Consider the following 55,482-nt stretch of genomic DNA (forward strand, 5'->3'; position numbering starts at 1 on the left):
GCCGTCATCGCGCCACGCGTAGAAATAGCCCCGAACCGTTGAAACCGGCGGGAAGTCGTTGGGCAACATACGCCATTGGCATCCGGTCGTTGCAATGTAGAGGAGTGCGTCGACCACGTCGCGCAAACATGTCGTACGGGGCCGACCAGTTGTCTTCGGCGGCGACATCGAAGGCGCTATCAACGCCCATTCCGCATCCTTCATATCGCTTGCGTATTTATCGCCTTTTCGATCATGTTGACGGCGGGTGAGTTCAGTCCAAGCCATTGTGATCTCCATTCAGCTTCACAACCGAACAGAATCACAAACCACTGAACTCACTCAAATAGTTTTAAATCGGGCTCTTAGGCTTCAGTTGTGCGACACCTTTGGACATCGGCGCGATGGCTGGGTTCCCGTGGGAAGCAGCAAAAGCAGCGCTACGGCCCGCAGGGGCGCCCCACTATGCTGGATTGCAATGCATCGGCGATCGACCTGTTGCGCGGGTCGCCCGCGATCACAGTTGTCAGCGCCATGCGCTTGCTTGCGTACATCGCGCGGTCGGCGGCCTTTTCAATGTCCTGTATGGTATCCCCGTTATCGGGATAGCGGGCGATCCCCATGGCGGCCGATAGCTGCTGGACCCGTTCGCCCGGAAGTATGACGCTATGCTGTGCAAGCGTGGTGGCAATCGCCTCTCCGATATCGCGCAGAACATTTGTCGAATGAACATGCAGGGCCAGCAATGCAAATTCGTCGCCGCCGATGCGCGCCGCAACGTCGCGATCGCGCGAGTTTTCCTTGATGGCTCGCGCCAGCGTCTGGATCGCCTGATCGCCTGCCTCGTGCCCCAAGGCGTCATTGATGACCTTCAGGCCGTTCATGTCGATATAGAAAAGCGCAAAGACCTTTCGTTGGGCGATGGCGTCCTCCATCATCCGGTGCAGGCCGCGGGCATTCAAAAGGCCGGTCATCGGGTCCGTTTCGACCTGTGTCGCCAGCACCTGATTTTCCTGCTCTAACCGTATTTTTTGCAGGTGAAGCCGTTTCGCCCTTTGCAGATTGCTGCGGTGGGCCGTTGTCATATTTGCGAACCCCGTTTTGATCCGCAGCGTTTCCACCAGCTTTACCGCGATAAGATCATGGGATTGGAACGCGCCGCCCAGCCGCCAGCCGCAGGCCGTCAGTCCTTGGCCCGCTTCAGTCTGCATCGCAAACCTGATCTGCGCTGTACTGCCAAAGCATGCCGTCAACTTGTGCTTTTCAAGCGGGGCATTCAAAACCCAATCCAGAAACGTATCCCCGGCCTGTAGCGCAAACGAACTGCGCGCTAGATCGTTTCCCGCAACAACATGCAGGCCCCGGTTCAGCACGACGCATGGTTCAGAGCTGAAGGACAGCATCGTTTCGATCAGGCGACGTTCCATAAGTCAGTCTGCGAAAAATTCAGACCCGGACGTCGGGGCATTTTCGTCAATCTGCAGCGCGACGACCACATGGCAATGGCTATCGTGGCGCGCGATGGACTTGTCGATTGTGACGTGGGCATAGCCGTTGCGGTCAGCGACCACGCGGCCAAAGACATTGGTCGTCATCATGCAAAGCGATGGACGGCCCGTCACCTTGTCGCCAAAGGGACAGCGCCCGGCGCGCATGATGATTTGGGTGCTATCCGCAGACACGACTTCAAAGTTGCCCCCGATCCGCGTTTTGAGATCAAGCAAAACCTGCGCGAGTTGGTCAGGAGCGGCGCTGCTGGCGTCTGCGGGGTAAAGGCCAGAGATTTCTTTACCGATATGGCTGCCGACAGTACTGATGAAGCCTTCCGCATCTTGCAGCCCGATGATCGTTTCCAACAGCTCTGCCAGATCGCCGAGGACATTCGCAAAGAAATCCGGTTGGTTCAGTGATTGCGCTGATTGCGCTGTGGCTACATCGATCTTCTGTTCGAACATCTTGGCCATCCATATTTGCGTTGTGGCCTATCCTATGGCGGCAAACTTTAACGCCAGCTTAATTCCTGACCACAGATCAGGTTTGGCTGGGCAAATTGCAAAAGGCGCGCCATGGTGGCGTTATGCAATTTCCCGGCTTTATCCGTCCCGCCAGCTCTGGCGATATCCCCGCTATCGATGCGCTGCTCAAGGCGGCCTTTGGCGGCAGTGAGGAGGTCGCCATTGTCCACGCGCTGCGCCGTGACGGGGCTATTCGGGGCGAGCAGGTGATCCCGCTTGGGGATGAAATCATTGGCTATTATGCGCTATCTGCAATGAAGTCCCCGGCGGGCTGGCTTTGCCTTGCGCCTGTCGCAATTGCGCCCGGCTGGCAGGGCCGCGGGCATGGGCGGCGGCTGGTGTCGCAGCTTGCGGCATGGGCGGATCAGACGCAGACTGTGATCGCTGTGCTGGGCGCGCCTGCATTTTATGCCAAGGCGGGGTTCGTCGCCGCTGCGGCCGCTGCGCTGACATCGCCCTATCCAGTGGCGCAAACCTTGCTGGCCGGGGCAGGGGGTAAGGTCCCACAGCAAAAGCTGATCTATCCAGTAGCTTTCGGCAAAGGCCCGACTGCTCCGAAAAACGCGTCTGCCTAGCGAATGATCGGCTCTAACGGGTCGTAAAGCATCATACCTGCTTCGCCCCAAGCCGCTTGGATCAGCGCATCAGGCTTGACGTGCATATCTTGCGCCTGATCCTTTGTGACCCACCGGCGATGCGTGACGATCCCTTCAAGATCGGCCCAATCGGGGTCTAGGGTGCCCTGCGTGATGCTGGCATGAAAGTAGATGTCGATTTGGTGGAAATCACGCTCTACGTCGTGGAATTCGTTCACAAGGCATGGGGGGCCGACGCAAATCGTCAGGCCGGTTTCCTCGAACACTTCTCGGATCAGGTTATCGTGTAGGCTGGCGTGGGCCTCGACTCCGCCGCCGGGGGCGCACCACAGGTCGGTCCGCCCGGCATAGGCGTTGACCAGCAACAGGCGATCCTGATGCAGAATAACGGCGCGGACAGCGGTGCGGGGCGGGCGTGACATAGCGGCAACCTGACCTGCGGCGCAAGTTTGTGCAAGCGCTGGACTAGGACTTTGCCGCAGCGGTGCTATCTAGGGCGAATGAAATATATCACCTTGATGATGCTTGTGTTGTTGACGGCCTGCGCACGCGGCGGACCCGTCGTTGCACAATCGCGCGAATGCGTTGTGCTGCTGCACGGGCTTGCGCGCAGTGAAATCAGCCTGACCCCGATGCAGCTTTATCTGGAAGGGAAAGGCTATTTCGTCGTCAATCGCGGCTATCCATCGACCGAAGACCCCATTCAGAAGTTAGTCGCCGAGAACGTGGGGCAGGATATCGCTGCCTGCGGTGATCGGCGTGTGAATGTGGTCACGCATTCGATGGGCGGCATCTTGATCCGCGCCTATTTGGCCAATCACCACCCGGAAAACTGGGGCCGTGTCGTCATGCTGGCCCCCCCAAACGAGGGGTCCGATTTGGTCGACGTTTTTGGGACGTGGGAGCCGTTCAAATGGATTAATGGTCCGGCAGGGCTGCAGCTTGGTACCGATCCAGACAGCTTTCCGAATGAACTGCCGGGGGCAGAGGGATATGAGCTGGGCATTATCGCAGGATCGCGCAGTTTGAACCCTGTCTATTCGGCGGTGATTGACGGCGGTGATGACGGCAAGGTCAGCGTCGAAAGCACGCAGTTGGCAGGCATGCAGGACCACATCGTGCTGCCCGTGACGCATACCTTTATGATGAACAATCCGCTGGTCATGGCGCAGGTGCTAGCGTTCTTGCAAAGCGGCAGCTTTGATCGCGGGCTCAGCCTGACCGGGGTGATCTTTGGTGAGGAATAATATCAGGTTTTCGTTGAAAACCTGATGCCTCCGGCGGGAGTTTTTCCGGCAAGGTGAATGGGGGCGTGCGGGTCTGCACAAAAGGCCATGCGCGGGTGGCGCGGCCTTTTGCGGCGTTTTATATTCAGCCTTGCTTGGCTTCGAGGGCAGCAATGCGCGCGGACAGGGCCGCGTTTTCTTCGCGCGCTTTTTGCGCCATTGTGCGCACGGCGTCGAATTCTTCGCGGGTGACCAGATCGCGGTCAGCCAGCCAGCGGTCCATCATGGATTTCATGGCGTTGTTCGCCTCATCCTTTGCCCCTTGGGCGACGCCCATGGCGTTGGTCATCAGGCTGCTGAGGTCGTCGAAAATCTTGCCCTTGGGTTGCATCGGGTTTCTCCATCCGGTTGCGGGGCACAGCCCCGTTTCCCTTCCTATATGGTGTTGTGATGGCTGGGCTGCAAGCGGGCGGTTGACTTCGCCGATGCTGCACCACAGGAATAGCGCCATGTTGGCTGCCATTCCCTTTCCCGATATCTCGCCCGAGATTTTCTCGGTCACGCTATTTGGCGCGACCTTTGCGCTGCGCTGGTATGCGGTGTCCTATATCGTGGGGATCGCGATCGGGTACCGTATGATTGCCGGGGCCCTTAAACGGCCCGCGCTGTGGCGGGGCGAGCCGCCAATCGCGCCGGCGCGCCTAGAGGATTACCTGACTTATATCGTCATCGGTGTGATTGTGGGCGGACGGCTGGGCTACTGTCTGTTCTATCAGCCGGGATATTACTTGACGCATCCACTGGAAATTCCGGCGATCTGGACCGGCGGCATGTCGTTTCATGGCGGCTTTTTAGGGGTCGTTCTGGCGGTCATCGTCTTTGCCCGCCGTAACGGTGTGGCGCTTGGGTCGATGGCCGATGTGACGGCCTTGGCCGCGACGCCTGCCATTTTGTTGGTGCGGATTGCGAATTTTATCAACGACGAACTGTGGGGCCGGCCGACCGATCTGCCGTGGGGTGTCGTGTTTCCATCTGCGGCAGCGCAGGATTGCGCCGGTGTCGTCGGCCTATGTGCACGGCACCCAAGCCAGTTGTATGAATCCGCGCTTGAAGGTCTGGTGCTGGGCGCGCTGCTGCTTTTCCTCGTCTACCGGCGGGGCGCGTTGAAGTTCCCTTGGCTGACGACGGGCGTCTTTTGTGCGGGCTATGCGCTCGTGCGGTTCATGCTGGAATTTGTGCGCCAGCCGGATGCGCAGTTTCGCGGCACGGATAACCCGCTAGGCTGGGCGCTTGATTTCGGCGATTGGGGCCTGACGATGGGGCAATGCCTGTCGCTGCCCATGTTCCTATTTGGGGTCAGCCTGATCGTGCTGTCGCGCCGCCGGTGAGCCTTGCTGCGCAGCTACGCGCGCGGATAGCGCAAAGCGGGCCGATGACGCTCGCCGATTACATGGCCGCCTGCCTGCTGGACCCGGCGCATGGGTATTATGCGACCCGCGACCCTTTCGGCGCTGGGGGCGATTTCATCACCTCGCCCGAGATTAGTCAGATGTTTGGAGAAATGATTGGCCTGTGTCTGGCGCAGACCTGGCTGGATCAGGGATCGCCCGCCCCCTTTACGCTGGCAGAGGCGGGGCCGGGGCGCGGCACGCTGATGGCGGATATTCTGCGCGCCACGCGCGGTGTGCCGGGGTTCCTTGACGCGGCGCAGGTGCATTTGATCGAGGCTTCTGCAACCTTGCGTGCTGCGCAGGCAGAGCGCGTGCCGGGGGCGATCTGGCTGGATCACGTGGACCAACTGCCGCAGCAGCCGCTGCTGTTCGTCGCGAACGAGTTCTATGACGCGCTGCCGATCCGCCAGTTCCGCCGTGACGGGGCAGGGTGGCGCGAAGTCGTTGTCGGGCTGCAAGGTGATCAGCTGGCCTTTGGCGTGACTGACCCCGCGCCGTTGGCGGCGTTGGCGCACCGGATTGAGGATACCAAAGACGGTGATCTGGTCGAGGTTTGCCCCGCATTAGCACCTATCACCGCAGCCATCAGCGCGCTTATCGCCGCGCATGGCGGGGCGGCGCTGATGATCGACTATGGCGACTGGACGTCGCTTGGCGATACCTTTCAGGCGGTGCAGGCGCACCGCGTGACCGACCCGCTGGCGAACCCCGGACAGGCGGATCTGACGGCGCATGTCGATTTTGCCGCGCTGGCCGCCGCAGCTGCGCCAGCCAAGCATACCCGCCTGACGCCGCAGGGCGTGTTCCTGGAGCGCCTTGGGATTACGCAACGTGCGCAAGCGCTGGCGGCTGGGCTGTCCGGCCCGGCGCTGGACGCGCATGTCGCCGCACATCGCCGCTTGACCCACCCTGCCGATATGGGCGACCATTTTAAGGTGATCGGGATTTATCCCGATGGCGCTACCCCACCACCGGGACTGACCGCATGACACTGGATATCATTACTGCACCCTTGCTGGACCCTGTGCGCCACGGGTTCTTTACCCGCATTGGCGGGGCATCTTCGGGTGTATTCTCAGGCTTGAACTGCGGTTTTGGCAGTAGCGATCAGTCGGACATTGTTGCGATCAACCGGGGCCGCGTTGCGGACGCGATGGATGTTGCGCATGACGGGCTGGCGGGGGTGCATCAGGTGCATTCCGCCGATGTCGTCGCTGTAACCGCCGCGCCTGTGAATAAACCCAAGGCCGATGGTCTGGTCACGGCCACGCCGGGCGTTGCCCTGTCGGTGCTGACCGCCGATTGCCAGCCGATCCTGTTTGCCGACCCGGTGGCGGGTGTCATCGGGGCCTGCCACGCAGGCTGGCAAGGCGCGCTGGACGGCGTCATCGATGCGACCGTCAAGGCGATGGAAGCACTGGGCGCGCGCGCCGCTGATATTCGCGCGGTCATTGGACCCACGATCAGCCAGCGCGCCTATGAGGTCGGGCCAGAATTCCGCGACCGCTTTATGGCGCTGGACGCGAGCGCAGAGCGTTTCTTTGTCGCGGGGCAGGGGGATCGCCTGCATTTCGATCTGCCCGCTTACGGCCTTTACCGTTTGCGTGGTGCGGGCGTGGGGCAGGCCGAATGGACGCGGCACTGCACATATGCTGATCCTGCGCGATTCTTTTCCTATCGTCGCAGCGTGCATAGCAAAGATCCGGACTATGGCCGCCTGATCGCAGCAATTTCGCTGTAATCAGGCGCAAATGCGGCGGGCGGCGGCCCAGATCCCGCCTTGATCTGCGCAACAATGCGCGCCTTTATAAGGTGATTGGCGCTGCTACCGCGCGCAATCGTGTTAAAAGCTTGAGGTTTCCGCCTGCGCAACAATGCGGCCCTATTCGCCGGGATTAGCGCTGCATTTTTATTTGGAAACCGCGTGAATGGCCCAATTTGTGCCGCAGCCCGGGGTGACAGTGGTCCTATCAGCTGCAGGACCTGCAGCCACACAAACACTCAGAGGACCACCCCATGACAATGCAAAAGCGCTGGATGACCAACATGATTTCCGAGGCCGAGGCCTGCACCACCAAGATGCCTTGGGAGCGTGGATTGCGCCGCCAAGCAATGATCTCCCGGCGACTGGACACTGAAGAGCGCAAGGTCAAAGTGACCCTGCCGCCGATGCCCGCTGGCATCAGCCTGGCCAGCTAAAACCGACCCATTCCCCGGCCGCTGGGTTTTCCCTGCCTGCGGTCAGACGATCCCGCGCAGTTCACCCCTCTGGCTGCGCGGGTTTTTCATGTTTCCGGCAGCGCTGCGATCCGCCGCTGACCGATGTCATGATGTGATTGCTTCAAATTCGATTGTGATGGGCTTCACCTGCTGCCGTCGGTTGCTGGTCTGGCAGGATCGCAGGGTCGAGGGGCCGTTGATTCGGCCCAAAATAGGGCATGAATGGCCCAGATTGTGGCGTCACTGATCTGCGATCGTGGACAATCACACGTTTAATTAACTGATTAGTAGTTAATTAAGGGCGTTTGAGAAAACACTTTGACAGCCCCACCCCTTTTTTGACACAATTAGGACAACAGCAACGATCTCCTCAGATGTTGTCGGTGGGGCCGGCAGATGATGTGACAAACCGCAAGGTAGTGCACATGACTCTAAAGACTCCTACTGCCGCCGCAGGCCTCGCGGCGGATCGCTATACTAATCCGGTGTCCTCAGACCGGATCGCTAGTCCAGATGGGCAACCTAGACGCGTGATGCCTCTCATGCGTCGGTACGAGGTTGCCCACCTGACGACTTCCTTAGAAACCCATGAATTTCACCGCCTTGCGCCGGCTAGTCCCGTGTTCGAAGACTGCTTTGGCGCGCTTGGTCGCGGCGCAATCCTGCAAACTGATTCCGGACCGCGCGCAGTCGAGGATCTATGGCCCGGCGACCGCATCTTGACGGTCAGCCATGGCATGCAGACCTTGCAATGGCGCGGCCAGATGCAGATCGTGCCGCGTAGCACGCAAATGCGTCCTGAAATCGGCACCATGGTCCGCATCACGTCAGAGGCGATGGGCCTGTCCCGTCCAGCGCAGGATTTGGTGCTGGGGCCAACCGCCCGCATCGCCCACCGCGCCCCCGGCACCCAGCGTCTGACCGGGGACGAGGTTGCCTTCGTCCCCGCGCGTGACTTCGTTGATCATTGCAGCGTGATTGCGCTGCAACCAATCGCGCCGGTGCACGCCTATCAGCTGGGCTTTGCCGACCATGCCGCCGTCAGCGTCAATGGGATAGAGGTCGAAACCCTGCATCCTGGCCTGCCGCATCAGCTGAACCTGCGCGGCGAAACGGCGGCGACGCTGATGGCGCTGTTCCCGCATAAATCGACGCTGTCTGACTTTGGTCCATTGCTGCACCCTCGCATCGCCCTGCGCGATCTGGACCTGTTCAGCGCCGCTTGACGCAGATCAAGGCGGGCGGCGGGGCTGTGTCCCATAGTCATCGTGCAAGGCTGGGCCGTGCGGCCCCGCCTGCATGATGCATGGGAGCAGACAGATGATCACAATCAACACCGTCGCCACGCCCGGACAGTTGGAATGCCGCGTGTCCGGCCACCTGACGCAAGCAGATTACGAGGACACGCTGTCGCCTGCCCTAGAGCAGGCATTTTCGACGTCGGACACGCTGCGTGTGCTTGTCATCATCGACAATGATTTGAGCGGCATGGACGCCGGTGCCGTCTGGGAAGATACCAAGTTGGGGCTGGCGCATTGGCGCGGGTTTGACCGTTTGGCCGTTGTCACCGATCTGGGATTCGCCCGTGTTGGTGTGCGCGCTTTTGCGCCGCTGATGCCATGCCCCGTGCAGGTCTTTGCCCACGTCGATATCGATGCAGCGCGCCTGTGGTTGCGCGAATCCCTTGGCACGATCCACGCACAAGAGCTTGCCCCCGGCACGATGGAGCTATGCCTGCTGGGCGAGGTCGATGCAGACGCCTACACCCGCGCGAACGAGGCTTTGGCTGCCCATGTCACGCAGGGCGAAGAGTTGCGCCTCTTGCTGGACGTACGCGGGTTTGATGGCTGGCAGGGTCCAGCCGCAATGGCAGCGCATCTGCGCACGGTCATGGCCCACGCCGGGCAAGCCAAGCGTATCGCCATCGTCGGCGCGTCGCACTGGCAGCACGCGGCAGAGCTGATCGGCAAGCGCGTATTGGCGGCCAAGGTTAACTACTTTGACTCCGATAAATACGCCGAGGCCCGCGAATGGGTGCTGGGCACCAAGGCGGCTTAAGCGTCTTTCGCCAGCCGCGCTTCAAGCACCTCAAAGGGGACGCCGGGTTCATCCTTGGCGCCCCGGATGACCAAAGACGTCTTAACGCTGGCCACATTGGGCGCGCTGGTCAGCTCTTCTGTCAGGAACCTCTGGAAAGAACGCAGGTCAGGCGCGACGCATTTGAGGATGAAGTCCACCTCGCCGTTTAGCATGTGACACTCGCGCACCAGCGGCCAGCCTTTGCAGCGGCCTTCAAAGGCGCTCAGATCCGCCTCTGCCTGACTGACCAGCCCGACCATTGCGAAAACCTGCACTTCAAAGCCCAGCTCGCGCGGGTCGATGTCGGCGTGATAGCCGCGGATGTAACCTTGCTCTTCCAGCGTGCGAACGCGGCGCAGGCAGGGCGGGGCGCTGATGCCGACGCGCTTGGCCAATTCAACGTTGGTCATGCGTCCGTCGGCTTGCAGCTCGGCAAGAATCATACGATCAATCTCGTCGAGTTTGGCGCCTGGCATAATCTTCGGTCCTCTTGCGAATTTTGCAATTCATACGCGGTCGCTGCGGTGGGCGCAATAATATAACAAACCTGCGCAACAACTGACAACGCGCAGTGGGTTTTCACGGTGCCGCCGCGCGCCTATATCCACACCAAAGCCATCAGGAGGCATCCCATGACGGATCGCAACACACATACCAAGGTCTTGATCGTCGGCTCTGGCCCCGCCGGATATACCGCCGGCGTCTATGCCAGCCGCGCGATGCTGGAACCCATGCTGATCCAAGGGATCGAGCCGGGCGGCCAGCTGACCACCACAACCGAGGTCGAAAACTGGCCCGGCGATACCGAAGTGCAGGGTCCCGACCTGATGGCCCGGATGGAGGCACACGCCCGCGCCATGGGCACGAACATCGTGCATGACATCGTGACCTCGCTCGATCTGTCCAAGCGTCCTTTTACGGCGACCTGCGACAGCGGCGCGGTTGTCACGGCGGATGCGGTTATTCTGGCGACTGGCGCGCGCGCCAAATGGCTGGGCCTGCCGTCCGAGGAAAAGTTCAAGGGCTTTGGCGTCAGCGCCTGCGCCACCTGTGACGGCTTCTTTTATCGTGGTCAGGAAATCGTCGTCGTCGGCGGCGGCAACACCGCCGTCGAAGAGGCACTGTTTCTGACGAACTTCGCGTCCAAAGTCACGCTGGTCCACCGCCGCGATACGCTGCGCGCGGAAAAAATCTTGCAGGACCGCTTGCTCAAGAACCCCAAGATCGTCACGCTTTGGCACCATGCGGTCGAAGAAGTCGTCGGCACCACCAGTCCGCTGGGCGTCGAGGCCGTGCGCGTCAAACACGTCGAGACCGGAGAGATTACTGAAATTCCTGCAAAGGGTCTGTTCATCGCGATCGGCCATGCCCCGGCGTCGGAATTGGTGAAGGATCAGCTGGAAACGCACAACGGCGGCTACGTCAAGGTAGAGCCCGGCACGACCCGCACCGCAATTCCCGGCGTCTTTGCGGCCGGCGATTTGACCGATCATATCTACCGCCAGGCTGTCACCTCGGCCGGGATGGGCTGCATGGCCGCATTGGACGCAGAGCGATTCTTGGCGGAACACGGTGAAGCGGAACGCGAGGACGTGACGCTGCCCCTAGGCTACGGCGCGGAAGCACCCGCCGAATAACATCCGCAACTGGCCCCCGCCAAAGGGTGGTGGGCCAGCTTGACGCCGCGCCGCGCCGTTCTGCTATTGGCGCGTTTTTCGGAATAATGTTCCCGTAATCGGGGCATTATTGATCCATTGCGCCCCGAGTTATTTCGAATCTTCGTGCAGGTCTTGATACTGCCACGATTCCATGTTTCGGACGCTACTTAATTGAAACGACATTTTTACAGGTCTGCCCATGCCTCAGAATCTCTCGCCGATCCCCGAACTCTTTGTCTCTCCTGACAGTGCGCAAAAGCTGAAGCAAGAGGCAGGCGAGCTGATTAGTCACGACCTGACATCTCGTCAGATTTGCGACCTAGAGCTGCTGATGAACGGTGGTTTCTATCCGCTTAAGGGCTTCCTGCCCGAAGCCGATTACGATTCCGTCGTGTCCGACATGCGCCTTGCCGATGGCAAGCTGTGGCCTATGCCGATCAACTTGGATGTATCGCAAAAGTTCGCCGATACCATCGAGCTGGGCACCGATATTGCCCTGCGCGACCAAGAGGGCGTGATCCTTGCGACCATGACCGTCACCGACAAGTGGGTACCGAACAAGTCGCTGGAGGCCGAGAAGGTCTTTGGCGCTGATGATTCCGCGCACCCTGCTGTGAACTATCTGCACAACACCGCTGGCGCGGTCTATCTGGGCGGCCCGGTCACCGGGATCCAGCAGCCTGTGCACTATGACTTCCGGTCCAAGCGCGACACCCCGAACGAGCTGCGCGCCCTGTTCCGCAAGCTGGGCTGGCGCAAGGTCGTCGCTTTCCAGACTCGCAACCCGCTGCACCGCGCGCATCAGGAACTGACGTTCCGCGCCGCGAAAGAAGCGCAAGCTAACCTGCTGATCCACCCTGTCGTCGGCATGACCAAGCCGGGTGACGTGGACCACTTTACCCGCGTGCGCTGCTACGAGGCGGTCCTGGACCAGTACCCCCAGTCCACGACGACCATGTCGTTGCTGAACTTGGCCATGCGTATGGCTGGCCCACGCGAAGCTGTCTGGCACGGCCTGATCCGCGCCAACCACGGTTGCACCCACTTCATCGTTGGCCGTGACCACGCTGGCCCCGGCAAGAACTCTGCAGGTAAGGATTTCTACGGCCCCTACGATGCGCAGGAGCTGTTCAAAAAGCATGAGGAAGAGATCGGCCTGGAAATGGTCGACTTCAAGCACATGGTCTACGTGCAGGAAAAGGCACAATACTATCCTGCGGACGAAGTCCCCGAAGGTGGCACCGTGTTGGATATCTCCGGCACCGAACTGCGTCGCCGTCTGGCCGAAGGTCTGGAGATCCCTGAATGGTTCTCTTTCCCGCAGGTCGTGTCAGAGCTGCGCCGCACCCGTCCGGCCCGCAACAAGCAGGGCTTTACGGTGTTCTTCACCGGCTTCTCTGGCTCGGGCAAATCCACCATCGCGAACGCGTTGATGGTCAAGCTGATGGAAATGGGCGGCCGTCCGGTCACGCTGCTTGATGGTGATATCGTTCGTAAGAACCTGTCGTCTGAACTGGGCTTTTCCAAAGAGCACCGCGACCTGAACATTCGCCGCATCGGCTATGTCGCGTCGGAAATCACCAAGAACGGCGGCATCGCGATCTGTGCGCCCATCGCGCCCTATGCGACCACCCGCCGCGCTGTGCGTGAAGATATCGAAGCTTTCGGTGCCTTCATCGAAGTCCACGTCGCCACGTCCATCGAGGAATGTGAACGCCGTGACCGCAAGGGCCTGTACAAGCTGGCCCGCGAAGGCAAGATCAAGGAATTCACTGGTATTTCTGATCCCTACGACGTTCCAGAGACCCCTGAAATGCGGATCGAGACTGAGTCCACCGAAGTCGACAACTGCGCGCATCAGGTCATCCTAAAGCTGGAATCGATGGGCCTGATCACCGGCTAATCGCACGCGATTTTTAAAATACAAAAGGCCGGACCCTCGCGTCCGGCCTTTTTCTATGTCGTGCCCTGCGGGCTAAGCATCTTGCCAGATGGCCCTAAGGGCGCAAAGGCAGCAGCCGAACGGGTTAGTGCAGCGTGACCAGCTGCATGTCATGCTCGTCTGCCAGATGGGTTGCAATGCCCTGACTGGCCACCAGCGCAACCTGTTCGCCCATGGTGTTATGCACCGCAAACAGTGTCTTCAGATCACCCGCCTGCGCGCGCACGTCATCGGGCAGATCGGCCGTCAGTACGGGCTTCAGATAGACGATATTTTGACCCAAAGATTGCAGATCGTTTTTCGTGAACATGGCTTATCCTTTCCGGATCTGTATTGTTTGTATAACGCGGTCAGGTTCGCTTCGGTTCAGATCGATGTGCAGCAGACCATTTTCAATGGTTGCGGCACCGACCTCGACCCCCTCTGCCAACACAAAAGAGCGTTGAAATTGCCGACCCGCGATGCCGCGATGCAGGAATACTCGCTCGCCGTTCTCTTCACTTTGGCGGCCGCGCACGACCAGCGTTGAATCCTCGACCGTGATGGCTAGGTCATCCTCGGCAAAGCCAGCAACCGCCAGCGTAATGCGATACGACCGCTCAGAGGTCTGTTCGATGTTATACGGGGGGTAGCCGTCGTTACCCGTCTTGGCGGTGCGTTCCACCAAGCGTTCAAGCTGCTCAAACCCCAGCAGGAACGGATGTGTTCCCAAAGCCAGTTTCGTCATGCGGCACGTCCTTACCTTTAAGCGACATCTGCAAAGCGGTCCCGCGTTTGGCAACCGCTACATCCAATATGGGAACCTTTGCGTCCTGTCGCAAGTCACGGTCTTCGCTTGCGTTTACGGGACTGAAACCTCTAGGCGTTTTTGTCGAAAAGCGATAGGATTACAGCAACCCGGCACGGACGGCGATCCGCGCACAGATTGAAAGACCACCATGAATTCCTCTTCCCGCATGAGCGAGGCAGAGATCCTGACCATCGAAATCGCCGTCCTGCGCGGCGAGCATCGGGATCTGGATCTTGCAATCGCTGCTCTACAAGAACGTCACCCCGGTGATGTGCTGACGCTGTCGCGCCTCAAGAAAAAGAAGCTGTCGCTCAAAGATCTGATCGCCCGGCTCGAGGATCGCTTGAACCCTGATATCATCGCCTAAGGATTGGGCCCTTATAAGGCCCGTTACTTGCCGCTGCGTGCGCGCGCGGTATAAGGCAAATGCAACAGCACAAGGGGGACGTCATGGCAGACGTGCAGATCGGCATCATCATGGGCAGCCAATCCGATTGGCCCACCATGAAAGAAGCCGCCGACATCCTAGATGCGCTTGGTATCCCGTACGAGAAAAAGATCGTCAGCGCCCACCGGACGCCCGACCGGCTGTGGGATTATGGCAAAACGGCCGTTGATCGCGGCCTGCAGGTCATCATCGCCGGGGCAGGGGGCGCGGCCCATCTGCCCGGTATGATGGCGTCGAAAACGCGCGTGCCCGTGCTGGGCGTGCCGATCCAGACGCGCGCGCTGTCGGGTGTGGACAGCCTTTATTCCATTTTGCAAATGCCGCGAGGCTTTCCCGTCGGCACCATGGCGATTGGCGCAGCCGGTGCGGCGAACGCGGGCCTGATGGCCGCCGCGATCCTTGCGCTGCATGATCCCGCTTTGGCGCAGCGCCTTGACCAATGGCGCAGCGATTTGTCTGCCTCTATCCCGCAGGAGCCGATTGATGACTAAACCGCTTGCCCCCGGCGCAACCATCGGCATTTTGGGCGGCGGCCAATTAGGGCGTATGCTGTCCGTCGCGGCCGCGCGCCTTGGCTTTAAAACCTGCATCTTTGAACCCGCCGGCGACTGCCCTGCGTCCCATGTCGCGAACTTTCACATGCAGGCGGATTACGACGACACCGACGCCTTGACCCGCTTCGCGCAATCCTGCGACGTCATCACGTTTGAATTCGAAAACATCCCGACCGCCGCCCTTGATACGATCGAGGCGCTGCGCCCGATCCATCCGCCCCGCGCGGCCCTCGCGACCTCTCAGGACCGGCTGACCGAAAAGGCGTTTCTACAAGGCCTCGGTCTGACCACCGCCCCCTTTGCCGATATCACCGATGCAGCCAGCCTTGACGCTGCAATCGCCACCATCGGCACCCCCGCGATCCTGAAAACCCGCCGCATGGGCTATGACGGTAAGGGACAGGCGCGCATCATGACGCCGGCTGACGCCGCAACTGCGCTGGCCGATATGAACGGCCAGCCTGCGATCCTTGAAGGTTTCGTCGATTTCACGCACGAGGTTTCCGTCATCGCCGCCCGCGGCCAAGACGGCGCGGTCGCCTGTTTCGATCCCGGACAGAACGTCCATCACAGCGGTATCTTGCACACCACCACGGTGCCAGCGACCCTGACGCCGACCCAGCGCACGGACGCCATCCTGATCGCCGCGCGTATCTTGAACGCGCTCGACTATGTCGGTGTCCTTGGCGTCGAACTCTTCGTAACGCCCAAAGCCCTTATCGTGAACGAAATCGCGCCGCGCGTGCACAACTCCGGTCACTGGACGCAAAACGGCTGCGCCATCGACCAGTTTGAACAGCACATCCGTGCGGTGGCGGGCTGGCCGCTGGGCGATGGGTCACGGCATAGCAACGTCACAATGGAAAACCTGATCGGCGACGACGTGGACCGCATCCCGTTGATCGCAAAAGAGCCCGCGAGCCTGCACCTTTACGGCAAACCGCAGGCGCGCCCCGGCCGCAAAATGGGCCACGTAAACCGCGTCACCGGCCCCGCGACATAATTGGCAGTTGGCCCACTTCATCTGGCCAAATAAACTCCCGCGCGGCGCGCTGAGGTTTTTCGCGACGCGGAAAACCTCACATCTGCTCGCCTGAATTAACCAATTAGCAACCATCACACCGCTACCTGTTAACTGTAGTTAATCTAAGGAGCGCGCATGGTTGCGATGGCCTATACCGTCGCTTTTGACGGCATCGATGCGCGTCTGGTGCAGGTGCAATGTGCGATCAGTCCCGGCCTGCCGGGGTTTTCTATCGTCGGCCTGCCCGACAAAGCTGTGTCAGAGGCGCGCGAGCGGGTCCGCGCTGCGCTGACTTCGATGGCGATCGCGCTGCCCAGCCAACGGATCAGCATTAACCTCTCCCCCGCTGATATGCCGAAAGAGGGGTCTCACTTTGACCTGCCCATCGCGCTGGCGGTATTGGCGGCGCTGGACGTCGTTCCGCACGAAGAAGTCTCCGACCTTGTGGCGCTGGGCGAGCTGTCGCTTGACGGCACACTGGTCCCCGTGATTGGCGCGCTGCCTGCTGCAGTGGCGGCGGGTGACGGCGACCGATCCTTGATGTGCCCCGCCGCCTGCGGGGCAGAGGCGGCATGGGTCGACAGCGTCCGCGTGATCGCACCAACGTCACTTGCGCAGGCCATCTCTCATCTGACCGGCCGCGCCGTGCTGGACCCCGCCGTGCCCGGCGATGTGACCCATGCGAGCGGCGCGCGCTGCCTGTCAGAAGTCAAAGGTCAAGAACGCGCTAAGCGTGGCTTGGAAATCGCCGCGGCCGGGCGGCATCATATGCTGCTGGTCGGCAGTCCCGGCTCTGGCAAATCCATGCTTGCCGCCCGTATTCCCGGCATCCTGCCCGCCCTCACTCCGATTGAGGCGCTGGAGACGTCGATGATTCACTCGCTTGCTGGACTTCTGGACGACGGCGGCATTTCCCGCACCCGCCCGTTTCGCGAACCGCATCACACTGCGTCAATGGCGGCCATCGTTGGCGGCGGACGCGGCGCAAAGCCAGGAGAGATCAGCCTCGCCCACAACGGCGTGCTGTTCATGGACGAATTCCCCGAATTTCCGCGCGCCGTTCTGGAAACCCTGCGCCAACCGATCGAAACCGGCGAGGTCGTCGTCGCCCGCGCCAATGCCCACGTCCGTTATCCCTGCCGCTTTATGTTGGTCGCCGCCGCGAACCCCTGCAAATGCGGCTATCTGGCCGACGCCGCCCGCGCCTGCAGTCGCGCGCCGATCTGCGGAGAGGATTATATGGGCCGGATCAGCGGCCCCCTGATGGACCGCTTCGATCTGCGGATCGAGGTGCCCCCCGTTGCCTTTACCGACCTTGATCTGCCGATGTCCGGCGACACATCAGCCGATATCGCAGCGCGCGTTGCCCAGGCCCGCGCGGTGCAAGTCGCACGCTACGACGGCCACGCGGGGATGTGGGCCAATGCCGATGCGCAAGGCGCTGTACTGGAACAAGTCGCGACCCCGGACGCAGAGGGCCGCGATTTGCTGCTGCGCGTGGCAGAGCGGTTTGGGCTGTCTGCCCGCGGCTATCATCGTGTCCTGCGGGTCGCGCGCACGATCGCAGATCTGGATGGATCAGCAGACGTGCGGCGCAATCATATCGCCGAGGCCGTGAGCTTTCGTCTGACTCTGACGAAGGAGGTCTAAGGCAGGCAGGCGTGCGGGAGGTGTTCCGAATTTTCGGATGAAAATTCGGGGCCTCCGGCGGGAGTTTATTTGGCAAGGTGAAGCTGGATCAACTCTGATACAGGGCCATGAAAGCGGGCCATGCGGCGGGATCGGCAACAGTTTTGTCCCGGCAGAAGGCATTGCAGAAGCCGAAGATGCGGCCGTCGATTCGCAGCAGGTGGGTGACAGGATCGCCGGAGTAGGGGCAAGTTGCATTTTCTGCCGTGCCATCGGTGACGGGCGCGGCGGCGAGCGGCGCGGGGCCGGGCCATGGGCGCGCAGCGCCACCGTATTCGAAAACGTCAGAGGTCTGGTTCGCGGCCAGCCCCATCGCGCGCCAGCGGCGCAGGGCCGGATCGGCTAGATGGGCGGCGACATAGGCTTTCGTTGTGGGGCGCGTGTCAAAGCCGTAGTTGGCCAGTCGCACGGCCATGGGGGCGAATATCGCATCAGCAATGCTGTAATCGCCGCACAGCCAGGGTGTGTCTTGCGCTGTGACGCGGCGGGCGTGGGTCCAAATTTCCTCTAGCCGGTCTAGCTCAGCCGCGACTGCGGGGGAGGGTATGATTGGGGCGTAGCTGCGATGCAGGTTGACGGGCCAGTCTGATCGCAGGGCGCGAAAGCTGCTGTGCATCTCGTTGGCAAGCGTGCGGGCGGTGCCGCGGGCAAGGGGGGCTGCTGGCCACAGGCCCGCGTTTGGGTGGAGGCTTGCGAGTTCTTCGGCGATGGCCATGCTGTCCGATAGGATCGCGCCGCCCGCGGTGATCATCGTCGGCAATGTGCGCGCTGGGGCGTAATCTGTCATCAGCGCGGCTACGCCGTCCTCTGATGCGGGGTAGAGCACAGTTGTCTTGACCTGATCTGACAGACCGAAACGTTCGACCATCAACCATGCGGCAAGCGACCAGCTGAAGTAGAGGCGATTTCCGATGATCAGCTGATGGGTCATGGCGGCTTTGTCCTTATGGGCGGTGGTTGATTTGGCCGATGTGCCAGCGGTCCGCGTGGGCGGTGATGTCGGTCACGCCAAGCGGGTCTATGCTGTGCGCCATGGCCTGATAGGCTGTCTGGCCCGTTGCGCGGGGGATTTGTGACATGATCGCGCCCATATGCGCCACGATGATCAGGTGGGCCGGGGTATGGGTGATCATCAGCGCATGAATGGCAGTTGCGACCCGGGCTGTGACGGCGTTCCAGCTTTCGCCATCGGGCGCTTTCAGATCGCCGGGGTTTTCCCAAAACTGACGTGACAACACGGGATCGCGCGCGCTGACTTGCGTATGGTGAAGGCCGTCCCACGCGCCAAAGTCGATCTCTCGCAGATCGCTGCGGTGGGGCAGGCGGGTGCGGCTGGCGGTCAGAGCGTCGGCGGTTTGCACAGCGCGTGTTAGGTCAGACGAGACGATCAATGCATCCTGCGGCAGGTACGCGTTGAGCCGTGCCAGCGCTGCCGTATCGGACAGATCAACCGGTACATCACGCCAACCCGTCATCACCTTTTGATGGGTGGGGCCATGACGCACAAGCCACAGCCGGGTCACGGCAGATCGCCTTTCAACGCCAGCGGCAGGCCTGCCATGACGGCAACCACAGTGTCTGCCTGGGCGGCAAGGCGGCGGTTGATCTGGCCCTGCGCGTTCCGAAACCGCCTTGAGAGCGCGTTGTCGGGGACGATGCCCATCCCGACCTCGTTTGATACGACGACGACAGGGCAGGGGCAGGCGGCAAGGGCGGCGAGCAGGTCATCGCAGGCAGCTGATATGTCGCGGTCAGCCAGTAGCACGTTTGTCAGCCAAAGCGTCACGCAGTCCAGCAGCACGATGTCGCCAGAGCCTTGCAGCCGCAGTACCGACGCAGGGTCAAGCGGCGCGTCCGTTGTCGTCCAGCCGGGTCCGCGTTGGATAATATGCGCGGCGATTTTCTCTTCCATCTCGGCGTCAAAGGCCTGCGCGGTCGCGATGTAAGTCTTTGGTCTGCCTGTGGAAATCACCAAACCTTCTGCGTAGGCCGATTTCCCTGACGACGCGCCACCTAGTATGAATGTGAGGTTATGCAACTTCTTCATGGAACTTTCGCTGCGGCAACGGGTTTGAACTCACATAGAGACTGCCTCGCCAAAAGACACAAGCAGTTCGCGCAACCCTGGGGGATACCACAATGGCTTTTGACGGATATTCAGATCAAACCATGTCGCGGACTGCGATGAAAGCAGAGCTGCTGGATGCTGAAACCGAACTGCGGTTAGCTTATGCATGGCGGGATGAGCGGTGCGAGGAAAGCCTGCACCGCCTGATCACCGCTTACATGCGTTTGGCGATTTCCATGGCTGCGAAATTCAAGCGGTACGGGGCACCGATGAACGACCTCATTCAAGAGGCCTCTGTGGGTCTCATGAAGGCGGCCGAAAAGTTCGACCCCGACCGCGGCGTGCGGTTTTCGACCTATGCGGTCTGGTGGATCAAGGCGAGCATTCAGGACTATGTGATGCGCAACTGGTCGATGGTGCGCACCGGGTCCACGTCCTCTCAGAAATCGTTGTTTTTCAACCTGCGCCGCGTGCAGGCGCGTCTGGAACGGGAAGCCGCTGCAGAAGGGCGCAAGCTGGAAGGTCACATCATGCGCCAGATGATCGCGACCGAGGTCGGTGTGCCGCTTCATGACGTCGAGATGATGGAAGGCCGCCTGTCCGGTTCCGATTTCAGCCTGAACGCGACCCAGTCGTCCGAGGATGAAGGCCGCGAGTGGATTGATGCGCTGGAAGACGATAGCTCTCAGGCGGCGGAAAACGTCGAATTGGCCCATGATAACGCGCAACTGCGTCAGTGGCTGCTGACAGCGTTGGGCGATCTGAACGACCGCGAGCGGTTTATCGTGCGCGAGCGAAAGCTGCGTGACGACCCGCGCACGCTGGAAAGCCTTGGTGGTGAGTTGGGCCTGAGCAAAGAGCGCGTGCGCCAGCTAGAGGCCGCGGCCTTTGGCAAAATGCGCAAGAACTTGGAAAGCCAAAGCCGCGAAGTGGTTGCGTTTTTCGCATGATCTTAAAGTACCTGATCCGCGCGGCTCTGCTCGCTGTGCTGGTCGGGCAAGTGGCCCCTGTGGCCGCAGATGTCGGCCCGCTGCCACGGGCCGACATTTTCGTTCTGGGCGAAGTGCATGACAACGCTGCGACCCACGTGGTGCAGGCGCAGATCATCGAAAAGGTCGCACCGCGCGCGCTGGTGTTTGAAATGCTGACCCCTGCGCAGGCCAAGGCGGCGATGGGCGTTGATCGCAGCGATCCAGATGCGGTGGCGCAGGCCACGGATTGGGCAAACAGCGGCTGGCCGGATTTCGCGATCTATGCACCCATCTTTGCAGCCGCGCCGAAGGCGGCGATCATTGGCGCAGCTGTGCCGCGTGAACGCCTGATGACAGCGATGCAGGACGGCACCGCCGCGGCCTTGGGTTCAGCGGCTGCGATGTGGCTATCGCCAATCGCCCCAGCCGATCAGCAAGCCCGCGAGGCAGAACAGGCAGAGGCGCATTGCGGTGCCTTACCGCCCGAGATGCTGCCCGGCATGGTCGCGGCGCAGCAGCTGCGCGACGTTGCATTCGCCCGCGCCGCAGCGGGTGCGTTTGATGATATGGGCGGTCCGGTCGTGCTGATCACAGGCACCGGGCATGCGCGCAAGGACGTCGGCGTGCCGTCCTATCTGGCCGCCGCCCGCCCTGATTTAGCTGTCTTTGCCTTGGGCCAGTTCGAGGGCAGCGCGCCCGGCGCGGATGTTCAGGACGCTTTCGACAGGATCATCCTGTCCGATCGGGCCAATCGTCCCGATCCCTGCGCTGCCTTCACCAACTAGCCTTGTTGTCATCGCGGGTTTGGCCCCCTACATCTGGAGCGCAACAAAGGGGGCGGGTCCATGCTGCACGACAAGCGTATTTTGCTGATCATTGGCGGCGGTATCGCGGCTTATAAATCGCTGGAACTGATCCGTCTGCTACGGACTGCGGGCGCGGCGGTGACCCCAGTCATGACGCGCGCGGCATCCGAATTTGTAACCCCGCTGAGCGTTGCGGCGCTGGCCGGGGAAAAGGCCTATACCGATCTGTTCGATCTGACAGACGAGGCAGAGATGGGTCATATCCAGCTGTCCCGGGTCGCTGATCTGATCGTCGTCGCTCCGGCCACAGCCGACCTGATGGCCAAGGCCGCAACCGGGCTGGCAGGCGATCTGGCGACAACGCTTTTGCTGGCCACGGACACGCCTGTGATGATGGCTCCGGCGATGAACGTGCGGATGTGGGACCACCCCGCTACGCAGCGCAATCTGGCAGTCTTGCAGGGTGACGGCGTCAGCTTTGTCGGCCCTGACGTGGGCGATATGGCTTGCGGGGAACATGGTCCGGGGCGTCTGGCTGAACCTGCGGCGATCTTGGCTGCGATCCAGAGCCACTTTGCCAGCGGACCGCTGAGCGGGAAGCATATCATCGTGACCTCTGGCCCCACGCACGAGCCGATTGATCCTGTGCGTTATATCGCGAACCGGTCCTCTGGTGCGCAGGGCACGGCGATTGCGCAGGCTTTGGTCGCGCTGGGCGCGCAGGTGACCTTTGTCACCGGCCCCGCAAGCGTGCCGCCGCCGACAGGCGTGACGCTGGTCAAAGTTGAGACCGCCCAGCAGATGAAAGACGCTGTTATGGCCGCGCTGCCCGCGCAGTCCGCCGTCTTTGCCGCCGCTGTGGCCGACTGGCGTGTGGCGAATGCAGGCACGCAAAAGATAAAGAAAACCGCAGGCGGTCTGCCCGCGCTAGAGTTTGCAGAAAATCCCGACATCCTTGCCACGGTCAGCAGTTTGGACGCAGCGATGCGCCCCGCGCTCGTCGTGGGTTTTGCCGCAGAAACGCAGGATGTGACTGAACTGGCGCGCGAAAAACGCGCGCGCAAAGGGTGCGATTGGATCGTGGCGAATGACGTCAGCGACGGCACAGGCATCATGGGCGGCACGGAAAACGCGGTTACCCTTATTACCGCTAAGGGTGCCGAGGATTGGCCGCGCATGGCCAAGGCAGCGGTGGCGCAGCGTCTAGCGCAGCGCATGGCCGAGGCGCTGGGATGAGCGTCGGGGCATCGGAGGTTAATTCGGCTGCGCCGAATGACATAGAAGGGAGTATTTTTGGCAAGATGAAACCGGAAATGCGTGTCGCGCTGGCTTATGTTGCGGGAGCTGATGAGGCATTGCCACTGCCCAGCTATCAGAGCGCCGGGGCGGCGGGTGCGGATGTTTGTGCAAATTTGGCTGCGGATGATCGGGCGTTGGGCGTGACGCTGGCCCCCGGTGCGCGGGCCTTGATCCCGACAGGGTTGCGCCTTGCGATCCCGCAGGGGTTCGAGGTGCAGGTCCGCGCCCGTTCCGGCCTTGCGTTAAAGCACGGGATTGCGCTGGTGAATGCGCCGGGCACAATCGATAGCGATTATCGTGGCCCGCTGGGGGTGCTTGTCGTGAACTTAGGACAAGAAGCGTTCACTGTGACGCACGGAATGCGGATTGCGCAGCTGGTCGTGGCCCCTGTGGTGCAGGCTGATTTTGCGCTGGGTGATCTGGACAATACGGCGCGGGGTGCCGGCGGGTTTGGATCAACTGGGTCTGGAACAGATGGGGGCGCATCATGATTATGGTCGGGTTTCTGGCTGCCGTGATTTGGGGCGTGGGGGCGGCCATGGGTGCGCCGCGCCGGGCGCGGTGGGTCATGCTGGCGCTGCTCATTGGCGCTGTGATTGCAGTGCAGCTTGCCTTGCCCACCGGTCACCCGCTGCGCGAGGCGACGGGCGGTGATGTGCGCCTGTGGTTGCTGCTTCTTGGGTTTGGCGCTGTGATCTGGGGCTATGCCGCGATTCTGCGCGCCGTCAAATCGCGCGCGCAGGCAAAGCCCGCGCCTGCCGCGGCGGCCAAGGCGGGCTTTTCGGACGATGAACTGCAACGCTATGCGCGCCACATCATGCTGCGCGAAGTGGGCGGCACTGGGCAGGCGGCCTTGGGCCGCGCAAAGGTGCTGGTGATCGGAGCAGGCGGGCTGGGATCGCCCGCATTGCAATATCTGGCCGCGAGCGGCGTTGGGACGATCGGCATCATTGATGACGATGTGGTCGACAACAGCAACCTGCAGCGGCAGGTGATTTACGGCGAGGCTGACGTGGGCCAGCCCAAGGTTCAGATCGCCGCGCAAGAGATCACGCGCCGCAATCGCCATGTCACGGTGCGACCCTATCAGCGCCGCCTGACCGCCGACATCGCGGCTGATTTGATCGCCGAGTATGATCTGGTGCTGGATGGCTGCGATAATTTCGATACGCGTTATCTTGTAAACCAGACCTGCACCGCACTGGGCGTGCCGCTGATCGCGGCCGCGATGACCCAGTGGGAGGGGCAGATCAGCCTTTATGATCCTGCCCATGGCACGCCGTGCTTTGCCTGCGTCTTTCCCGATCGCCCTGCACCCGGCCTTGTGCCTAGCTGCGCCGAAGCGGGGGTCATCGGCCCGCTGCCTGGCGTCATGGGGTCGATGATGGCGCTAGAGGCGGTCAAGGCGATCACCGGGGCCGGGCAGGGGCTGGGGGGGCGTTTGCTGATTTACGATGCGCTTTATGCCGATACGCGGATCATGCAGGCGGCGGTGCGGGCCGATTGCGCCGTCTGCCATGGCAAAGGCTTGCAGGCCGCCGCGCAAGCGGCCAAGGTCTGAGCCGGGACATCATCTGGGATCGGAACTGCCATGAAAATCTTGACCACTCTTGCAGCCGTTATGCTGGCGACCACTGCAACCGCCGAAAGCCATCTGCCCGATCTGGGCGGGCAGGTTGTGACCGTCGTGACCGAAAACGCCTATCCGCCGTTGCAGTTCATCCAGAACGGCGACGCGATCGGCTGGGAATATGACGCGATGGCAGAGATCGCACGCCGCCTGAACATCGACGTCGTCTATGAAAACAGCAGCTGGGACGCGATGATCCCCGCCGTGTCCGAAGCGCAGTATGACATCGGCATGACCGGGATCACGATCCGCGATGACCGGGCCGAAGTCGTTGATTTTTCTGACCCCTACATGACATCCGAAATGGTCATGCTGGTGCGCGGCGATGAAGACCGTTTCAGCGACGCCGCCAGCTTTGCCGCCGATGCCGACCTGCTGATGGCCGCGCAGCCCGGCACGACGCCGTTTTACGTCGGCGTCTATGACGTGTTGGACGGGGACGAGGCGAACCCGCGGATTCGGACGATGGAAACCTTTGGCGCGACAGTGCAGGCGCTGCGCACCGGCGATGTTGATCTGGTGCTGACGGACGGCACGGCCGGGCAGGGCTATGTCGATGCCTCTGACGGGGCGCTAAAGATCGTTGGAGAGAAGCTGGGGACCGAAGACTTTGGCTTTATCTTTCCCAAAGGCTCGCCCCTTGTCGGGCCGATCAATCTGGCCATTGCGGATATGAAGGCTGACGGCACGCTTGATGCGCTGAATACCCAATGGTTCCTTGATTTCAAAATGGGCGAATAAGACAACGTGACGCCCGGCGGCCGCGACTTTCCCTATTGGCTGGTTGCGGCCTGCCTGATCGGCGCTGCGATGTTCGCCGCCGTGCTGGGCGATCCTACGTCACGGGGTGTGCTTGTTACGCTGATGCAGGGCGTCAAGACGACGGTGTTCGTCACGCTCATTAGCTACGCGATGGCCTGCGCGCTGGGGCTTTCGCTCGCGTTGATGGCGGGGTCGGGGTCGATTGTGCTGCGGCAAATCTCTCGGTTCTATGTCGAGGTGATGCGCGGCATCCCAATCCTTGTCTTGCTGCTTTACGTCGCCTTTGTGCTGGCACCGGCGCTGGTGGCCGGGTGGAACGCACTGGGCCTGCCAGAGGCGCGCACCCGCGATTTTCCGCTGCTATGGCGTGCCATCATCGCCCTGTTTCTGGCCTACTCTGCCTTTCTGGCCGAAGTGTTTCGTGCGGGTTTGCAATCGGTCGATAAAGGCCAGATCGAGGCGGGCCGCGCCCTGGGCCTGTCACGCTGGCACCGTTTCCGCTTTGTGGTTTGGCCGCAGGCGTTCCGCACGATCCTGCCGCCGCTGGGCAACGATTTCGTGGCGATGGTGAAGGATTCGTCCTTGGTGTCGGTGCTGGGCGTCGCGGATATCACGCAGCTGGGCAAGGTGCTGGCGGCGGGCAATTTCCGCTATTTTGAGACCTATAACGTCGTGGTGTTGGTGTATCTGACCATGACGATCACCCTGTCCATCGTCCTGCGCCGGTTCGAGCGGGGCCAGCGCCGCGGGTGAGTATTTAGAGCAAGATGATGTACAAGGCCTGCGCTTTGGGAGCGCGCCGGGATTGAGTTTATTTTGCCAGATGAACATGGGGCGGTGGCGCCTGTGCGGGTGCGGCCTTACCTTGAGCGCAAAGGAGATTTGCTATGACCAATCCGCTGTTGACCCCTTGGGATACGCCCCATGCCTTGCCGCCGTTTGATGCGATCAAAGACGCCGATTTCGCGCCTGCCGTTGAGGCCGCACTGAGCGAGGCGCGCGGCAACATCGCAGCGATCGCGGACAATCCGGATGCGCCGACCTTTGACAACACTATCGCGGCGCTGGAGTTGGCGGAGGCGACATTGGGGCGGGTCTTGGGCGTATTTTATGGCGTGGCAGGGGCGGACAGCAATCCGGCACGCGAGGCGCTTCAGCGCGACTTTTCCCCGCTGCTGAGCGCGTTTGGGTCGGAAGTGACCGCAAATGCGGCCCTGTTTGCCCGGATCGAGGATCTTTGGACGCGGCGGGATGATTTGGATTTGAGCGAAGAGCAGGCCCGCGTCTTAATGCTGAGCCGGCGCGGTTTTGTGCGGCAGGGGGCGCAGCTGACGGGAGCTGCTGCGGACCGGTTGCGGGATGTGAAGTCGCGGCTTGCGGTTCTGGGCACGCAATTTACGCAAAACTTGCTGGCGGATGAACGGGATTGGTTCATGCCTTTGGCCGAGGAAGATCTGGTTGGCTTGCCCGATTTCGTGATTGATGCGGCCCGTGCGGCGGGCGAAGCCGGTGATCATGGCGGGCCTGTGGTGACCCTGTCGCGGTCGCTGATTGTGCCATTCTTGCAGTTTTCACCGCGCCGCGATTTGCGCCAGCGGGCCTATGCCGCTTGGACGGCGCGGGGCATGAATGGCGGGGCGACGGATAACCGCGCCTTAGCCGCAGAAACGCTGGCGCTGCGGGGCGAGCGGGCAAAGCTGCTTGGGTATGACAGCTTTGCCGATTATAAGCTGGAGACAGAGATGGCGGGCACGCCGGGTGCGGTCCGCGATCTGTTGATGCAGGTCTGGGCCCCGGCAAAGGCATCCGCTGAGGCGGACGCTGAAAAGCTGACCGCCCTTCTGCACGCTGACAGCATCGCAGGACCGCTAGAGCCTTGGGATTGGCGCTATTATTCCGAAAAGCGCCGTCAGGCCGAGCATGATTTGGACGAGGCGGCGCTGAAGCCCTATCTGCAGCTTGACCGCATGATCGAGTCGTCCTTCGCCTGCGCGACGCGGTTGTTTGGGTTGCAGTTCGAACCATTTGACGGGCCGGTTTACCACCCAGATGTGCGGCTGTGGAACGTGACGCGGGACGGCAAGCATATTGCTGTTTTCGTTGGCGATTACTTTGCCCGCGCGTCCAAGCGGTCAGGCGCGTGGTGCATGGCGATGCGCAGCCAGCAAAAGCTGGCGGGTGATGTGCAGCCTATCGTCGTGAACGTATGCAACTTTGCCAAGCCAGCAGCGGGCAAGCCCGCGCTGCTGTCTTATGATGATGCACGGACGCTGTTTCACGAGTTTGGCCACGCCCTGCACCAGATGCTGTCGGATGTGACCTATGAAAGCATTAGCGGCACGTCCGTGGCGCGGGACTTCGTCGAGCTGCCCAGCCAGCTGTATGAGCATTGGCTGGAGGTGCCTGCGGTGCTGTCCGAATTTGCCGTTCATGCTGAAACCGGCGCGCCGATGCCGCAGGATATGCTGGACCGTATGCTGAACGCAGCCACCTATGACATGGGCTTTCAGACGGTCGAATATATCGCCAGCGCCTTGGTCGATTTGGAATTTCACGCAGGCCCGCCCCCGGCTGATCCGATGCAGCGGCAAGCGGAAATCTTGGGCGATCTGGGGCTGCCGCATGCGATCGGGATGCGGCATGCGACGCCGCATTTCGCCCATGTTTTTGCGGGTGACGGCTATTCCAGTGGCTACTACAGCTACATGTGGTCCGAAGTGATGGACGCGGACGCCTTTGCTGCGTTTGAAGAGGCGGGCGATCCGTTTGATCCGGCGCTCGCGCAGCGGCTAGAGCAGACTGTGCTGTCCTCTGGCGGCTCTGTCGATGCGGCCGCGCTCTACCAGCAGTTCCGCGGGCGGATGCCGGGGGTAGAGGCGCTTTTGAAAGGGCGCGGGTTGGCGGCCTAAAACCTTTCGTCCGAAAAATCTTGGGCGCAGCGCTAAACGGATGGATCGTCGGGGTGTTTTTGCACCCCGACGGGGTCCTTGTGGATCAGGACATCGGCACCGGGATAAGTGTGCAGGATCGCGCGGCGCAGGGCTGCGCCGATGGCGTGGGCACGGTGCAGGGACTGATCGCCGTCCAGTTCGATATGCAGGTTCACAAAGACCCGGCTGCCAGCGCGGCGGGTTTTCAGATCATGAAAACCGTGGACGCCGTCGAAACCCTGCGCGATGGCCGCGATTCCGGCGATCATCTCTGGGTCGGCTTGCCGGTCCATTAGGGCGTCCCACGCCTCTTTGCCGATGCGCAGCGCGCCAAAGGCCAGCAACAAGGCCGCGCCCAAGGCGACAACACTATCGACCTGCGCAAGGCCCAATGCGGATGATGCCCAAAGCGCAAGGATCGCGCCGACATTGGGGATCAGGTCGCCCAAGTAGTGCAGGCTGTCTGCCTTGACGACAGGGTTGTTAGTACGGGCCGCGACCCGGCGCTGCCAGACGACAAGGCCCAGCGTCAACACGATGGAAAGGGTGACGATCGCGATGCCAGCGCCTTCGTTTTCGGGTAGGCTCGGATCACCCTGCCACAACCGCCAGACCGCCGCAGTGCCGATCACGGCAGAGGAGGCGAGGATAATCAGGGACTGCCCAAGGGCCGCCAGATCCTCGGCCGAGGTGTGGCCAAAGTTGTGATCGTCGTCGGCGGGTTTGGCGGCATAGGCGATGGCGGCCAAGGCGGCCAGCGACATCATCAGGTCCATCGCAGAATCGGCAAGCGTGGCAGCAATGGCCAGAGAGCCGGTTTGCTGAAATGCCCAAAGCTTCGCCACGACCAACGTCAGCGCGACGGCGCAGGACAAAAGGCCAGCGGACAGGTTCAGGCGTTTATCGGATACGGCGCTACTCATGCGGGCCGTCTAGCCCATGATCGCTGCGCGCGAAAGCGTCAGTCTGCGTCGACGCCCCAAAGCACGGATTTATGCGCCCAGCCCGTATAGCCGCCGGCGGTCAGCTCGCACCAGTCCGCCTCGCACTCGCCAAGGCGGGCGATGACGTTCAGTTCAAGTTCTGCGCGTTCGGCTGCCGTATCGGTGGGCTTAACGCGCAGGGGCAAGCGGTCTTGGTCGACGATGACCGTGCGCACGCCGGACAGCATGGTGTAATGGACCCAGCCGCCTTGACCGTCGCGGTCGATGACCCGGCGCCAGTGGCCGTATTCGGCGACGACCTGCAATGGCATGTCGCGGCGCTGGAACACCCAGTCAATGCGGTGCGTCAGGCTGGGGCCGCGGCGCACGTTCGCCTCTTTCGCTTTTAGGCTGACGTAGCGGGGCAGGGGCAGGTTCGTTTCTGGCCCAACCTCTGGCCCAACCTCTGGCGCATCGACCTCTGGCGCATCAACATTGGCTGTGGTGTCCTGCGCGTTTGCTGGCACCGCGACACAGGTCGCAAGGACAAGACACAGAATGTGCGTAATTTTCATGGGTACAGCCTCGATCCGCCTGATGGGCGCGTTGGTTCTTGTGCCCCGCGTCCCTGACTGGCAACCTGACACTACAACGACCTTTTGAAAAGTGCTGCAGGAGCCCACATGCCGAGCAAGAAGCTGAGTGTTGTCGTCACGCGACGGTTGCCGCAGGTGGTCGAGACGCGGATGACTGAATTGTTCGACGTGACGTTGCGCGAGGATGACGCGCCAATGACCCGCGAGGCGCTTGTCGCGGCGATGCAGGACGCGGATGTGCTTGTGCCGACGATCACCGACCAGATTGACGCGCGATTGCTGGCACAGGCCGGCGATCGGTTGAAGCTGATCGCGAACTACGGGGCAGGGGTCGATAATATCGACGTCGCCACGGCGCGGCAGCGCGGGATCTTGGTATCCAACACACCGGGCGTGCTGACCGACGATACCGCTGACATGACGCTGGCGCTGATGCTGTCCGTGCTGCGCCGTATTCCCGAAGGCATGCGCGTGGCGCAATCGGACGAATGGGCGGGCTGGGCGCCGACGGCCATGCTCGGCGGGCGCGTCGCGGGCCGCCGCCTTGGCATTTTGGGGATGGGCCGGATTGGACAAGCCGTCGCGCGCCGCGCCCGCGCCTTTGGCATGCAGATCCATTATCACAACCGTAAACGCCTGCGACCAGAGGCAGAGGAGCCGCTGGACGCGACCTATTGGGAAAGCCTTGATCAGATGGTCGCGCGGATGGATGTGATCAGCATCAACTGCCCGCATACGCCGTCCACGTTCCACCTGATGAACGCTCGCCGGCTCAAGTTGATGAAGCCTGACGCCGTGATCGTGAACACCAGCCGCGGCGAGGTGATCGACGAAAATGCGCTGACGCGGATGCTGCGCGCCAATGAAATCGCAGGCGCTGGCCTTGACGTGTTCGAGCGCGGAGGAGAGATCAATCCCCGCCTGAAAGCCTTGCCCAACGTGATTTTGCTGCCTCATATGGGCTCGGCCACCACCGAAGGCCGGATCGAGATGGGAGAGAAGGTTTTGATCAACATTAAAACCTTTGCCGACGGCCACCGTCCGCCTGATTTGGTCGTGCCGGGGCAAATGTAACACCGCGGGTTTGACGCGGCCGCGCTTTGCGCCACGTCAGGCCCAATGTTTAAAGGAGAAATGTCGATGATGAAATTCGTGATGCCAGCCGCCGTGCTGGCTGTGCTGGGGGCCTGTGCCACACCAGTGCCGTCCAGTTTTAACGGATCAGAATCGCAGGTCGGCAACGCCGTGCCGCTGGTTATCCCCGCCGTGCCACAGCCGATCTTGGTCGATCCACCCACGCCGGTCAGCACCACGTCGCTTGATGGCCCGGCTTCATCGCCTGTACCGCGGCCATCGTCCACCGGCATGCCGCCGCCGCCCGTTGAAATCGGCGTTGTTGGCCCGGTCCCAGCGGACCTGCCTGCCTTCGAGCCGCTGATTATGGATGAAGACGTTTCCGGCTGACGCAAAGGCGGAAGGGCTGCACCGATCGCAGTGCAGCCTGAAAACTGTAGGTAATATGGCATGAGGCGCAGATATTCTGCGCCTTTTGCTTTTCTACTTTGACCGCTCTAGCGCGGGCGAATAGCTCATGGTTGAAAACCGCATCATATTGGTATCAGCGCGACCTGCTTCTGGCTCTGGCGAAATACAACCGCCCAAAACCATGAGTGCAGCCACCGCATAAAGCGTGGTGCGTTTCATAGTGCTCTCCTCAAATCCGCATCTGACGTGCGGTACTGGAGATATAACACTAAATTGTCGCAATTGATCCCCCCTCCTAATCAAAAGATCACGAAACGGGCTAGCCCGTGTCAAAAATACAAATACAGATCAACGATATTGGGGGGTTACGCCCGGAAGATGGCGCAGATGCGCTGTTTTCCGGGCGTTTGGGGCTTAGCGGTATACTTCGTCTTCGGTGGGGAATGCGCGGGATTTGACGTCTTCGGCATAGCGTTTGACGGAATCTTCGATCATCGGGCCAAGCTGGCCGTAGACCTTGACGAACTTTGGCGTCCAAGGATTCAGGCCCAGCATATCCTCTAGCACCAGAATCTGCCCGTCGCAGTCGGCAGAGGCCCCAATGCCGATGGTCGGGATCTCGACCTCTTTTGTGATTCGGGCGGCCAGCGGCTCGACCATGCCTTCTAGGACAACGGCAAAGGCACCGGCGTCGGCCACAGCGCGGGCATCATTGCTGTGCGCGTCCCAGCTTTCCTCGTCCCGGCCTTGGGTCTTGAAGCCGCCCATAACGTGGGACGATTGCGGCGTCAGGCCGGTGTGGGCCATGACGGGAATGCCGCGTTCCACCAGAAAGTGGATCGTCTCGGCCATGCGCGCGCCGCCCTCTAGCTTGACCGCGCCGCAGCCGGTTTCTTTCATGATCTTGGCCGCATTGCGGAACGCCATATTGGGCGATTCCTCGTAGGTGCCAAAGGGCATGTCCACGACGATCAGCGCCTTTTTGGTGCCGCGCACAACAGCTTTGCCATGCATGATCATCAGATCCAGCGGCACGCCAACGGTGCTTTCCATGCCGTGCATCACCATGCCAAGGCTGTCACCGACCAGAATAAAGTCGGCGTATTTGTCCACAATCGCGGCGGTATGCGCGTGGTAAGACGTCAGCGAGACGATCGGCTCGCCGCCCTTGCGGTTGCGGATTTGCGGCACGGTTGTGCGGCGAACGGTTGGGGTTTGCGTGCTCATGGCGTGATTTCCTTTTGGTCGATAAGTAACACGGTCATGAACTGGACCGCGATCATGATGCCGATTTTCCGGGTGGGGACGCCGGTGACGGGCGCAAAGGTTTCGGCGTCAACGATATCCAGCCCCGCCAGTGTCGCCCCGCGCTTGGACGCGATGACGCCGCGAATCGTCTCGGCGATCACCTCGATGGTTGCGCCTTCTTTCACCATCGCCGCGGCGACGGTCAGCGACAGGTTCAAAACGCGCGCGTCATAGCGTTCGTCCCCGATCAGGCGCACGTTGCGTGACGACATCGCCAGCCCGTCAGCATCCCTGACTGTCGGGACGCCGTGGATGGCCACGGGGATAAATAAATCGGCGACCATGCGGCGAATGACGGCAAGCTGTTGGTAATCCTTCTCGCCAAAGTAGGCGGCATCAGGCCCCACGATATTCAGCAGCTTGGTCACCACCGTTGCCACGCCGCGAAAATGCCCCGGACGCACTGCGCCATGTAGAATATTCGCCAGATGTGTCGTCTCGACGATCGTCTCGTCGCCCGCCGGATACATCACATCAGGGGTCGGCATAAACACCGCCGCCACGCCTGCGGCCTCTAGCATCGCCAGATCAGCCGCTTCGGTGCGCGGATAGTTTTCCAAATCCTTGGCGTCGCCAAATTGGGTCGGATTGACGAAAATCGTCGCAACAACTGATGCATGATCACGGGCCGCAGCAGCGACCAGCGCCATATGCCCCGCATGCAGCGCCCCCATCGTTGTCACTAGTCCGACAGTCCCTGCCTTGCGCAGGCCCGCCACGGCGGTTTTCACCTCGGCCACGGTTTTGCAGATCAGCATCTTCGCTCCCTGTTTCCTTTGCCTGACGTTCTAGGGCGCGGCAGCCGCCATGTCACGCGCGCACCCGTGCATCGTTGCGTCGGTAAAGGCCCGCTTTGTCCGCCCTTGTCGTATTCATGCCGATTTGCGTCGGCTGGTTCTTTCGCTGCGCGCTGCTTTGCAGCAGATTGCCAGCAACATAGCAGGCTTCGGGGAATCGAACATGAAAACCAACGTCAAAGCACTGGTCATCGGCGGCGGTGCCGTTGGCACGTCGATTGCCTATCATCTGGCCGCGGCCGGCTGGGACGATGTCATGCTGCTGGAACGGGACGAGCTGACATCAGGCTCGACCTGGCACGCCGCTGGCCTGCTGCCCTATTTCAACATGAGCTTTGCAACCACCCACATCCACGACTACTCGATCCGCTTCTACAAAACGCTAGAGGAAGAGACAGGCCTGAACGCAGGCTTCGCCGTCGTCGGCAACCTGCGCATGGCCCAGACGGACGAGCGGATGGAGGAATATCAGCTTTATGCCTCTACGGCGGAAACCTGCGGCGTGCCGTACGTCTTTCTGACACCGGACGAAATCAAGGCAAGATGGCCTCTGATCGAAACCTCTGACCTGAAGGGCGCACTTTATCACAACACCGACGGTTACATTAACCCCGCCGATGTGACGATGGCGATGGCCAAGGGCGCGCGCCAGCGCGGCGTGATGATCGAACGCCGCTGGCAGGCGGACGCGTTTCATTGGAACGGCACCCACTGGGAAGTCACCGCCACCAAAATGGTGGAAAAGGGCGGCAACCTTGTCCCATCTGACGAACAGATCTTCATTACCGCCGAACATGTCGTCACCGCCTCTGGCAACCACGCGCAGCGCACCGCGAAAATGCTCGGCATCAAGATCCCCGCGATCCCCGTCGAACACCAGTTCATCGTGATGGACGTCGACCCCGCGCTTCAGGAATACCGCAAGACCAACCCCGAACACCCCGTCGTGCGCGACGCCGACGCCCAATCCTATGTCCGCGAAGAACGCGGCGGCTGGATCCTTGGCGTCTATGAAAAGCACGCGCCGGCGCGGTTCGAATACGGCGTCCCTGACAGCTTCCGGGCCGATCTGTTCGAACTCAATCTGGAACGGATCGAAGAGCAGTATCTCGCGATGATCCACCGCATCCCGTCTTGCGAGGATTCTGGCCTGAAAAACGACTTCAACGGCCCGATCTGCTACACCCCCGATGGCAACCCCCTCGTCGGCCCGGCCCCCGGCCTGCACAACATGTGGCTGGCCGAAGGATTCAGCTTTGGCATCACCGCGGCGGGCGGCACCGGCTACTACCTTGCGCAGATGATGGTGAAGGGAGAGGCCGAAATCGACATGGCGTCCCTTGATCCCAAGCGGTACGGCCCGTGGATGACGACTGAATGGGCCGCTCGCAAGAACGAGGAAGCCTACGAGCACGTCTATATCCTACACCACCCGGACGAAGAACGCCCCGCCTGCCGCCCGCTGCGCACCACGCCCGCGTTTGATCGGCAAAAGGCCCGCGGCGCGCAATTTGGCTGGGTCAACGGATGGGAACGCCCGAACTACTTTGGTCCCGTGGACGCCCCGGAAAGCTTCGACCACGACGCCCGCAGCTTCCGCCGTGGCGGCTGGTGGAAACATGCTGTCGAAGAAGCTAAGGCGATCCGGACAGGTGTTGGCCTGATCGACGCCTCGGCCTTTACCAAGCACCGCATCAGCGGCCCAGGTGCCACCGCGTTCCTTGACTGGTTTACGACAAACAAGCTGCCCAAGGTCGGCCGCATCAACCTCACCTATGCGCTGACCGGGGCAGGGACCACGCGCACCGAATACACCATCGCCCGCACCGGGGATGACGACTATTACCTGATCTCTGCCGGCGCATGGACGGCCTACGACCAAGATTACCTTTATAAGGCGATCATGGAACACGAGGGCCGCTTCGGTCGTATCAACGAACAAGAGGTCACGACCCAGTGGGGCGTCTTCGCCATCGCTGGCCCCAAATCCCGCGACGTGCTGCAATCCATCATCAAGGACGCCGACCCCGCGACCGCCCTGTCCAACAAACGCTTTCCTTGGCTGTCCGTGCGCGACATCGAACTGGGCATGTGCCCCGTCCGCGCCATCCGCGTCGCCTATACCGGCGAGCTTGGCTGGGAGTTGCACCACCCGATTGAGATGCAGAACTACCTGTTCGATCTGCTGGAAAAGGCAGGCGAAGCGCATGGCATGAAGCTTGTCGGTGCGCGCGCCCAGAACTGGCTGCGGCAGGAAAAATCCTACCGCGCCTTTGGCAACGAACTCGGCCGTGACGCCACCCCGATGGAAGCCGACCTGCCGCGCTTTGTTGATCTGAACAAAGACTTCCACGGCAAGGCTGAAATGCAGGCCAAAGGCATCCGCTCGACCTGCGTCACGCTGCTGATCGACGGGCCGGATAATGCCGACCCTTGGGGCCGCGAAGTCCTCTACCACGGCGACACCCGGGTCGGCCGCCTGACCTCTGGTGGATATTCGGTCCACTTCGGCAAAAGCATCGGCATGGGCTACGTCCACCCGGACCACGCCGCCGTTGGCACCCAGCTACAGGTCAAGATGTTCGACCAGCTTTGGCCTGCGACAATCGTGGAAGACTCTCCTTACGATCCGCAAAACGCCACGATCCGCAAAGACGGCTGATTTGCATTCACCTTGCCAGATAAACTCCGGGGGAGGGCGCAGCCCGGGGGCAGCGCCCCCTCAGTCGTCGCGCTTCTCCCGCCGCCGCTGACGAAATCTGTCAGCCCGGCGGCGCAAGCGAATGATCGCCCCTGACACGGGGCGGCGCAGCCACGGCACATCGACCGCCAGCAGCAGCAGACCCACCGGGATCATCCACAACCCGAACACGGGCAGGATCGCTAGAAACCCACCCAGTATAAACGTCACGCCCACCGGCACCCGTATCAGCGCCCATCCCGGGCGGCTGATGCGGAACAGGACGCTCCCCATGCGGGGATAGTCACGGCGCAGCCGTTCGAATTGGCGGTGCAGGCGGCGGCCTTCGGGATTGATGCGGTGTCTGATCATGAGCAGGACATGGCTGCGCGGGGCCAATCATCAAGTGGCGCAGTGCTACATATTTTATCCCAGCCGGGCATGCAGGTTACTCATCTGGCAAAAACGATAGACAAGTCATGTCAGGCCACTGGCCGCGACGACATCTCTTGCTCAGATCCATTACCGCAACCTTGCGGCAGCAACCATCCATAACGCCGCATGCCCGCTCTGTATCGCAACCTCGCCCGCTGGCCCTAGCCAAAGCGGGCCGGTGACAGCGCCGCGGCCAGATCAGCGCCCAGCTGCGGCGTGCGGTTTGCGACGACATCGGCGATCAACGCAGATGCGGCGGGCGCGGTCTGGAACCCGTATCCGCCTTGTCCCGCACACCAGATAAAGGTTGGCGCATCCACCGCCCGCCCCAGAACCAACTGACGGTCCGGGGCAAAGGTACGCAGGCCAGCCCAAGTTGCGACAGGGCGCGTGACCTCTGGCGTGACATATTCCTGATAGCGCGCCAGCCCTTCAGCCAAGGTCATGTCGTCGGCAAACGCATCATGAGGATCAACCAAGTCTTCCTCCGCTGGCGACACCAGTAGCGCCCCCGCGTCGGGTTTGGCGTACCAGCTTTCGCCGGGTCCGAATATCATGGGCCAGTTGCTGACCGCATGTCCGCCCGGTGCGGCCAACCGCGCCATAGACCGCCGCAGCGGCGTCAGCCCCAGTGGGCGCACCCCGGCTGATACGGCAACCTGATCGGCCCAAGCCCCCGCGGCGTTTACAATCACGCGGCAGGTCACATCGCCCGCAGGTGTCGTCAGCTGCCATCCGGCCCGTGTGCGGGTGATGGTCTCTACGCGCGCGCCTGTCATGACGCTGCCGCCATTGCCGCGCAGTTCGCGCAGCCAGTTCTGCATCAGCAAATCGGTGTCGATATCCCATGCCGCAGCGTGATAGGCCGCGCGGTCCACGTAATCCGATAGGATCGGCACCAACGCCCGTGCCTCTGCCGTGGTGATCTGCTCTAGCCCCATATCCGCAACATCAGCGGCAAAGCGATCGGCCTCGTCCTTTGCCCCCAGCAGCATCAACCCGCGCGGCGATAGCACGCCGCCATTGGCGTTTTCGTGGAAATCGCGGCTGGCGGCGTTTAGCGCCCGGGTGGAGGGCTTGCCGTAGTTTTCCTCGAACAAAGCGGCAGAGCGGGCAGAGCTGTGATAACCCGTCTGCGCCTCTGCTTCGATCAAGGTGACGTTGCCCAGATGCGAAAGTCGGGCTGCAGCAGAAATGCCAGCAACCCCGCCGCCAATCACTACGATATCAGTCATACTTCTTCTAACCGATCCGTGGCAGGGGCGGGGGTCGGGCTCAGCGCGCTGATCTGAGTATAGAGTGCATCGGTCATCGCGAAATCCTGTGCGGCCAGCGACGGCGCAAGCTGCGCCATCGACTTGGCTGATATGATGGGCGAGGGGGCAGTGGGATGCGCTGCAACCCAAGCGACGGCCAAAGTCGCCGCATCCGTCCCCAATTCATCCGCCATATCCGCCAAAGCGGCCCCGGCGGCATGCATCCAGTCGGGATTATAACGGGCGGCATACATTTTATCTTCGCTCAGCCGTCCTGTGCCGCCGCGCGCGTACTTTCCGGTCAGCAATCCGCCCCCAAGCGGGGAATAGGCGCAGACTTGTATCCCCTGATCGGCGGTCATCGGTAGAATCTCGACCTCTGCCTGCCGTTTGACCAGATTATACATCGGTTGCATCACATCAATCTGCGTTCCAAGGCTTGCACAGACCGCTTGCGCCTTCATAACTTGCCACGCGGCATAGTTGCTGACGCCAATATGGCGGATTGCGCCGTCCGATTGCAGGCGCGCAAGCGTCTCAAATGTTTCAATCAGTGGCGTGGCATCGTCCCAGCGGTGCAAATACAGCAGATCGACGCTGTCCACGTCCAATTGTTGGCGACAAATTTCGAACTGCGCCAAAATATTTGTTTTGCCCGCACCGCCCGCGAAGGCAACTTTGGTCGCAAGATAGATCGAATCCCGTTCAGGCGCGATCATCGGCCCGAGCAGCAGCTCGCTTGCGCCGTCGTTATAGCGGACGGCGGTGTCGAAATGATTGACGCCGGCCGCGCGCGCCCCACTATACATGGCTTTACTGGCCTGCTCATCGGCGCGGCCGCCGAATTGCATGGTGCCAAATGTCAGTCGGGACAAAGCGGTCCCGTCGCGTGTATGCAGCTGTTTCATGACGCAACGATGACACGCAGGGGGCCGCCTAGCAATCTACTTGGGCGCCTTGTCAATCACACTACGCCGAAAGTTCCACATTCCGTCTGTGTAAAATAAATCTGTCTTGTGTGCGTAAATGCAGACATCACATTAAAGTTTACATCTGGGTGTGCACATTCGCAAAAAACCTCCCTATATCGTTTGGCAGAAGAGGACACGATGTCCCTCACCAAACGAAAGATAAGACAATGACAAACTTCAAATCCTCCCTGATCGTCGCCGCTCTGGTTTCTGCATTCGGCGTGACCGCTGCTTCCGCCGCTGACTTCCAGCCCACCAAAAGCTTCAACGACCTGTCCGCTGCTGGCGTCGCCGCAACCGAAGCAAACATTGCAGCCCTGGGCGTGAGCAACCGCGCTGGTAACGTGCTGACAACCGGCGAGCTGACCGCGATCCAGCAGATCATTCTGGACCAGTCGAACGAAGCATCGAAAGCCAAGCGCGTGAACCTGATCGTGAACGGCGAGTCCGCAGGCTACGGCCCCGGCTACTCCGTCACTTACTAATCGCTTCTTAGCGACCTTCCTCCCTCCGCTCCTCCCAGCGGGAAATACACAGGGCGCTGCCCTGAGAATATAAAACGAAACCGCGTGAACCTGATCGTGAACGGCGAGTCCGCAGGCTACGGCCCCGGCTACTCCGTCACTTACTAATCGCAGGCTAACGGCCACGCCGTGCCGAAGGGCCTGCCTGTTATAGGCAGGCCCTTTTGCGTTCTAAAACTTCGACCATGTTGCGCCCGCACAAAGGAATTCGACGATGTCGTTTCATGCCAAACCCGCCCTGATGATGGCCGCGATGATGGCCAGCCTTGCCGCTGCACCGGCTGGCGCACAAAGCCTGAGTGAGATGAAGATCGCTGACACCAGCCCCGCAATGCGCGCGGCCTTTGATCTTAACCTTGATCTGCTGCGCGTGCAGCTTGATCGCGGGAAATCGTTCAATCTGGATACGTATATTCAGGCGCAGCGGATTATGAATGACCGCTCGGACCCATCGCTCAAGGCGAGCCGGATCGAAAACCTTGTCAATAACGGCAATGAGTTTGATCCGCGACGCGGCGACTGACACCGCCCCGAAAATGCAAAAAGGCCCGCCAATGGCGGGCCTTTCGCGTATCGCAGAAACGTTTCGCTTATTGCGGAATGTCGCCTTCGATGCCTTCAACGTAGAAGTTCATGCCCAGCAGTGTGCCGTCATCAGCGGTCTCGCCGTCAGCCAGCCAGACAGAGCCGTCCTGCTTGTTGACCGGACCGGTGAAGGGGTGGATTTCGCCAGCGGCAATCGCGTCGCGCAGCGCTTCTGCGCTGGCTTTCACGTCAGCGGGGACTGCGTCGGTGATCTCGCCGATGCCGACCATGCCGGCGCCGATACCATCCCAAGTGCTGTCGGATTCCCAAGTGCCGTCCATGACAGCCTTGGTGCGCGCGATGTAGTAGGGGGCCCAGTTGTCGATGATCGACGACACGCGCGGCATTGGACCATATTCGGCCATGTCGGACGCCTGACCAAAGGTGTAAACGTTGCCAGCGGCCTGCGCGGCGGCCTGCGGCGCGGTCGAGTCGGTGTGCTGCAGCACAACGTCAGCGCCTTGCTCGATCAGCACATTGGCTGCTTCAGCTTCTTTCGCCGGATCAAACCAAGTGTAGGCCCAGACGATCTTGAACTCGACGTCAGGGTTCACAGCCTTGGCGGCCAGATAGGCAGCGTTGATGCCGCGCACGACTTCGGGGATCGGGAAGGACCCGATGTAGCCGATGATGTTGGACTTTGTCAGGTTGCCAGCGATGTGACCCTGCACGGCGCGGCCTTCGTAAAAGCGCGCGGAATAGATGCCGACGTTGTCAGCGGTCTTAAAGCCGGTCGCATGCTCGAACTTCACATCGGGGAACTTGGCCGCGACTTCCAGCGTCTGGTCCATGTAGCCAAAGGACGTTGTGAAAATCAGGTCAGCGCCGTCCAGCGCCATCTGCTGCATCACGCGCACAGCATCGGGGCCTTCGGGCACGGATTCGACGAACACCGTCTCGACTGCATCGCCGAACTCGGCCTCGACCGCTTGGCGGCCCTTGTCATGCTCGTATGTCCAGCCGCCATCGCCGACGGGGCCGACATAGACGAAACCGACCTTGGTCTTGTCTTGTGCCAGTGCGGGCAGGCCGGCCATTGCCAGCGTCGCTGCTGCAACGCCAGATGCGAGAAGTGTTCTTCTTTTCATTGGTATATCCCCTGTAGTCGCCGCTTATCTTGCGGCATGAAAGATTCGGCCCAAGCTTCCGGGCGCGCGTCCGGCGGACATGATGACCAGAACCGCGATGGTGGCAAGGTAGGGTGACATTGAAAGATATTCGACCGGTACCGCAACCCCTGCTGCCTGCAAATTAAGCTGTAGCACGGTAACGCCGCCAAAAAGATAGGCACCCAGCACCAATCGCCCCGGTTTCCAGCTGGCGAAGACGACAATCGCTAGCGCGATCCAGCCCGCGCCTGCGGTCATGCCTTCGGTCCATTGCGGCACCCGCACAAGGCTTAGGTAAGCCCCGCCAAGGCCCGCGCATGCCCCGCCGAACATGATCGCCAGCATCCGTGTGCGGCGCACATGATAACCCAGCGCGTGGGCGGCATCATGGTTTTCGCCTACCGCCCGCAGGATCAAACCGCCGCGGGTGCGGTTCAGGAAAAACCACACACTAGCCACGATCAGCAGCCCGATATAGACCATGGGATCATGCTGAAACACGATGGGACCAATTACGGGAATATCGCCCAGCAAAGGGATATGCCAATCAGGAAAGGACGGCGCGCGGATGCCCAGATACCCTTGTCCCATCAACGCCGACAGGCCTAAACCGAACAGCGTCAGCGCCAGACCCGTCGCGACTTGGTTGGACAGCAGGAACTGCGTCAGCACCCCAAACAGCAGCGACAACATCGCGCCGCCAATCGCGGCCCCAATAAAGCCCAGCCATGGGCTTCCCGTCGCCACGGCGATGATAAAGCCGCAGATGGCACCGGTGATCATCATCCCCTCAACGCCAAGGTTCAGCACGCCCGCGCGTTCCACCACCAATTCGCCAATCGCGGCCAGCAGGATCGGCGTGGCGGCGACCATCAAGGACGCCAGCAGCAGGATCGGATTGATTGCACTTAGGTCCATTACGCCGCCACCCTATTGGAAAACCGCACGCGGTAGTTTGTCAGCACATCAACCGCGAGCAGGAAAAACAGCAGCATCCCCTGCAGTAGGCTGATCGCCGCGGCAGGCAGGCCCAGATTGCTTTGCGCAATGCCGCCGCCGATATAGGTCAGCGCCATCACAGCCCCCGCCAGCAAGATACCCACGGGATGCAAACGCCCCAGAAACGCGACGATGATCGCGGTGAAACCGTAGCCGACGTTAAAATCGATCGTCACCTGACCTGCCGGGCCGGACACCTCGAACATGCCCGCTAAACCGGCCAGCGCGCCCGATAGGCCCATGCAAATCAGGATCATGCGCGCCGGATTGACGCCCGCAAACCGCGCGGCCCGCGGCGCTTGCCCCGCCAGCCGCACCTGAAACCCGAACATGTGTCGCGCCAGCAGCACATAGGCAAAGATCACGGCAATCAGCGCGGCAACCACACCCCAATGCATGCCAGAGCCTGAAATCAGCTCCAGATTAGCCGCGCTCGGATATTGCGACAGGTTCCGGCTGCCCGGAAATCCCATGCCTTCGGGGTTTTTCAACGGCCCTAGCGCCATCGCGGCCAGCAAGCTTTCGGCTACATAAACCAGCATCAAGGACACCAAAATCTCGTTGGTGCCAAAACGCACCTTCAATAGCCCCGGGATCAACCCCCAAAGTGCCCCGCCAATCGCCCCCGCCATAATCATCAGCGGGAAAATCAGCCACGATTCCATCGGATAAAACGCAAGCCCCACCGCCGCGCCGCACAGCGCGCCCATGATATACTGGCCTTCAGCGCCAATATTCCAAATCCCCGCGCGAAAGCCGAAACTTAAGCCGACCGCGATCAGCACCAACGGCGCGCCTTTGATCAGCAGTTGCGGGCGATAAAACCACGCGTTCTTGGAAAACAGCGGATCAAGGAAAATCGTCCGGATCACCTCTACCGGGTTCTTGCCCAGCGCGGCAAACAGGATGCCCCCCACCACCATTGTCAGCACAACCGCCAACACGGGCGCGGCATAGCTCCACATCCGGCTCGGCTGTGGCCGCTTGTCCAGAACGATCATCGCCGCATCCCCGTTTTCATCTGGCCACCTGAACTCCCGCCGGAGGCGCCAAAGCCTTCCCCCAGCACAGCGCCGCCTTTATTCATCATCTTGCCGAAAATACTCGCCCGCGGCAGGCGTTCCTTACGTCGCCACATGCGCGACCTCCAGATCATGGGCGCCGCCCAGCATCATCCCGATATCTTCAACACTCAGCCCCCGCGCAGGCCGCGCAGGCGACAATCGCCCATCGGTTAATGCGCAAAACCGGTCAGAGACTTCCATCAATTCATCCAGATCCTGCGAGATCACAATCACCGCAGCACCCTCGTCGGCCAGCGTCAACAGCGCTTGCCGGATCGCCGCCGCAGCAGAGGCATCGACCCCCCAAGTCGGCTGGTTCACCACCAACACGCTTGGATTTTGCATAATCTCGCGGCCGATCACAAATTTCTGCAAGTTTCCGCCTGACAGCGACCGCGCCGTATTTCCCGGCCCCGGCGTGCGTACGTCAAACGCCTCAATGATCTCTTTTGCGAAAGCCGTGGCAGCGGGCCAGCGCAGAAATCCGCGCTGTTCCAGATGCTTGCGACGCACCCCGGTCAGCAATGCGTTTTCGGTCAGCGTCATATCAGGGGCGGCGGCATGTCCTAGCCGTTCCTCTGGCGCGCACAGCAATCCGGCCGCGCGCCGCGCATTGACCGCATCCGCGCCAATCGGCGTGCCGTCCAGCTCTACCATCGCGGACGCGACAGGCATCTCGCCTGACAGCGCTGCAATCAGCTCGTCCTGCCCATTGCCAGCGACGCCGCCAATACCCAGCACTTCGCCCGCGCGCACCGTGATCGTCACATCCTTCAGTGCTGTGCCAAACCGTTGCGGGGCAGGGGCGCTTAGCCCCTTCAGCGCAAGCCGGATCGGCCCCTCTGGCCGCGCCGTGCGCACGGGCGATTGCAGCACCGTGCCCACCATCAGCTCTGCCATTTCGCGCGGAGCCGTCTGGCGCGGATCACAGGTCGCCACGACCTGTCCCAGTCGCAGCACCGTCGCATTGTCGCAAAGCGCCGCGATCTCTCCAAGCTTATGAGAGATATACAGGATCGACGTCCCTTCTGCCGCCAGCTTGCGCAGCGTCAGGAACAGGATGTCCACCTCTTGCGGCGTCAGCACGCTGGTCGGCTCGTCCATAATCAGCAGTTTGGGGTCCTGCAAAAGGCAGCGAATAATCTCGACCCGCTGCCGTTCCCCCGCCGACAAATCGCCAACGATCCGGTCCGGATCCAGCGGCAGGCCATACAGATGCGATACCCGCCGCACCTCGCCCGCAATCGCGCGGGGGGATGGCGGATTATCCATGCCCAGCACGATATTTTCGGCCACGCTCATCGCATCAAACAGCGAAAAATGCTGGAACACCATCGCGACGCCCGCCTTGCGCGCATCCCCTGGCTCGCCCGGTGCAAAGGGCACCCCGTTCAGTGTCATCGTGCCGCTGTCAGGCTTCACCAGGCCGTAAATCGACTTCACCAGCGTCGATTTCCCCGCCCCGTTTTCCCCCAGCAGCGCGTGAATCTCACCGCGTTCAATGGAAAATGACACGTCCTTGTTGGCGACCACGCCCGGATAGGCCTTGGTCAGCCCATCGAGTGTCAAAAGGGTCTCGCTCATCCCGCCGCCTCAATCTGCCTAGCTGCATTTCGGCCCAGCATCGCCATGGCGACGCCGATGGCAATGGCCTGAGGATGTTTTCCAAGCCGCGTGTCGCCAATGGGACAGGCAATGCGCGCAATGGTTGCAGGGCTATGCCCAAGGGCCGCCAGCCGCCCGCGAAACCGCGCCCATTTCGTCGCAGACCCGATTAACCCGCAACTGGCAAAGGGACGCGACAGGACCGCGTGGCACAGCTCCAGATCGATCGCATGGCTATAGGTCAGGATCAGGTGATGCGCATCCGCTGGCGCATGCGCCGCTGCCCGCGCCGGATCAGCGGCGACAAGCACTGCGGCCTTTGCATCCTGTGGAAACCGATCTGCGCCTGTATCAACCCAAGTGATGTCCCACTCCGGCAGCGGCGCCATTACATCGACCAGTGCGCGGCCCACATGCCCCGCACCGTAAATCCAAAGCGGCGCACCCTTCGGTGCCTCCAAAGCATCCGCTTGCGCGAGTTCCAGCGTCACCGATCCGCCGCAGCATTGGCCTAGCGCCGGCCCCAGCGGCAAGGTCAAAACCTGCGCCGCGCGGCCCTGCGTGATCATGCGGCGGGCAGCCGCCATGGCTTCCCACTCCAGCGCGCCGCCACCAATGGTGCCTGCGGTGCGATCCGCCCAAACCATCATCTGCGTGCCCGCCTCGCGCGGCACCGACCCGGCGGTGCGCGCGACTGTGACCTTAATCCCGCTCATCCGCGTGCGCGCTTTACAGCAGCCAAGATCGCCTCTGGCGTCGCAGGGGCCTGCAAATCTGGCCAAACAGGCCCGCAAGCCGCCACCGCATCGCCAAGCGCGGCAAAGGCAGAAATGCCGTGCATAAACGGCGGCTCGCCCACGGCTTTCGAGCGATAGATCGTCGCCGCCGGATTGGGCTGATCCCACAGCGCGACGTTGAACACATCCGGCCGGTCGCCGCAGGCGGGGATCTTGTAGGTGCTTGGCGCATGGGTCCGCAACCGGCCCTTGTCGTCCCAGATCAGCTCTTCCGTCGTCAGCCAGCCTGCGCCCTGCACATAGCCGCCCTCGATCTGTCCCAGATCCAGCGCGGGGTTCAGCGAGTCCCCCGCATCATGCAAAATATCGCAGCGCAGAATCCGGTTTTCCCCGGTCAGCGTGTCAATCACGACCTCTGTCACTGCCGCCCCTTGGGCAAAGTAAAAGAATGGCCGCCCCTGACCTTTGACCCGGTCCCATGCCAAATCCGGCGTTTTGTAAAAGCCCGTCGCGCTTAAGGATACACGCGCTTGATAGGCCAACATCGCCGCCTCGGCAAAGCTCATGTCCTTGCCTCCCACACGCACGCGGCCTTGGGCGAATTGCACATCCGCGACAGCGGTCTGATGCGCATCTGCTAAATGTTCAGCAATCCGCGCGCGAATAATATCGCAGGCGTTCGCGACAGCCATTCCGTTCAGGTCGGCCCCACTCGACGCCGCCGTCGCCGACGTATTTGGCACCTTGCCTGTATCCGTCGCCGTGATCTTGACCTGTGCGACATCAATCCCGAACCGCGCCGCCGCGACTTGCGCAACCTTCTGGAACAAACCCTGTCCCATCTCGGTCCCGCCATGGTTCAGATGAACCGAGCCGTCCTGATACACATGCACCAAGGCGCCGGCCTGATTAAGATGCGTCAGCGTAAAGGAAACCCCGAACTTCACCGGACTAAACCCAATGCCGCGCTTCAGCAGGGGATTGGCGGCATTCCAATCCGCAATCGCCGCCTTGCGCGCGTGGTAATCACTCGTCGCCAGCAGGCTCTCGGTCATTGCATCCAGAATGAAATCCGTGACTGCCATGCCATAAGGCGTGGTGTTCACCGCCGCCTCTGGCACTGCAACCCGGTCATCGGCCACAGTCTGCGCCCCGCGCGACGTTAAATCCGCTTCGCTCTCTGTTTTGGAAATATCCTCGGGGGGGGGCGCAGGCCGGGGGGCAGACAGCCCCCCTGCAACGTGGCCGCCTGCACCGTCAGTCGCGGCATTCATCGGCGCATAGTAATTCACGCGCCGCAACGCGACCGGGTCCATACCCAGCACATGGGCCGCGTGATCCATCACCCGCTCAATCCCCAGCACACCCTGCGGGCCGCCAAAGCCGCGGAACGCCGTGGCGCTTTGCGTGTGGGTCTTCAGCCGATGCGACGTGATGCGGCAGGCGTCCAGCAGATAGGCGTTGTCGCTATGCAGCATCGCCCGGTCGGCGACGGGCAGGGACAGGTCCATCGCCCAGCCGCAGCGCGTATACTGGGTAAAATCCACGCCCAGCAGCCGCCCGCCCTCATCAAAGCCGGCGTCATAATCAATGCGGAAATCATGACGCTTGCCGGTGACGATCATGTCGTCATCCCGGTCATAGCGCATCTTGCATGGCCGCCCGGTTGCGCGGGCCGCCACGGCGCAGGCGACGGCCAGCGCATTGCCCTGGCTTTCCTTGCCGCCAAATCCGCCGCCCATGCGCCGCACCTCGACCCGCACGGCGTGCATCGGCACGCCAAGCGCCTCGGCCACTTTGTGCTGGATTTCCGTGGGATGCTGGGTGCTGGAATGGACGGTCATGTCGCCGCCTTCTTGCGGCAGGGCAAGGGCGGCTTGGCCTTCCAGATAGAAATGCTCTTGCCCGCCCATATCGATCCGGCCCTTGATCCGGTGCGCGGCGCCGGACAATGCGGTACCGACGTCGCCCTTGGTCCAGATGCGGGGTCCATCCTCGAACCGGCTGTTCGCTGCCAGCGCGTCCTCGACTGTTAGGATCGGGGTCTCGGCTGCAATCTTGATCTGACCAAGCCGCGCCGCATGGCGGGCGTTCAGGTGGCTGTCGGCGACAACGGCAAAGATCGGCTGCCCGGCGTAATGCACCCGGCCCACGGCCAACAAAGGCTCGTCATGATTGCTGGGCGATACGTCATTGGCAAAGGGCAGATCATCCGCCGTCAGCACCATGACGACGCCCGGCGCGGCGCGCACCGCGTCCAGATCAACCGAGGTGATGGCGCCGCACGCGACCTCGCTTAGGCCAAAGGCAAGGTGCAGCGTACCTGCGGGCACCGGCAGATCGTCGATATACCGCGCGGTGCCCGTCACATGCAGGGCGGCGCTGTCGTGGGGCAGGGGGCTTGCGACGCTCATGCCGACACCTCCCGCACGTTGACGCTGACACCAGAAAGGTCCGCGAAATACCGCTGCAACATGTTTTGTGCGGCCTCCAGCCGGTAGGCGGCACTGGCGCGCATATCGCTCAGCGGTTCAAAGTCTGCCGCAAAGGCGGGCAAGGCATCTGCTATCGTCTGTGCGTTCCAAGGCTGGCCGATCAGCGCGGCCTCGACCGCCGCTGCCCGCTTTGGCACGCCTGCCATGCCGCCAAAGGCGATGCAGGCGGCGGTGACATTGCCGTCCGAAACCGTGACGTCAAAGCCGCCGCAGACGGCGCTGATATCCTGATCGAACCGTTTCGACAGTTTATAGACGCGGTGCGCATCCCGTCCGCGCGGGATGGTGACGCCGGTGACGAACTCGCCGGGCTGCCGGTCCTGTTTGCCGTAGGCCAGAAAGTAATCCTGCAACGCGACATCGCGCAGCGCATCCCCGCGCCGCAGATGCAAGGTCGCCCCCAGCGCGATCAGCGCAGGCGGGTTGTCCCCGATGGGGCTGCCGTTGGCGATATTGCCGCCAATCGTCGCCGCATTGCGCACCTGAACCGAGCCATAGCGCCGGATCATCGCCGCATAGGACGGATAGTCCGCCGCCACTGCGTCTAGCACCTGCGTCATGGTCACGCCCGCACCAAACCGGATCGCGTTGTCAGTGACGTCAATCGTTTGCAGATCGGTGCAGGCGTGCAGAAACGCCACATCGCCCAGATCGCGGAACTGCTTGGTAACCCATAGGCCCACATCGGTGGCCCCTGCGATCAATGTTCCGTTCGGGTGGTCCAGATACCAGGCGGCCAGATCGTCCGCGCTTGTGGGGGCATGGGGTGTCTTGGCGTCTGGCGCAGTGTCGCGCATCCAGACCGGCACCGGCGCATCCGCCGCCGCCTTTGCAGCGCGCACGATCGGGGCGTAGCCTGTGCAGCGGCACAGATTACCTGCCAGTTGGTCATCGTGATCGCTGCGCCCGTTCAGATGCGCCGTCGCCATGCTGACGACGAACCCCGGCGTGCAGAACCCGCATTGCGAGCCGTGATGATCCACCATCGCCTGCTGCACCGGATGCAAAGCGCCATCCGGGCCGGCGATGCCTTCGACCGTGCGGACAGCCTTGCCCGCAAGCTGCCCCATAAAAAGGATGCAAGCATTCAGGCTGCGCGCGCCGCTGGCGTCGGTGACCATGACGGTGCAGGCCCCGCAATCGCCCTCATTGCAGCCCTCTTTTGTGCCATTCAGCCCGCGCTCTGTGCGCAGCCAATCCAACAGAGTGACTGTTGGGGCCGCTTGGGCGGTGACAGTCTCTCCGTTCAGAAGAAACGTGATATCCATGTGAAAACCTGCCGCCTTACCAGGTCAATCGGGTCACGGCACGACGTCGATGCGGCGTAGAGATCGGCCCCCGTTTGGCACAGCAAAGCCGCTTGGCGTCTGATTTGCAAGAGCAGAGGGGGCGCTGCCCCTCGGCGGCGGCGTCCCCCGGGATATTTTTTACGAGAAGAAGGGGGAGGTCTGCCTGATTTATAGGCATGTTTTTTGGGCGGGGGTGAGGGGGCTCTGCCCCCGGCTGCGCCTCCCCCGAGGTATTTGGGACCAGAAGAAGGGCGGTTAGAGGCTGCTGGCGAGCGCGCCGAGTTGCGTTGTGGCGGTGCCCCAGCCATCGTAAAAGCCCATGTCTTTGTGGGCTTGCGCTGATTGCGCCGAGGCGTGTGTGACAGTTGCGGTGTAGGTGCAGCCGCCGGGGGCGGGGGCAAGCAGGATTTCGGCCGTAAAGGCAAAGTCCATCGGGCCATTGCCGATCTTGTTCGGGTGAAAGCCGGGGCCAAGCGCGTTGGTCCAGACCAGCCGCCGTGCTGTTTCGGCAACAAGAATGCAGCCTGCGTCGCCGGCCATGGTGCCGTAGTCGGGAACGACCATCACGGTGCGAAAGGTACCGCCGGGCACGGGGTCAATCTCGACCTCGGTCGTCTGCACAGGGGCCGGGGCGAACCATTGTTTGATCAGGTCAGGTTCGGTCCAGCAGCGCCAGATATTGGCGGGGCTTGCGGACAGCGTGCGGGTAAAACTGAGGGTCAGATCGTCGCTCATTCGTCTTCCTGCCGGGCAGAATCGCTGTCCAAGGCTAGCGCTAATTGGTCGACGTGATCTAGCCGTGTTTCCCACAGGCGGCGTTGCCACGCCAGCCAGCCTTGGGCTGTCACCAGCGGCGTTGCGTCCAGATGGCACATCCGCACCCGGCCTTTTTTGATCGTGTGCACCAAGCCCGCTTTTTCCAGCACGCCAAGGTGTTTCATGAAGGTCGGCAGCGCCATCGGATGCGGTGCCGCAAGGTCACTGACGGATGCCGGACCTGCGGCAAGGCGTTCGATCACCGCGCGGCGGGTCGGGTCCGATAGGGCGGAAAAGAAGTGATTCAGGGGCGATGTCATGGCGGCGAACTTGCGCCGGGGGCGGGCCAGCGTCAACGCGCTTAGCTGCGTGACTAAGCGTTAGCGGCTTTCCCCCATCCGCCGGGCGATCTAGGGTGGCGCATGACCCAATCCCCTCGATTCATTCACCTGCGCGTGCACACCGAATATTCCCTTTTGGAAGGGGCTGTTCCGGTGAAAAAGCTATCCGGTATGGCCGAGGCGGCTGGCATGCCGGCCGTCGCCGTGACCGATACAAACAACATGTTCGCTGCCCTTGAATTCAGCGAATATGCGTCAAAGGCGGGCATCCAGCCGATCATCGGCTGTCAGATGTCGCTGGCCTATACGGTGCCAGAGCCGGGCAAGCGTGCACCAGATCCGGCACCTATCGTTCTGCTGGCCCAGTCCGAGCAGGGCTATCTGAACCTGATGAAGCTGAACTCTGCCGCGTATCTGGATAACGAGGGCCAGTTGCCGCAGATCGATTTTGATGACCTGAGCCATCATAACGCTGGACTGATCTGTTTGACCGGCGGGCCGGACGGGCCTGTCGGGCGTCTGTTGCAGCAGGGCCAGCAGCCGCGGGCAGAGCAGGTGCTTGATACGCTGCATGCGCTGTTTGGCGACCGGCTTTATGTTGAATTGCAGCGCCATCCTGACGGCGGCGGTCTGCCGCAGGCCGAGGTTTTGACCGAGCGCGGCCTGATCGAGATGGCCTATGCCAAGGGTCTGCCGATTGTCGCGACCAATGACGTCTATTTTCCTAAAACGGGTCTGTACGAGGCGCATGACGCCCTGCTGTGCATTTCCGAAGGGTCCTATGTCGACCAGTCCGAACCGCGCCGCCGCTTGACGCCGCAGCATTATTTCAAATCCGAGCGCGAGATGGCAACCCTGTTTGCCGACCTGCCAGAGGCGTTGGAAAACACGGTCGAGATCGCCAAGCGCTGTGCTTTTAAGGTCTACAAACGCCCGCCGATCCTGCCCAAGTTCGCAGATGACGAGGTCGCCGAACTGCGGCGTCAGGCGCAAGAGGGGCTTAAGTTTCGCCTATCGATCATCCCCCACGCGGTCAGCGTCGAGGAATACGAGAAGCGGCTTGAGTTCGAGCTTGGCATTATCGAAGGCATGGGGTTCCCCGGCTATTTCCTGATCGTGGCCGACTTTATCAAGTGGGCCAAAGACAACGGCATCCCCGTCGGGCCGGGCCGTGGTTCGGGTGCGGGTTCGCTCGTGGCCTATGCTCTTTTGATTACTGACCTTGATCCGCTGCGATATTCTTTGCTGTTCGAGCGTTTCTTGAATCCAGAACGGGTGTCGATGCCCGACTTCGACATCGACTTTTGCATGGACCGGCGCGAGGAAGTGATCCGCTACGTCCAAGACAAATATGGTCGTGATAAGGTGGGGCAGATCATCACCTTTGGTGCGCTGCTGTCCAAGGCCGCCGTGCGCGATGTGGGCCGCGTGCTGCAGATGCCCTATGGTCAGGTCGACCGTCTGTCCAAGATGATTCCGGTCGAGGGGGTCAAACCCGTCAGTATTGAAAAGGCCTTGGCAGACGAGCCGCGCCTGCGCGAAGAGGCCAAGAACGAAGAGGTGGTCGAACGCCTTCTGCGCTATGCCCAACAGGTCGAAGGTTTGCTGCGGAACGCGTCCACTCACGCCGCCGGTGTGGTGATCGGCGACCGCCCGCTGGACGAGCTGGTGCCGCTGTATCAGGATCCCCGGTCCGACATGCCCGCGACCCAGTTCAACATGAAATGGGTCGAACAAGCGGGTCTGGTGAAGTTCGACTTTCTGGGCCTGAAAACGCTGACCGTCATCCAGAACGCTGTAGAGCTTGTCCGCAAAAACGGACGGCCGTTGAATAAATCCGCTGACGGGCGAGAGCTTTATCAGCCACCCGCCGGGTTTGAATACGACATCGGGGCGATCCCGCTGGACGACGAAGCGTCCTATAAACTTTATGCTAGTGCGAAAACTGTCGCCGTGTTCCAGGTGGAATCCAGCGGCATGATGGACGCGCTGAAACGGATGAAGCCGACCTGTATCGAGGATATCGTCGCCCTTGTGGCGCTGTATCGTCCCGGTCCGATGGAAAACATCCCGGTCTATTGCGAGGTCAAGAATGGCCAGCGCGAGATCGAATCCGTCCACGAATCCATCGACTATCTGCTGGCCGAAACCCAAGGCATCATCGTTTATCAGGAACAGGTGATGCAGATCGCGCAGGTCATGGCGGGCTATTCGCTTGGCGGCGCCGACCTGCTGCGCCGGGCCATGGGTAAAAAGATCGCCGAGGAGATGGCGAAGGAACGTCCCAAATTCGAAAAAGGGGCGATGGAAAACGGCGTTGCGAAAAAGAAAGCCTCTGAGGTTTTCGACCTTTTGGAAAAGTTCGCCAACTACGGGTTCAACAAATCCCACGCCGCCGCCTATGCGGTCGTCAGCTATCAAACAGCTTGGCTAAAAGCGAACCACCCGGTCGAGTTCATGGCTGGTGTGATGAACTGCGATATTCACCTGACAGACAAGCTGGGGGTTTATTTCCAAGAGGTGAAAAAGGGTCTGGGGCTGGAATACATTCCGCCCTGCGTGAACCGGTCGATGGCGACTTTTGACGTCCGCGACGGCAAGCTGATCTATGCGCTGGGCGCACTAAAAAACGTCGGTGTCGAGGCCATGAAGCTGATCGTGGAAGGGCGGGGCGACCGGCCTTTCGTGAACCTGTTCGACGTCGCCCGCCGGGTGGACCTGAAAAAGGTCGGCAAACGCCCGATGGAAATGCTGGCCCGTGCAGGCGCATTTGATATTTTGGACCCTAATCGCCGCCGGGTCATGTCCTCTCTTGATGCGCTAGTCGGATACTCTGCCGCGATCCACGACCAAAAGAACAGCAATCAGGTGTCCTTGTTCGGAGAGGCGGGCGACGACTTGCCAGAGCCGCGCCTTGCAGGCGGCGACGACTGGTTGCCAGCGGAACGTCTGGCCGAGGAATTCAAGGCCATCGGTTTCTACCTCTCTGGCCACCCGCTGGACGACTACATGGGCGCGCTCAAGCGCAAGAACGTGCTGACGCTGGACGAGGTCATCGTCAAAGCGGGCCGCGCCGCTTGTATCGTTAAGATGGCAGGCACCGTGTCTGGGCGGCAGGAACGCAAATCGGCGCGGGGCAATCGTTTTGCCTTTGCCCAGCTGAGCGATCCGACCGGCCAGTACGAGGTGACGCTGTTCAGCGATACGCTGGAACTGGCGCGCGAGCATTTGGAGACCGGCTCTCACGTCGTGATCCAGGTCGAGGCGACGATGGAATCCGATCAGCTGAAGCTGCTGGGCCGGTCCGTCAGCCCGATCGACACCGCCGTCGTGGATGCCACCAGCAATGGGCTGCGGGTGTTCCTAGATTGCGCTGATGCGATCCCTTCGGTCGCGTCGATTTTGGAATCGGCGATGAAGGATAAGGTCAAAGGCGCGCGCGGGCCTGTGTATTTCTGCCTGATGGACCCGTCTTTACCGGGAGAGGTGGAGCTGGATCTGGGGCAGGACTTTCCGGTCAATCCGCAGATCCGCGGCGCCCTGCGCAGCCTTGGCGGCGTGATCGAGGTCGAAGACGCGTGAATCTGCCGCATCACGCAACCGCTACTCGGCGCGCCTTTCGGGGCATGGTAGTCAAATTCAATCAGCGGAGGGGCCAGTTATGAAGTTTATGTTTTCGAGTGTTATTGCCTGTTTGGCCCTTGCTGGCTGCGCTGGCGTCGGTGCCACCGGAACCGGGACGCCGATCATGAATAGTGACGTTGATATCGGGCAAGCCGCCCCGGGGGCTGGGCTGGCCTTTGGCAAGATTGACACGACGTGCGGTGTTGCGCCCGCCAGCCTTGGGACCGCTGTGGCCAGCGCCTCTGGCTATACGGTCTACGATTCGAAACCCACCAGCACCGCGCCTCGCGCACATTATGTCGATGGATTCACCGATGGCTGCTTGCGGCAGTTCACTGCGGCGCTGGTGTTGACTGGCGATGTGCAGACCCACGAGGGCGTCCGCTATCAAGCCTCGAACACGCGGCCTTATTCGGAAACGGATACGGCATACGAGGTGATTAAGGGCAAGTACTGCGGCGCGCCCTCTGGTCAGAGCTGCGGTGCGAAGATTGATGCGCTTGGGCGGCGCACTGTGTTTTTGACCGCCTATCCATCGTTCTCTGATAGCGACAACTGGGTTGAGTATCTGCTGCACGAAGGCGTCGTCGCCGACGCCGGGGCAGAACGCTAACTATCACAGGGGGCGCTGCCCCCCGGCTTCGCCTTCCCCCCGAGGTATTTTTGACCAGAAGAAGAGTGATGTGTGTCGGTAGAGGGGGCGCTGCCCCCGCCGGTGGCGCGGCCCCCCAGGGATTTTAGGACGATAAGAAGAGGACGGCCTTACCAGTGCGGCGGGCGTTCATCGCCAAGGGGGATCGTGCCGCCGGCGTCGGCCTCTCGCGTGGCTTCACGCTGCATCAGCATCTCGATCCGGCGCTGGGCCGTGTCGATGGTGCGGTCTTGGCGGGCGACAACGTCGCTTAAGTCCTCCACCAAGCGGGTGAGGTGGGCAATTTGTTCTTCAAGGCGCAGGATATCGGTCATGAGGCAAGTTCTAGCGTAGGGGCGGGGACTGCGCCACAGCTTGATGTGGCTGGATTGACGGATTTTGTGAATAAGTTATTAATTTCAGTGCCTTATTTAACATAATATGTTTCGCGTGCGAAACATTTAGGTTTTGCAATGTAAATCGCACCGCCATTGCCACGCTGGCCCCTGCGGGTTATGTCGCGCAGCGATGACCAGCGGATGCGAGGATGCCATGGCCAAGGAAAAGAAGACCCCGCGCCCTAAGGCGGAAACGCCCAAAGGCTTTCGCGACTATTTCGGCGCGCAGGTGACGCAGCGCACCCAGATGCTGCGCCAGATCGCCGAGGTTTATCATCGTTATGGCTTTGATCCGCTGGAAACCTCTGGCGTAGAGACGGTCGAGGCGCTGGGCAAGTTCCTGCCCGATGTTGATCGCCCGAACGAGGGCGTCTTTGCTTGGGAAGAAGACAGCGACTGGCTGGCCCTGCGCTATGACCTGACGGCGCCGCTTGCCCGCGTCGCGGCGCAGTATCGCAATGATTTACCCTCGCCGTACCGCCGCTATGCGATGGGTCCGGTGTGGCGCAATGAAAAGCCGGGGCCGGGGCGTTTCCGTCAGTTTTATCAGTGCGATGCGGATACGGTCGGCGCACCTTCTGTTGCGGCTGACGCCGAAATTTGCGCGATGCTGTCCGACACGCTAGAGGCCGTCGGCATCAAGCGCGGCGACTATGTAATCCGGGTGAATAACCGCAAAGTCTTGAACGGCGTGCTTGAAGTCGCGGGTTTGGCGGGCGACGACAAAGAGGCTGCGC

The 55,482-nt window shown here is 61.4% G+C and carries 59 protein-coding genes (1 of these 59 only partly in view); 30 read left to right on the forward strand and 29 right to left on the reverse strand.

Annotated features, from left to right (window positions below):
- The 3 genes from BM131_RS13845 to BM131_RS13855 form a co-directional block, all read right to left on the reverse strand.
- On the reverse strand, positions 1-267 hold a 267-nt coding region (locus BM131_RS13845; protein WP_139222633.1), incomplete at its 3' end, for a transposase.
- Between the two features lie 152 nt (positions 268-419).
- Positions 420-1,406 carry a GGDEF domain-containing protein gene (locus tag BM131_RS13850; RefSeq protein ID WP_090190438.1) on the reverse strand — a complete coding sequence of 329 codons (987 nt, stop codon included), beginning with the start codon at positions 1,404-1,406 and terminating at the stop codon, positions 420-422.
- Between the two features lie 3 nt (positions 1,407-1,409).
- The gene (locus BM131_RS13855; RefSeq protein ID WP_139222634.1) at positions 1,410-1,934 is read right to left on the reverse strand and encodes a methanogen output domain 1-containing protein; all 525 of its coding nucleotides are present in this window, start codon (positions 1,932-1,934) and stop codon (positions 1,410-1,412) included.
- Positions 1,935-2,056: 122 nt separating this feature from the next.
- Here BM131_RS13855 and BM131_RS13860 point away from each other — a divergent pair, with 122 nt between their 5' ends.
- Entirely contained in the window at positions 2,057-2,569 is a 513-nt protein-coding gene (locus tag BM131_RS13860) for a GNAT family N-acetyltransferase (protein WP_090190441.1), read from the forward strand.
- Here BM131_RS13860 and BM131_RS13865 read toward each other — a convergent pair.
- The gene (locus BM131_RS13865) at positions 2,566-3,012 is read right to left on the reverse strand and encodes an NUDIX domain-containing protein (protein WP_090190443.1); all 447 of its coding nucleotides are present in this window, start codon (positions 3,010-3,012) and stop codon (positions 2,566-2,568) included. The genes BM131_RS13860 and BM131_RS13865 overlap by 4 nt on opposite strands.
- Positions 3,013-3,090: 78 nt before the next feature.
- Here BM131_RS13865 and BM131_RS13870 point away from each other — a divergent pair, with 78 nt between their 5' ends.
- Positions 3,091-3,837, forward strand: a complete 747-nt coding sequence (locus BM131_RS13870; RefSeq protein WP_090190444.1) for an alpha/beta fold hydrolase — start codon at positions 3,091-3,093, stop codon at positions 3,835-3,837.
- Between the two features lie 124 nt (positions 3,838-3,961).
- Here the strand turns inward: BM131_RS13870 and BM131_RS13875 are convergent, their stop codons facing one another.
- Complete coding sequence (locus BM131_RS13875; RefSeq protein ID WP_090190445.1) at positions 3,962-4,207, reverse strand: accessory factor UbiK family protein; 246 nt, start codon at positions 4,205-4,207, stop codon at positions 3,962-3,964.
- 118 nt (positions 4,208-4,325) lie between these two features.
- Here BM131_RS13875 and lgt point away from each other — a divergent pair, with 118 nt between their 5' ends.
- From lgt to BM131_RS13905, 6 genes are all read left to right on the forward strand, one after another.
- On the forward strand, positions 4,326-5,204 hold the full coding sequence (gene lgt / locus BM131_RS13880) for a prolipoprotein diacylglyceryl transferase (protein WP_090190447.1): 879 nt from the start codon (positions 4,326-4,328) through the stop codon (positions 5,202-5,204).
- Positions 5,205-5,248: 44 nt separating this feature from the next.
- Positions 5,249-6,256 (forward strand): class I SAM-dependent methyltransferase, encoded by a 1,008-nt coding sequence (locus BM131_RS13885; protein ID WP_245754256.1) that lies wholly within the window; start codon positions 5,249-5,251, stop codon positions 6,254-6,256.
- On the forward strand, positions 6,253-7,008 hold the full coding sequence (gene pgeF, locus BM131_RS13890) for a peptidoglycan editing factor PgeF (RefSeq protein ID WP_090190450.1): 756 nt from the start codon (positions 6,253-6,255) through the stop codon (positions 7,006-7,008). Before BM131_RS13885 ends, pgeF begins: the two co-directional genes overlap by 4 nt.
- A 275-nt stretch (positions 7,009-7,283) precedes the next feature.
- On the forward strand, positions 7,284-7,466 hold the full coding sequence (locus BM131_RS13895) for a hypothetical protein (protein ID WP_090190452.1): 183 nt from the start codon (positions 7,284-7,286) through the stop codon (positions 7,464-7,466).
- A 446-nt stretch (positions 7,467-7,912) separates the two neighbouring features.
- Positions 7,913-8,713 carry a Hint domain-containing protein gene (locus BM131_RS13900; protein ID WP_175499349.1) on the forward strand — a complete coding sequence of 267 codons (801 nt, stop codon included), beginning with the start codon at positions 7,913-7,915 and terminating at the stop codon, positions 8,711-8,713.
- A gap of 94 nt (positions 8,714-8,807) precedes the next feature.
- Positions 8,808-9,545: a SpoIIAA family protein gene (locus BM131_RS13905; RefSeq protein ID WP_175499351.1), complete on the forward strand. Its 738-nt coding sequence runs from the start codon at positions 8,808-8,810 to the stop codon at positions 9,543-9,545.
- Here the strand turns inward: BM131_RS13905 and BM131_RS13910 are convergent.
- Positions 9,542-10,042 (reverse strand): Lrp/AsnC family transcriptional regulator, encoded by a 501-nt coding sequence (locus tag BM131_RS13910; protein WP_090190455.1) that lies wholly within the window; start codon positions 10,040-10,042, stop codon positions 9,542-9,544. The genes BM131_RS13905 and BM131_RS13910 overlap by 4 nt on opposite strands.
- Positions 10,043-10,198: 156 nt before the next feature.
- Between BM131_RS13910 and trxB the strand changes: the two genes are divergently transcribed.
- Both trxB and BM131_RS13920 read left to right on the forward strand, forming a co-directional pair.
- A complete protein-coding gene (gene trxB, locus BM131_RS13915; protein WP_090190457.1) occupies positions 10,199-11,203 on the forward strand; it encodes a thioredoxin-disulfide reductase in 1,005 nt (334 codons plus the stop codon).
- 220 nt (positions 11,204-11,423) lie between these two features.
- Complete coding sequence (locus BM131_RS13920; protein WP_090190458.1) at positions 11,424-13,127, forward strand: bifunctional sulfate adenylyltransferase/adenylylsulfate kinase; 1,704 nt, start codon at positions 11,424-11,426, stop codon at positions 13,125-13,127.
- A 124-nt stretch (positions 13,128-13,251) separates the two neighbouring features.
- Here the strand turns inward: BM131_RS13920 and BM131_RS13925 are convergent, their stop codons facing one another.
- Positions 13,252-13,476 carry a DUF1150 family protein gene (locus BM131_RS13925; protein ID WP_090190460.1) on the reverse strand — a complete coding sequence of 75 codons (225 nt, stop codon included), beginning with the start codon at positions 13,474-13,476 and terminating at the stop codon, positions 13,252-13,254.
- A gap of 3 nt (positions 13,477-13,479) precedes the next feature.
- On the reverse strand, positions 13,480-13,893 hold the full coding sequence (locus BM131_RS13930; protein ID WP_090190461.1) for an Hsp20 family protein: 414 nt from the start codon (positions 13,891-13,893) through the stop codon (positions 13,480-13,482).
- Positions 13,894-14,104: 211 nt separating this feature from the next.
- On the opposite strand from BM131_RS13930, the gene BM131_RS13935 reads away from it, so the two are divergent.
- The 4 genes from BM131_RS13935 (at position 14,105) to BM131_RS13950 (ending at position 17,632) form a co-directional block, all read left to right on the forward strand.
- Entirely contained in the window at positions 14,105-14,323 is a 219-nt protein-coding gene (locus tag BM131_RS13935; protein WP_090190463.1) for a YdcH family protein, read from the forward strand.
- Positions 14,324-14,406: 83 nt separating this feature from the next.
- Positions 14,407-14,895 carry a 5-(carboxyamino)imidazole ribonucleotide mutase gene (gene purE, locus BM131_RS13940; protein ID WP_090190464.1) on the forward strand — a complete coding sequence of 163 codons (489 nt, stop codon included), beginning with the start codon at positions 14,407-14,409 and terminating at the stop codon, positions 14,893-14,895.
- Positions 14,888-15,961 carry a 5-(carboxyamino)imidazole ribonucleotide synthase gene (locus tag BM131_RS13945; protein WP_090190466.1) on the forward strand — a complete coding sequence of 358 codons (1,074 nt, stop codon included), beginning with the start codon at positions 14,888-14,890 and terminating at the stop codon, positions 15,959-15,961. The genes purE and BM131_RS13945 overlap by 8 nt, the downstream gene beginning before the upstream one ends.
- Positions 15,962-16,117: 156 nt before the next feature.
- On the forward strand, positions 16,118-17,632 hold the full coding sequence (locus BM131_RS13950) for a YifB family Mg chelatase-like AAA ATPase (RefSeq protein WP_090190467.1): 1,515 nt from the start codon (positions 16,118-16,120) through the stop codon (positions 17,630-17,632).
- Positions 17,633-17,720: 88 nt separating this feature from the next.
- Here the strand turns inward: BM131_RS13950 and BM131_RS13955 are convergent, their stop codons facing one another.
- Genes BM131_RS13955 through cobU form a run of 3 tightly spaced genes read right to left on the reverse strand, consistent with a single transcriptional unit; the run spans position 17,721 to position 19,718 of the window.
- The gene (locus tag BM131_RS13955) at positions 17,721-18,602 is read right to left on the reverse strand and encodes a glutathione S-transferase (protein WP_090190469.1); all 882 of its coding nucleotides are present in this window, start codon (positions 18,600-18,602) and stop codon (positions 17,721-17,723) included.
- 13 nt (positions 18,603-18,615) lie between these two features.
- Complete coding sequence (locus BM131_RS13960; RefSeq protein WP_090190470.1) at positions 18,616-19,194, reverse strand: histidine phosphatase family protein; 579 nt, start codon at positions 19,192-19,194, stop codon at positions 18,616-18,618.
- Complete coding sequence (gene cobU, locus BM131_RS13965) at positions 19,191-19,718, reverse strand: bifunctional adenosylcobinamide kinase/adenosylcobinamide-phosphate guanylyltransferase (RefSeq protein WP_090190472.1); 528 nt, start codon at positions 19,716-19,718, stop codon at positions 19,191-19,193. The genes BM131_RS13960 and cobU overlap by 4 nt, the downstream gene beginning before the upstream one ends.
- A gap of 92 nt (positions 19,719-19,810) precedes the next feature.
- On the opposite strand from cobU, the gene BM131_RS13970 reads away from it, so the two are divergent.
- The 8 genes from BM131_RS13970 (at position 19,811) to BM131_RS14005 (ending at position 28,116) form a co-directional block, all read left to right on the forward strand.
- Complete coding sequence (locus BM131_RS13970) at positions 19,811-20,689, forward strand: RNA polymerase factor sigma-32 (RefSeq protein ID WP_090190473.1); 879 nt, start codon at positions 19,811-19,813, stop codon at positions 20,687-20,689.
- Positions 20,686-21,495 (forward strand): ChaN family lipoprotein, encoded by an 810-nt coding sequence (locus BM131_RS13975; protein ID WP_090190475.1) that lies wholly within the window; start codon positions 20,686-20,688, stop codon positions 21,493-21,495. Before BM131_RS13970 ends, BM131_RS13975 begins: the two co-directional genes overlap by 4 nt.
- A gap of 60 nt (positions 21,496-21,555) precedes the next feature.
- Positions 21,556-22,752: a bifunctional phosphopantothenoylcysteine decarboxylase/phosphopantothenate--cysteine ligase CoaBC gene (gene coaBC, locus BM131_RS13980; RefSeq protein WP_090190476.1), complete on the forward strand. Its 1,197-nt coding sequence runs from the start codon at positions 21,556-21,558 to the stop codon at positions 22,750-22,752.
- A gap of 65 nt (positions 22,753-22,817) precedes the next feature.
- The gene (gene dut, locus BM131_RS13985) at positions 22,818-23,306 is read left to right on the forward strand and encodes a dUTP diphosphatase (protein ID WP_090190478.1); all 489 of its coding nucleotides are present in this window, start codon (positions 22,818-22,820) and stop codon (positions 23,304-23,306) included.
- A complete protein-coding gene (locus tag BM131_RS13990; protein WP_090190479.1) occupies positions 23,303-24,376 on the forward strand; it encodes a HesA/MoeB/ThiF family protein in 1,074 nt (357 codons plus the stop codon). The genes dut and BM131_RS13990 overlap by 4 nt, the downstream gene beginning before the upstream one ends.
- A gap of 30 nt (positions 24,377-24,406) precedes the next feature.
- The gene (locus tag BM131_RS13995) at positions 24,407-25,186 is read left to right on the forward strand and encodes a transporter substrate-binding domain-containing protein (RefSeq protein WP_090190481.1); all 780 of its coding nucleotides are present in this window, start codon (positions 24,407-24,409) and stop codon (positions 25,184-25,186) included.
- A 6-nt stretch (positions 25,187-25,192) separates the two neighbouring features.
- Positions 25,193-25,960, forward strand: coding sequence for an amino acid ABC transporter permease (locus BM131_RS14000; protein ID WP_245754257.1), 768 nt, complete (start codon positions 25,193-25,195; stop codon positions 25,958-25,960).
- A gap of 134 nt (positions 25,961-26,094) precedes the next feature.
- Complete coding sequence (locus BM131_RS14005; RefSeq protein WP_090190483.1) at positions 26,095-28,116, forward strand: M3 family metallopeptidase; 2,022 nt, start codon at positions 26,095-26,097, stop codon at positions 28,114-28,116.
- Between the two features lie 32 nt (positions 28,117-28,148).
- On the opposite strand, the gene BM131_RS14010 is transcribed toward BM131_RS14005, so the two are convergent.
- A complete protein-coding gene (locus BM131_RS14010) occupies positions 28,149-29,060 on the reverse strand; it encodes a cation diffusion facilitator family transporter (protein WP_090190485.1) in 912 nt (303 codons plus the stop codon).
- Positions 29,061-29,098: 38 nt separating this feature from the next.
- The gene (locus tag BM131_RS14015) at positions 29,099-29,635 is read right to left on the reverse strand and encodes an SH3 domain-containing protein (protein WP_090190487.1); all 537 of its coding nucleotides are present in this window, start codon (positions 29,633-29,635) and stop codon (positions 29,099-29,101) included.
- Between the two features lie 108 nt (positions 29,636-29,743).
- On the opposite strand from BM131_RS14015, the gene BM131_RS14020 reads away from it, so the two are divergent.
- Together BM131_RS14020 and BM131_RS14025 are read left to right on the forward strand one after the other, a co-directional pair.
- Positions 29,744-30,730, forward strand: a complete 987-nt coding sequence (locus BM131_RS14020; RefSeq protein ID WP_090190489.1) for a 2-hydroxyacid dehydrogenase — start codon at positions 29,744-29,746, stop codon at positions 30,728-30,730.
- Between the two features lie 66 nt (positions 30,731-30,796).
- Complete coding sequence (locus BM131_RS14025; protein ID WP_090190490.1) at positions 30,797-31,120, forward strand: hypothetical protein; 324 nt, start codon at positions 30,797-30,799, stop codon at positions 31,118-31,120.
- Positions 31,121-31,213: 93 nt separating this feature from the next.
- Here BM131_RS14025 and BM131_RS20285 read toward each other — a convergent pair whose 3' ends face one another.
- The 3 genes from BM131_RS20285 to panC all read right to left on the reverse strand — a co-directional run bounded on the left by BM131_RS20285 (position 31,214) and on the right by panC (position 33,207).
- Positions 31,214-31,360 (reverse strand): hypothetical protein, encoded by a 147-nt coding sequence (locus tag BM131_RS20285; protein ID WP_175499353.1) that lies wholly within the window; start codon positions 31,358-31,360, stop codon positions 31,214-31,216.
- A gap of 195 nt (positions 31,361-31,555) precedes the next feature.
- Positions 31,556-32,368, reverse strand: a complete 813-nt coding sequence (panB, locus tag BM131_RS14030) for a 3-methyl-2-oxobutanoate hydroxymethyltransferase (RefSeq protein ID WP_090190492.1) — start codon at positions 32,366-32,368, stop codon at positions 31,556-31,558.
- The gene (gene panC, locus BM131_RS14035) at positions 32,365-33,207 is read right to left on the reverse strand and encodes a pantoate--beta-alanine ligase (RefSeq protein ID WP_090190493.1); all 843 of its coding nucleotides are present in this window, start codon (positions 33,205-33,207) and stop codon (positions 32,365-32,367) included. The genes panB and panC overlap by 4 nt, the downstream gene beginning before the upstream one ends.
- Before the next feature lie 202 nt (positions 33,208-33,409).
- On the opposite strand from panC, the gene BM131_RS14040 reads away from it, so the two are divergent.
- On the forward strand, positions 33,410-35,908 hold the full coding sequence (locus BM131_RS14040) for a GcvT family protein (RefSeq protein WP_090190552.1): 2,499 nt from the start codon (positions 33,410-33,412) through the stop codon (positions 35,906-35,908).
- 60 nt (positions 35,909-35,968) lie between these two features.
- Here BM131_RS14040 and BM131_RS14045 read toward each other — a convergent pair whose 3' ends face one another.
- The 3 genes from BM131_RS14045 to BM131_RS14055 all read right to left on the reverse strand — a co-directional run bounded on the left by BM131_RS14045 (position 35,969) and on the right by BM131_RS14055 (position 38,525).
- Complete coding sequence (locus tag BM131_RS14045; protein ID WP_090190494.1) at positions 35,969-36,298, reverse strand: hypothetical protein; 330 nt, start codon at positions 36,296-36,298, stop codon at positions 35,969-35,971.
- Positions 36,299-36,522: 224 nt separating this feature from the next.
- Positions 36,523-37,596 (reverse strand): NAD(P)/FAD-dependent oxidoreductase, encoded by a 1,074-nt coding sequence (locus tag BM131_RS14050; protein WP_090190496.1) that lies wholly within the window; start codon positions 37,594-37,596, stop codon positions 36,523-36,525.
- Positions 37,593-38,525 (reverse strand): aldo/keto reductase, encoded by a 933-nt coding sequence (locus tag BM131_RS14055; RefSeq protein WP_090190498.1) that lies wholly within the window; start codon positions 38,523-38,525, stop codon positions 37,593-37,595. Before BM131_RS14055 ends, BM131_RS14050 begins: the two co-directional genes overlap by 4 nt.
- A gap of 230 nt (positions 38,526-38,755) precedes the next feature.
- On the opposite strand from BM131_RS14055, the gene BM131_RS14060 reads away from it, so the two are divergent.
- Positions 38,756-39,073: a lysozyme family protein gene (locus BM131_RS14060; RefSeq protein WP_090190500.1), complete on the forward strand. Its 318-nt coding sequence runs from the start codon at positions 38,756-38,758 to the stop codon at positions 39,071-39,073.
- 253 nt (positions 39,074-39,326) lie between these two features.
- Positions 39,327-39,635 (forward strand): hypothetical protein, encoded by a 309-nt coding sequence (locus BM131_RS14065; protein WP_090190501.1) that lies wholly within the window; start codon positions 39,327-39,329, stop codon positions 39,633-39,635.
- Between the two features lie 67 nt (positions 39,636-39,702).
- On the opposite strand, the gene BM131_RS14070 is transcribed toward BM131_RS14065, so the two are convergent.
- The 9 genes from BM131_RS14070 to BM131_RS14110 all read right to left on the reverse strand — a co-directional run bounded on the left by BM131_RS14070 (position 39,703) and on the right by BM131_RS14110 (position 50,071).
- A complete protein-coding gene (locus tag BM131_RS14070) occupies positions 39,703-40,785 on the reverse strand; it encodes a BMP family ABC transporter substrate-binding protein (protein WP_090190503.1) in 1,083 nt (360 codons plus the stop codon).
- Between the two features lie 24 nt (positions 40,786-40,809).
- A complete protein-coding gene (locus BM131_RS14075) occupies positions 40,810-41,724 on the reverse strand; it encodes an ABC transporter permease (RefSeq protein WP_090190505.1) in 915 nt (304 codons plus the stop codon).
- Complete coding sequence (locus BM131_RS14080; protein WP_090190506.1) at positions 41,724-42,806, reverse strand: ABC transporter permease; 1,083 nt, start codon at positions 42,804-42,806, stop codon at positions 41,724-41,726. The genes BM131_RS14075 and BM131_RS14080 overlap by 1 nt, the downstream gene beginning before the upstream one ends.
- A gap of 123 nt (positions 42,807-42,929) precedes the next feature.
- A complete protein-coding gene (locus BM131_RS14085; protein WP_090190508.1) occupies positions 42,930-44,453 on the reverse strand; it encodes an ABC transporter ATP-binding protein in 1,524 nt (507 codons plus the stop codon).
- Complete coding sequence (gene xdhC / locus BM131_RS14090) at positions 44,450-45,190, reverse strand: xanthine dehydrogenase accessory protein XdhC (protein WP_090190510.1); 741 nt, start codon at positions 45,188-45,190, stop codon at positions 44,450-44,452. Before xdhC ends, BM131_RS14085 begins: the two co-directional genes overlap by 4 nt.
- Positions 45,187-47,625, reverse strand: a complete 2,439-nt coding sequence (gene xdhB / locus BM131_RS14095; RefSeq protein ID WP_090190511.1) for a xanthine dehydrogenase molybdopterin binding subunit — start codon at positions 47,623-47,625, stop codon at positions 45,187-45,189. The genes xdhC and xdhB overlap by 4 nt, the downstream gene beginning before the upstream one ends.
- Positions 47,622-48,974 (reverse strand): xanthine dehydrogenase small subunit, encoded by a 1,353-nt coding sequence (locus BM131_RS14100; protein ID WP_090190513.1) that lies wholly within the window; start codon positions 48,972-48,974, stop codon positions 47,622-47,624. The genes xdhB and BM131_RS14100 overlap by 4 nt, the downstream gene beginning before the upstream one ends.
- Positions 48,975-49,250: 276 nt before the next feature.
- Positions 49,251-49,730, reverse strand: coding sequence for an SRPBCC domain-containing protein (locus BM131_RS14105; protein WP_090190514.1), 480 nt, complete (start codon positions 49,728-49,730; stop codon positions 49,251-49,253).
- The gene (locus BM131_RS14110) at positions 49,727-50,071 is read right to left on the reverse strand and encodes an ArsR/SmtB family transcription factor (protein WP_090190554.1); all 345 of its coding nucleotides are present in this window, start codon (positions 50,069-50,071) and stop codon (positions 49,727-49,729) included. The genes BM131_RS14105 and BM131_RS14110 overlap by 4 nt, the downstream gene beginning before the upstream one ends.
- A 102-nt stretch (positions 50,072-50,173) precedes the next feature.
- Here BM131_RS14110 and dnaE point away from each other — a divergent pair, with 102 nt between their 5' ends.
- Together dnaE and BM131_RS14120 are read left to right on the forward strand one after the other, a co-directional pair.
- Positions 50,174-53,674, forward strand: coding sequence for a DNA polymerase III subunit alpha (gene dnaE, locus BM131_RS14115; RefSeq protein WP_090190516.1), 3,501 nt, complete (start codon positions 50,174-50,176; stop codon positions 53,672-53,674).
- Positions 53,675-53,753: 79 nt separating this feature from the next.
- Entirely contained in the window at positions 53,754-54,329 is a 576-nt protein-coding gene (locus tag BM131_RS14120) for a hypothetical protein (protein ID WP_090190517.1), read from the forward strand.
- 149 nt (positions 54,330-54,478) lie between these two features.
- On the opposite strand, the gene BM131_RS14125 is transcribed toward BM131_RS14120, so the two are convergent.
- A complete protein-coding gene (locus tag BM131_RS14125; protein ID WP_090190519.1) occupies positions 54,479-54,682 on the reverse strand; it encodes a SlyX family protein in 204 nt (67 codons plus the stop codon).
- Positions 54,683-54,899: 217 nt separating this feature from the next.
- On the opposite strand from BM131_RS14125, the gene hisS reads away from it, so the two are divergent.
- On the forward strand, positions 54,900-55,482 hold the 5' portion of the coding sequence (gene hisS, locus BM131_RS14130) for a histidine--tRNA ligase (RefSeq protein WP_090190520.1). The gene runs 1,049 nt beyond the window's last position; only the first 583 of its 1,632 coding nucleotides appear in the window; it begins with the start codon at positions 54,900-54,902; its stop codon lies beyond the right edge, outside the window.

Source organism: Loktanella salsilacus, from assembly GCF_900114485.1.
Classification (GTDB): Bacteria; Pseudomonadota; Alphaproteobacteria; order Rhodobacterales; family Rhodobacteraceae; genus Loktanella; species Loktanella salsilacus.

Bases quoted from the DNA above. Each gene is read 5' to 3' on its own strand.
- BM131_RS14125 (WP_090190519.1), bottom strand. From the start codon at position 54,682: ATGACCGATATCCTGCGCCTTGAAGAACAAATTGCCCACCTCACCCGC.
- dut (WP_090190478.1), top strand. From the start codon at position 22,818: ATGAAACCGGAAATGCGTGTCGCGCTGGCTTATGTTGCGGGAGCTGAT.
- BM131_RS13860 (WP_090190441.1), top strand. From the start codon at position 2,057: ATGCAATTTCCCGGCTTTATCCGTCCCGCCAGCTCTGGCGATATCCCC.
- BM131_RS13920 (WP_090190458.1), top strand. From the start codon at position 11,424: ATGCCTCAGAATCTCTCGCCGATCCCCGAACTCTTTGTCTCTCCTGAC.
- BM131_RS13955 (WP_090190469.1), bottom strand. From the start codon at position 18,602: ATGACCCATCAGCTGATCATCGGAAATCGCCTCTACTTCAGCTGGTCG.
- BM131_RS14045 (WP_090190494.1), bottom strand. From the start codon at position 36,298: ATGATCAGACACCGCATCAATCCCGAAGGCCGCCGCCTGCACCGCCAA.
- BM131_RS13900 (WP_175499349.1), top strand. From the start codon at position 7,913: ATGACTCTAAAGACTCCTACTGCCGCCGCAGGCCTCGCGGCGGATCGC.
- BM131_RS14040 (WP_090190552.1), top strand. From the start codon at position 33,410: ATGAAAACCAACGTCAAAGCACTGGTCATCGGCGGCGGTGCCGTTGGC.
- purE (WP_090190464.1), top strand. From the start codon at position 14,407: ATGGCAGACGTGCAGATCGGCATCATCATGGGCAGCCAATCCGATTGG.
- BM131_RS13905 (WP_175499351.1), top strand. From the start codon at position 8,808: ATGATCACAATCAACACCGTCGCCACGCCCGGACAGTTGGAATGCCGC.
- BM131_RS14120 (WP_090190517.1), top strand. From the start codon at position 53,754: ATGAAGTTTATGTTTTCGAGTGTTATTGCCTGTTTGGCCCTTGCTGGC.
- BM131_RS13925 (WP_090190460.1), bottom strand. From the start codon at position 13,476: ATGTTCACGAAAAACGATCTGCAATCTTTGGGTCAAAATATCGTCTAT.
- BM131_RS13910 (WP_090190455.1), bottom strand. From the start codon at position 10,042: ATGCCAGGCGCCAAACTCGACGAGATTGATCGTATGATTCTTGCCGAG.
- BM131_RS13995 (WP_090190481.1), top strand. From the start codon at position 24,407: ATGAAAATCTTGACCACTCTTGCAGCCGTTATGCTGGCGACCACTGCA.
- BM131_RS13935 (WP_090190463.1), top strand. From the start codon at position 14,105: ATGAATTCCTCTTCCCGCATGAGCGAGGCAGAGATCCTGACCATCGAA.
- BM131_RS14015 (WP_090190487.1), bottom strand. From the start codon at position 29,635: ATGAAAATTACGCACATTCTGTGTCTTGTCCTTGCGACCTGTGTCGCG.
- cobU (WP_090190472.1), bottom strand. From the start codon at position 19,718: ATGAAGAAGTTGCATAACCTCACATTCATACTAGGTGGCGCGTCGTCA.
- BM131_RS13850 (WP_090190438.1), bottom strand. From the start codon at position 1,406: ATGGAACGTCGCCTGATCGAAACGATGCTGTCCTTCAGCTCTGAACCA.
- BM131_RS13945 (WP_090190466.1), top strand. From the start codon at position 14,888: ATGACTAAACCGCTTGCCCCCGGCGCAACCATCGGCATTTTGGGCGGC.
- BM131_RS14110 (WP_090190554.1), bottom strand. From the start codon at position 50,071: ATGACATCGCCCCTGAATCACTTCTTTTCCGCCCTATCGGACCCGACC.
- BM131_RS13930 (WP_090190461.1), bottom strand. From the start codon at position 13,893: ATGACGAAACTGGCTTTGGGAACACATCCGTTCCTGCTGGGGTTTGAG.
- dnaE (WP_090190516.1), top strand. From the start codon at position 50,174: ATGACCCAATCCCCTCGATTCATTCACCTGCGCGTGCACACCGAATAT.
- BM131_RS14050 (WP_090190496.1), bottom strand. From the start codon at position 37,596: ATGACTGATATCGTAGTGATTGGCGGCGGGGTTGCTGGCATTTCTGCT.
- BM131_RS14065 (WP_090190501.1), top strand. From the start codon at position 39,327: ATGTCGTTTCATGCCAAACCCGCCCTGATGATGGCCGCGATGATGGCC.
- BM131_RS14070 (WP_090190503.1), bottom strand. From the start codon at position 40,785: ATGAAAAGAAGAACACTTCTCGCATCTGGCGTTGCAGCAGCGACGCTG.
- BM131_RS13885 (WP_245754256.1), top strand. From the start codon at position 5,249: ATGACGCTCGCCGATTACATGGCCGCCTGCCTGCTGGACCCGGCGCAT.
- BM131_RS14060 (WP_090190500.1), top strand. From the start codon at position 38,756: ATGACAAACTTCAAATCCTCCCTGATCGTCGCCGCTCTGGTTTCTGCA.
- BM131_RS13970 (WP_090190473.1), top strand. From the start codon at position 19,811: ATGGCTTTTGACGGATATTCAGATCAAACCATGTCGCGGACTGCGATG.
- BM131_RS13870 (WP_090190444.1), top strand. From the start codon at position 3,091: ATGAAATATATCACCTTGATGATGCTTGTGTTGTTGACGGCCTGCGCA.
- BM131_RS13875 (WP_090190445.1), bottom strand. From the start codon at position 4,207: ATGCAACCCAAGGGCAAGATTTTCGACGACCTCAGCAGCCTGATGACC.
- xdhB (WP_090190511.1), bottom strand. From the start codon at position 47,625: ATGAGCGTCGCAAGCCCCCTGCCCCACGACAGCGCCGCCCTGCATGTG.
- pgeF (WP_090190450.1), top strand. From the start codon at position 6,253: ATGACACTGGATATCATTACTGCACCCTTGCTGGACCCTGTGCGCCAC.
- BM131_RS13990 (WP_090190479.1), top strand. From the start codon at position 23,303: ATGATTATGGTCGGGTTTCTGGCTGCCGTGATTTGGGGCGTGGGGGCG.
- coaBC (WP_090190476.1), top strand. From the start codon at position 21,556: ATGCTGCACGACAAGCGTATTTTGCTGATCATTGGCGGCGGTATCGCG.
- BM131_RS13975 (WP_090190475.1), top strand. From the start codon at position 20,686: ATGATCTTAAAGTACCTGATCCGCGCGGCTCTGCTCGCTGTGCTGGTC.
- panB (WP_090190492.1), bottom strand. From the start codon at position 32,368: ATGAGCACGCAAACCCCAACCGTTCGCCGCACAACCGTGCCGCAAATC.
- BM131_RS14055 (WP_090190498.1), bottom strand. From the start codon at position 38,525: ATGAAACAGCTGCATACACGCGACGGGACCGCTTTGTCCCGACTGACA.
- BM131_RS14080 (WP_090190506.1), bottom strand. From the start codon at position 42,806: ATGATCGTTCTGGACAAGCGGCCACAGCCGAGCCGGATGTGGAGCTAT.
- BM131_RS20285 (WP_175499353.1), bottom strand. From the start codon at position 31,360: ATGAAACGCACCACGCTTTATGCGGTGGCTGCACTCATGGTTTTGGGC.
- BM131_RS14010 (WP_090190485.1), bottom strand. From the start codon at position 29,060: ATGAGTAGCGCCGTATCCGATAAACGCCTGAACCTGTCCGCTGGCCTT.
- BM131_RS13895 (WP_090190452.1), top strand. From the start codon at position 7,284: ATGACAATGCAAAAGCGCTGGATGACCAACATGATTTCCGAGGCCGAG.
- BM131_RS14100 (WP_090190513.1), bottom strand. From the start codon at position 48,974: ATGGATATCACGTTTCTTCTGAACGGAGAGACTGTCACCGCCCAAGCG.
- BM131_RS14025 (WP_090190490.1), top strand. From the start codon at position 30,797: ATGATGAAATTCGTGATGCCAGCCGCCGTGCTGGCTGTGCTGGGGGCC.
- BM131_RS14020 (WP_090190489.1), top strand. From the start codon at position 29,744: ATGCCGAGCAAGAAGCTGAGTGTTGTCGTCACGCGACGGTTGCCGCAG.
- BM131_RS14005 (WP_090190483.1), top strand. From the start codon at position 26,095: ATGACCAATCCGCTGTTGACCCCTTGGGATACGCCCCATGCCTTGCCG.
- BM131_RS13865 (WP_090190443.1), bottom strand. From the start codon at position 3,012: ATGTCACGCCCGCCCCGCACCGCTGTCCGCGCCGTTATTCTGCATCAG.
- panC (WP_090190493.1), bottom strand. From the start codon at position 33,207: ATGCTGATCTGCAAAACCGTGGCCGAGGTGAAAACCGCCGTGGCGGGC.
- BM131_RS14105 (WP_090190514.1), bottom strand. From the start codon at position 49,730: ATGAGCGACGATCTGACCCTCAGTTTTACCCGCACGCTGTCCGCAAGC.
- xdhC (WP_090190510.1), bottom strand. From the start codon at position 45,190: ATGAGCGGGATTAAGGTCACAGTCGCGCGCACCGCCGGGTCGGTGCCG.
- BM131_RS14085 (WP_090190508.1), bottom strand. From the start codon at position 44,453: ATGAGCGAGACCCTTTTGACACTCGATGGGCTGACCAAGGCCTATCCG.
- trxB (WP_090190457.1), top strand. From the start codon at position 10,199: ATGACGGATCGCAACACACATACCAAGGTCTTGATCGTCGGCTCTGGC.
- BM131_RS13855 (WP_139222634.1), bottom strand. From the start codon at position 1,934: ATGTTCGAACAGAAGATCGATGTAGCCACAGCGCAATCAGCGCAATCA.
- BM131_RS13950 (WP_090190467.1), top strand. From the start codon at position 16,118: ATGGTTGCGATGGCCTATACCGTCGCTTTTGACGGCATCGATGCGCGT.
- BM131_RS14075 (WP_090190505.1), bottom strand. From the start codon at position 41,724: ATGGACCTAAGTGCAATCAATCCGATCCTGCTGCTGGCGTCCTTGATG.
- lgt (WP_090190447.1), top strand. From the start codon at position 4,326: ATGTTGGCTGCCATTCCCTTTCCCGATATCTCGCCCGAGATTTTCTCG.